This window comes from Bacillus sp. FJAT-45350 (assembly GCF_002335805.1).
GTDB lineage: Bacteria > Bacillota > Bacilli > Bacillales > NISU01 > FJAT-45350.
The window spans coordinates 187,852-245,522 of the sequence record NZ_NISU01000002.1 but is presented as its reverse complement, the minus strand read 5'-3'; the positions used below and the strand labels follow the sequence as shown (position 1 = coordinate 245,522).

The 57,671-nt window shown below is 36.2% G+C and carries 67 protein-coding genes, 2 pseudogenes and 1 riboswitch (2 of these 70 only partly in view); of the genes and pseudogenes, 20 read left to right on the top strand and 49 right to left on the bottom strand.

What is annotated here, in order from left to right:
* The 3 genes in view from CD003_RS17795 to phaQ are tightly spaced (at most 56 nt apart) and all read right to left on the bottom strand, a layout consistent with a single transcriptional unit that may run on beyond the window.
* Nucleotides 1-420, bottom strand: partial view of a MaoC family dehydratase gene (locus CD003_RS17795; protein WP_096202591.1) — the 5' portion only. The gene continues 39 nt to the left of window position 1, outside the view; the window shows 420 of its 459 coding nt (coding positions 1-420); the start codon lies at nt 418-420; its stop codon lies off the left edge, out of view.
* A 42-nt stretch (nt 421-462) separates the two neighbouring features.
* A complete protein-coding gene (locus tag CD003_RS17790; RefSeq protein ID WP_179295612.1) occupies nt 463-957 on the bottom strand; it encodes a hypothetical protein in 495 nt (164 codons plus the stop codon).
* Between the two features lie 56 nt (nt 958-1,013).
* The gene (gene phaQ, locus CD003_RS17785) at nt 1,014-1,439 is read right to left on the bottom strand and encodes a poly-beta-hydroxybutyrate-responsive repressor (RefSeq protein WP_096202589.1); all 426 of its coding nucleotides are present in this window, start codon (nt 1,437-1,439) and stop codon (nt 1,014-1,016) included.
* A gap of 259 nt (nt 1,440-1,698) precedes the next feature.
* Between phaQ and CD003_RS17780 the strand changes: the two genes are divergently transcribed.
* From CD003_RS17780 to phaC, 3 genes are read left to right on the top strand one after another with little or no spacing between them, the layout of a single operon-like run.
* Complete coding sequence (locus CD003_RS17780; protein ID WP_096202588.1) at nt 1,699-2,121, top strand: poly(R)-hydroxyalkanoic acid synthase subunit PhaE; 423 nt, start codon at nt 1,699-1,701, stop codon at nt 2,119-2,121.
* Between the two features lie 24 nt (nt 2,122-2,145).
* Complete coding sequence (locus CD003_RS17775) at nt 2,146-2,889, top strand: 3-oxoacyl-ACP reductase (RefSeq protein WP_096202587.1); 744 nt, start codon at nt 2,146-2,148, stop codon at nt 2,887-2,889.
* Between the two features lie 23 nt (nt 2,890-2,912).
* Entirely contained in the window at nt 2,913-3,992 is a 1,080-nt protein-coding gene (phaC, locus tag CD003_RS17770; RefSeq protein ID WP_096202586.1) for a class III poly(R)-hydroxyalkanoic acid synthase subunit PhaC, read from the top strand.
* A gap of 45 nt (nt 3,993-4,037) precedes the next feature.
* On the opposite strand, the gene CD003_RS17765 is transcribed toward phaC, so the two are convergent.
* On the bottom strand, nt 4,038-4,970 hold the full coding sequence (locus CD003_RS17765; RefSeq protein WP_096202585.1) for an ATP-grasp domain-containing protein: 933 nt from the start codon (nt 4,968-4,970) through the stop codon (nt 4,038-4,040).
* Nucleotides 4,971-5,543: 573 nt separating this feature from the next.
* Between CD003_RS17765 and CD003_RS22395 the strand changes: the two genes are divergently transcribed.
* Entirely contained in the window at nt 5,544-5,666 is a 123-nt protein-coding gene (locus tag CD003_RS22395; RefSeq protein ID WP_257008380.1) for a hypothetical protein, read from the top strand.
* 396 nt (nt 5,667-6,062) lie between these two features.
* Complete coding sequence (locus CD003_RS17760) at nt 6,063-6,713, top strand: transcriptional regulator (protein ID WP_096202584.1); 651 nt, start codon at nt 6,063-6,065, stop codon at nt 6,711-6,713.
* A gap of 242 nt (nt 6,714-6,955) precedes the next feature.
* Here the strand turns inward: CD003_RS17760 and CD003_RS17755 are convergent, their stop codons facing one another.
* From CD003_RS17755 to CD003_RS17740, 5 genes are all read right to left on the bottom strand, one after another.
* Nucleotides 6,956-7,351 (bottom strand): (2Fe-2S) ferredoxin domain-containing protein, encoded by a 396-nt coding sequence (locus CD003_RS17755; RefSeq protein WP_096202583.1) that lies wholly within the window; start codon nt 7,349-7,351, stop codon nt 6,956-6,958.
* A 135-nt stretch (nt 7,352-7,486) separates the two neighbouring features.
* A riboswitch (cobalamin riboswitch) is annotated at nt 7,487-7,679 on the bottom strand.
* A gap of 148 nt (nt 7,680-7,827) precedes the next feature.
* Complete coding sequence (locus CD003_RS17750) at nt 7,828-8,586, bottom strand: carbon-nitrogen hydrolase family protein (protein WP_096202582.1); 759 nt, start codon at nt 8,584-8,586, stop codon at nt 7,828-7,830.
* Nucleotides 8,587-8,613: 27 nt separating this feature from the next.
* On the bottom strand, nt 8,614-8,772 hold the full coding sequence (locus CD003_RS22005) for a hypothetical protein (protein ID WP_179295611.1): 159 nt from the start codon (nt 8,770-8,772) through the stop codon (nt 8,614-8,616).
* 142 nt (nt 8,773-8,914) lie between these two features.
* Nucleotides 8,915-9,313, bottom strand: coding sequence for a YugN-like family protein (locus CD003_RS17745; RefSeq protein ID WP_096202581.1), 399 nt, complete (start codon nt 9,311-9,313; stop codon nt 8,915-8,917).
* A gap of 74 nt (nt 9,314-9,387) precedes the next feature.
* Nucleotides 9,388-10,731, bottom strand: coding sequence for a glucose-6-phosphate isomerase (locus CD003_RS17740; protein ID WP_096202580.1), 1,344 nt, complete (start codon nt 10,729-10,731; stop codon nt 9,388-9,390).
* Between the two features lie 255 nt (nt 10,732-10,986).
* Between CD003_RS17740 and CD003_RS17735 the strand changes: the two genes are divergently transcribed.
* On the top strand, nt 10,987-11,214 hold the full coding sequence (locus CD003_RS17735) for a DUF378 domain-containing protein (RefSeq protein ID WP_096202579.1): 228 nt from the start codon (nt 10,987-10,989) through the stop codon (nt 11,212-11,214).
* 61 nt (nt 11,215-11,275) lie between these two features.
* Here the strand turns inward: CD003_RS17735 and yugI are convergent, their stop codons facing one another.
* The 7 genes from yugI to CD003_RS17700 all read right to left on the bottom strand — a co-directional run bounded on the left by yugI (nt 11,276) and on the right by CD003_RS17700 (nt 16,851).
* Nucleotides 11,276-11,689, bottom strand: a complete 414-nt coding sequence (yugI, locus tag CD003_RS17730; protein ID WP_096202578.1) for a S1 domain-containing post-transcriptional regulator GSP13 — start codon at nt 11,687-11,689, stop codon at nt 11,276-11,278.
* Between the two features lie 130 nt (nt 11,690-11,819).
* Nucleotides 11,820-12,998, bottom strand: coding sequence for a DEAD/DEAH box helicase (locus CD003_RS17725; protein ID WP_096202577.1), 1,179 nt, complete (start codon nt 12,996-12,998; stop codon nt 11,820-11,822).
* A gap of 359 nt (nt 12,999-13,357) precedes the next feature.
* On the bottom strand, nt 13,358-14,542 hold the full coding sequence (locus tag CD003_RS17720; protein WP_096202576.1) for an aminotransferase: 1,185 nt from the start codon (nt 14,540-14,542) through the stop codon (nt 13,358-13,360).
* Nucleotides 14,539-15,033: an Lrp/AsnC family transcriptional regulator gene (locus tag CD003_RS17715; protein ID WP_096202575.1), complete on the bottom strand. Its 495-nt coding sequence runs from the start codon at nt 15,031-15,033 to the stop codon at nt 14,539-14,541. Before CD003_RS17715 ends, CD003_RS17720 begins: the two co-directional genes overlap by 4 nt.
* A 222-nt stretch (nt 15,034-15,255) precedes the next feature.
* A complete protein-coding gene (locus CD003_RS17710; RefSeq protein ID WP_096202574.1) occupies nt 15,256-15,729 on the bottom strand; it encodes an S-ribosylhomocysteine lyase in 474 nt (157 codons plus the stop codon).
* 136 nt (nt 15,730-15,865) lie between these two features.
* Nucleotides 15,866-16,285 carry a hypothetical protein gene (locus CD003_RS17705; RefSeq protein WP_096202573.1) on the bottom strand — a complete coding sequence of 140 codons (420 nt, stop codon included), beginning with the start codon at nt 16,283-16,285 and terminating at the stop codon, nt 15,866-15,868.
* A 158-nt stretch (nt 16,286-16,443) separates the two neighbouring features.
* Nucleotides 16,444-16,851, bottom strand: coding sequence for a hypothetical protein (locus tag CD003_RS17700; protein WP_096202572.1), 408 nt, complete (start codon nt 16,849-16,851; stop codon nt 16,444-16,446).
* A 156-nt stretch (nt 16,852-17,007) separates the two neighbouring features.
* On the opposite strand from CD003_RS17700, the gene CD003_RS17695 reads away from it, so the two are divergent.
* Nucleotides 17,008-17,844, top strand: coding sequence for a YihY/virulence factor BrkB family protein (locus tag CD003_RS17695; protein WP_096202571.1), 837 nt, complete (start codon nt 17,008-17,010; stop codon nt 17,842-17,844).
* Nucleotides 17,845-18,059: 215 nt separating this feature from the next.
* Nucleotides 18,060-18,332, top strand: a complete 273-nt coding sequence (locus CD003_RS17690; RefSeq protein ID WP_096202570.1) for an HU family DNA-binding protein — start codon at nt 18,060-18,062, stop codon at nt 18,330-18,332.
* Nucleotides 18,333-18,436: 104 nt separating this feature from the next.
* Here the strand turns inward: CD003_RS17690 and CD003_RS17685 are convergent, their stop codons facing one another.
* From CD003_RS17685 to CD003_RS17675, 3 genes are all read right to left on the bottom strand, one after another.
* Entirely contained in the window at nt 18,437-19,177 is a 741-nt protein-coding gene (locus tag CD003_RS17685) for a DNA polymerase beta superfamily protein (protein ID WP_096202569.1), read from the bottom strand.
* Nucleotides 19,178-19,193: 16 nt separating this feature from the next.
* Nucleotides 19,194-20,039 (bottom strand): DegV family protein, encoded by an 846-nt coding sequence (locus CD003_RS17680; protein WP_096202568.1) that lies wholly within the window; start codon nt 20,037-20,039, stop codon nt 19,194-19,196.
* A 259-nt stretch (nt 20,040-20,298) separates the two neighbouring features.
* Entirely contained in the window at nt 20,299-20,724 is a 426-nt protein-coding gene (locus tag CD003_RS17675) for an RDD family protein (protein ID WP_373558578.1), read from the bottom strand.
* Between the two features lie 212 nt (nt 20,725-20,936).
* On the opposite strand from CD003_RS17675, the gene CD003_RS17670 reads away from it, so the two are divergent.
* The gene (locus CD003_RS17670; protein ID WP_096202567.1) at nt 20,937-21,542 is read left to right on the top strand and encodes a biotin transporter BioY; all 606 of its coding nucleotides are present in this window, start codon (nt 20,937-20,939) and stop codon (nt 21,540-21,542) included.
* 46 nt (nt 21,543-21,588) lie between these two features.
* On the opposite strand, the gene CD003_RS17665 is transcribed toward CD003_RS17670, so the two are convergent.
* Nucleotides 21,589-22,209, bottom strand: a complete 621-nt coding sequence (locus tag CD003_RS17665; RefSeq protein ID WP_096202566.1) for a hypothetical protein — start codon at nt 22,207-22,209, stop codon at nt 21,589-21,591.
* A 179-nt stretch (nt 22,210-22,388) separates the two neighbouring features.
* Between CD003_RS17665 and CD003_RS17660 the strand changes: the two genes are divergently transcribed.
* Together CD003_RS17660 and CD003_RS17655 are read left to right on the top strand one after the other, a co-directional pair.
* Nucleotides 22,389-22,793, top strand: coding sequence for a hypothetical protein (locus CD003_RS17660; protein WP_096202565.1), 405 nt, complete (start codon nt 22,389-22,391; stop codon nt 22,791-22,793).
* 335 nt (nt 22,794-23,128) lie between these two features.
* Complete coding sequence (locus CD003_RS17655; RefSeq protein ID WP_096202564.1) at nt 23,129-23,398, top strand: hypothetical protein; 270 nt, start codon at nt 23,129-23,131, stop codon at nt 23,396-23,398.
* Between the two features lie 81 nt (nt 23,399-23,479).
* Here the strand turns inward: CD003_RS17655 and CD003_RS17650 are convergent, their stop codons facing one another.
* The 6 genes from CD003_RS17650 to CD003_RS17625 form a co-directional block, all read right to left on the bottom strand.
* Nucleotides 23,480-24,805: a Na+/H+ antiporter family protein gene (locus CD003_RS17650; RefSeq protein WP_096202563.1), complete on the bottom strand. Its 1,326-nt coding sequence runs from the start codon at nt 24,803-24,805 to the stop codon at nt 23,480-23,482.
* Nucleotides 24,806-24,989: 184 nt separating this feature from the next.
* Entirely contained in the window at nt 24,990-26,078 is a 1,089-nt protein-coding gene (locus CD003_RS17645; RefSeq protein ID WP_096202562.1) for a TRAP transporter substrate-binding protein, read from the bottom strand.
* Between the two features lie 117 nt (nt 26,079-26,195).
* Nucleotides 26,196-27,470 carry a TRAP transporter large permease gene (locus CD003_RS17640; RefSeq protein ID WP_096202561.1) on the bottom strand — a complete coding sequence of 425 codons (1,275 nt, stop codon included), beginning with the start codon at nt 27,468-27,470 and terminating at the stop codon, nt 26,196-26,198.
* 33 nt (nt 27,471-27,503) lie between these two features.
* Nucleotides 27,504-28,031: a TRAP transporter small permease gene (locus CD003_RS17635; protein ID WP_257008378.1), complete on the bottom strand. Its 528-nt coding sequence runs from the start codon at nt 28,029-28,031 to the stop codon at nt 27,504-27,506.
* 462 nt (nt 28,032-28,493) lie between these two features.
* Entirely contained in the window at nt 28,494-29,993 is a 1,500-nt protein-coding gene (locus CD003_RS17630; RefSeq protein WP_096202560.1) for a leucyl aminopeptidase, read from the bottom strand.
* Between the two features lie 78 nt (nt 29,994-30,071).
* A complete protein-coding gene (locus tag CD003_RS17625) occupies nt 30,072-30,455 on the bottom strand; it encodes a DUF309 domain-containing protein (RefSeq protein WP_096202559.1) in 384 nt (127 codons plus the stop codon).
* Nucleotides 30,456-30,678: 223 nt separating this feature from the next.
* Here CD003_RS17625 and CD003_RS17620 point away from each other — a divergent pair, with 223 nt between their 5' ends.
* Both CD003_RS17620 and CD003_RS17615 read left to right on the top strand, forming a co-directional pair.
* A complete protein-coding gene (locus CD003_RS17620) occupies nt 30,679-31,155 on the top strand; it encodes a divergent PAP2 family protein (protein ID WP_096202558.1) in 477 nt (158 codons plus the stop codon).
* 234 nt (nt 31,156-31,389) lie between these two features.
* Nucleotides 31,390-32,193 carry a cobalamin-binding protein gene (locus tag CD003_RS17615; protein WP_096202557.1) on the top strand — a complete coding sequence of 268 codons (804 nt, stop codon included), beginning with the start codon at nt 31,390-31,392 and terminating at the stop codon, nt 32,191-32,193.
* 241 nt (nt 32,194-32,434) lie between these two features.
* On the opposite strand, the gene CD003_RS17610 is transcribed toward CD003_RS17615, so the two are convergent.
* The 11 genes from CD003_RS17610 to CD003_RS17565 form a co-directional block, all read right to left on the bottom strand.
* Nucleotides 32,435-33,139, bottom strand: coding sequence for a 3D domain-containing protein (locus CD003_RS17610; protein ID WP_096202556.1), 705 nt, complete (start codon nt 33,137-33,139; stop codon nt 32,435-32,437).
* Nucleotides 33,140-33,367: 228 nt separating this feature from the next.
* Complete coding sequence (locus CD003_RS17605) at nt 33,368-35,047, bottom strand: acyl-CoA dehydrogenase family protein (protein WP_179295625.1); 1,680 nt, start codon at nt 35,045-35,047, stop codon at nt 33,368-33,370.
* Nucleotides 35,041-36,558: a class I adenylate-forming enzyme family protein gene (locus CD003_RS17600; protein ID WP_096202554.1), complete on the bottom strand. Its 1,518-nt coding sequence runs from the start codon at nt 36,556-36,558 to the stop codon at nt 35,041-35,043. The genes CD003_RS17605 and CD003_RS17600 overlap by 7 nt, the downstream gene beginning before the upstream one ends.
* A gap of 2 nt (nt 36,559-36,560) precedes the next feature.
* On the bottom strand, nt 36,561-36,950 hold the full coding sequence (locus CD003_RS17595; protein ID WP_096202553.1) for a MerR family transcriptional regulator: 390 nt from the start codon (nt 36,948-36,950) through the stop codon (nt 36,561-36,563).
* A 146-nt stretch (nt 36,951-37,096) separates the two neighbouring features.
* Nucleotides 37,097-37,417: a YuiB family protein gene (locus CD003_RS17590; protein ID WP_096202552.1), complete on the bottom strand. Its 321-nt coding sequence runs from the start codon at nt 37,415-37,417 to the stop codon at nt 37,097-37,099.
* A gap of 161 nt (nt 37,418-37,578) precedes the next feature.
* Nucleotides 37,579-37,833 (bottom strand): hypothetical protein, encoded by a 255-nt coding sequence (locus CD003_RS17585; protein WP_096202551.1) that lies wholly within the window; start codon nt 37,831-37,833, stop codon nt 37,579-37,581.
* A gap of 167 nt (nt 37,834-38,000) precedes the next feature.
* Complete coding sequence (locus CD003_RS17580) at nt 38,001-38,456, bottom strand: hypothetical protein (RefSeq protein ID WP_096202550.1); 456 nt, start codon at nt 38,454-38,456, stop codon at nt 38,001-38,003.
* Nucleotides 38,457-38,637: 181 nt separating this feature from the next.
* Nucleotides 38,638-38,793 (bottom strand): YuiA family protein, encoded by a 156-nt coding sequence (locus CD003_RS22000; protein ID WP_179295610.1) that lies wholly within the window; start codon nt 38,791-38,793, stop codon nt 38,638-38,640.
* A gap of 241 nt (nt 38,794-39,034) precedes the next feature.
* Entirely contained in the window at nt 39,035-40,234 is a 1,200-nt protein-coding gene (locus CD003_RS17575) for an NAD(P)/FAD-dependent oxidoreductase (protein ID WP_096202549.1), read from the bottom strand.
* Between the two features lie 530 nt (nt 40,235-40,764).
* Nucleotides 40,765-41,118 carry an iron-sulfur cluster insertion protein ErpA gene (gene erpA, locus CD003_RS17570; protein ID WP_096202548.1) on the bottom strand — a complete coding sequence of 118 codons (354 nt, stop codon included), beginning with the start codon at nt 41,116-41,118 and terminating at the stop codon, nt 40,765-40,767.
* Between the two features lie 99 nt (nt 41,119-41,217).
* Complete coding sequence (locus tag CD003_RS17565; RefSeq protein ID WP_257008376.1) at nt 41,218-41,415, bottom strand: aspartyl-phosphate phosphatase Spo0E family protein; 198 nt, start codon at nt 41,413-41,415, stop codon at nt 41,218-41,220.
* A 448-nt stretch (nt 41,416-41,863) separates the two neighbouring features.
* On the opposite strand from CD003_RS17565, the gene mqnE reads away from it, so the two are divergent.
* Nucleotides 41,864-42,958 (top strand): aminofutalosine synthase MqnE, encoded by a 1,095-nt coding sequence (mqnE, locus tag CD003_RS17560; RefSeq protein ID WP_096202547.1) that lies wholly within the window; start codon nt 41,864-41,866, stop codon nt 42,956-42,958.
* Nucleotides 42,959-43,060: 102 nt separating this feature from the next.
* On the opposite strand, the gene dapF is transcribed toward mqnE, so the two are convergent.
* The 3 genes from dapF to CD003_RS17545 are packed head-to-tail and all read right to left on the bottom strand — an operon-like array spanning nt 43,061 to nt 44,438.
* Entirely contained in the window at nt 43,061-43,921 is an 861-nt protein-coding gene (gene dapF / locus CD003_RS17555) for a diaminopimelate epimerase (RefSeq protein ID WP_096202546.1), read from the bottom strand.
* A 1-nt stretch (nt 43,922) separates the two neighbouring features.
* Nucleotides 43,923-44,171: a hypothetical protein gene (locus CD003_RS17550; protein ID WP_179295609.1), complete on the bottom strand. Its 249-nt coding sequence runs from the start codon at nt 44,169-44,171 to the stop codon at nt 43,923-43,925.
* 30 nt (nt 44,172-44,201) lie between these two features.
* Nucleotides 44,202-44,438, bottom strand: a complete 237-nt coding sequence (locus tag CD003_RS17545; protein ID WP_096202545.1) for a YuzB family protein — start codon at nt 44,436-44,438, stop codon at nt 44,202-44,204.
* Nucleotides 44,439-44,642: 204 nt separating this feature from the next.
* Between CD003_RS17545 and CD003_RS22475 the strand changes: the two are divergent.
* Both CD003_RS22475 and CD003_RS22470 read left to right on the top strand, forming a co-directional pair.
* Nucleotides 44,643-44,807 (top strand): annotated as a pseudogene (locus tag CD003_RS22475) (TetR/AcrR family transcriptional regulator); the annotation flags it as partial.
* 411 nt (nt 44,808-45,218) lie between these two features.
* Nucleotides 45,219-46,286, top strand: a complete 1,068-nt coding sequence (locus tag CD003_RS22470; RefSeq protein ID WP_306453968.1) for an NAD(P)/FAD-dependent oxidoreductase — start codon at nt 45,219-45,221, stop codon at nt 46,284-46,286.
* Between the two features lie 55 nt (nt 46,287-46,341).
* On the opposite strand, the gene CD003_RS17535 is transcribed toward CD003_RS22470, so the two are convergent.
* On the bottom strand, nt 46,342-46,656 hold the full coding sequence (locus CD003_RS17535; protein WP_096202543.1) for a YuzD family protein: 315 nt from the start codon (nt 46,654-46,656) through the stop codon (nt 46,342-46,344).
* 298 nt (nt 46,657-46,954) lie between these two features.
* Between CD003_RS17535 and CD003_RS17530 the strand changes: the two are divergent.
* Nucleotides 46,955-47,191: pseudogene (locus CD003_RS17530) on the top strand (NifU family protein); the annotation flags it as partial.
* 414 nt (nt 47,192-47,605) lie between these two features.
* Here CD003_RS17530 and thrB read toward each other — a convergent pair.
* From thrB to yutH, 5 genes are all read right to left on the bottom strand, one after another.
* Complete coding sequence (thrB, locus tag CD003_RS17525) at nt 47,606-48,523, bottom strand: homoserine kinase (RefSeq protein WP_306453966.1); 918 nt, start codon at nt 48,521-48,523, stop codon at nt 47,606-47,608.
* Nucleotides 48,520-49,584 (bottom strand): threonine synthase, encoded by a 1,065-nt coding sequence (gene thrC, locus CD003_RS17520; RefSeq protein WP_096202541.1) that lies wholly within the window; start codon nt 49,582-49,584, stop codon nt 48,520-48,522. The genes thrB and thrC overlap by 4 nt, the downstream gene beginning before the upstream one ends.
* A complete protein-coding gene (locus tag CD003_RS17515; RefSeq protein WP_096202540.1) occupies nt 49,584-50,879 on the bottom strand; it encodes a homoserine dehydrogenase in 1,296 nt (431 codons plus the stop codon). The genes thrC and CD003_RS17515 overlap by 1 nt, the downstream gene beginning before the upstream one ends.
* Nucleotides 50,880-51,187: 308 nt before the next feature.
* Nucleotides 51,188-52,183 (bottom strand): 2-hydroxyacid dehydrogenase, encoded by a 996-nt coding sequence (locus tag CD003_RS17510; protein ID WP_096202838.1) that lies wholly within the window; start codon nt 52,181-52,183, stop codon nt 51,188-51,190.
* A 40-nt stretch (nt 52,184-52,223) separates the two neighbouring features.
* Nucleotides 52,224-53,234 (bottom strand): spore coat putative kinase YutH, encoded by a 1,011-nt coding sequence (yutH, locus tag CD003_RS17505; RefSeq protein ID WP_179295608.1) that lies wholly within the window; start codon nt 53,232-53,234, stop codon nt 52,224-52,226.
* Nucleotides 53,235-53,496: 262 nt separating this feature from the next.
* Here yutH and CD003_RS17500 point away from each other — a divergent pair, with 262 nt between their 5' ends.
* Entirely contained in the window at nt 53,497-53,997 is a 501-nt protein-coding gene (locus CD003_RS17500; protein ID WP_096202538.1) for a phosphatidylglycerophosphatase A family protein, read from the top strand.
* A 98-nt stretch (nt 53,998-54,095) separates the two neighbouring features.
* Here the strand turns inward: CD003_RS17500 and CD003_RS17495 are convergent, their stop codons facing one another.
* The 3 genes from CD003_RS17495 to CD003_RS17485 all read right to left on the bottom strand — a co-directional run bounded on the left by CD003_RS17495 (nt 54,096) and on the right by CD003_RS17485 (nt 56,352).
* A complete protein-coding gene (locus CD003_RS17495) occupies nt 54,096-54,869 on the bottom strand; it encodes a TIGR01457 family HAD-type hydrolase (RefSeq protein ID WP_096202537.1) in 774 nt (257 codons plus the stop codon).
* A gap of 253 nt (nt 54,870-55,122) precedes the next feature.
* Nucleotides 55,123-55,764 (bottom strand): helix-turn-helix transcriptional regulator, encoded by a 642-nt coding sequence (locus CD003_RS17490; protein ID WP_096202536.1) that lies wholly within the window; start codon nt 55,762-55,764, stop codon nt 55,123-55,125.
* 138 nt (nt 55,765-55,902) lie between these two features.
* On the bottom strand, nt 55,903-56,352 hold the full coding sequence (locus CD003_RS17485) for a DUF86 domain-containing protein (protein ID WP_096202535.1): 450 nt from the start codon (nt 56,350-56,352) through the stop codon (nt 55,903-55,905).
* Nucleotides 56,353-56,595: 243 nt separating this feature from the next.
* Between CD003_RS17485 and glpX the strand changes: the two genes are divergently transcribed.
* Entirely contained in the window at nt 56,596-57,567 is a 972-nt protein-coding gene (glpX, locus tag CD003_RS17480; RefSeq protein WP_096202534.1) for a class II fructose-bisphosphatase, read from the top strand.
* 23 nt (nt 57,568-57,590) lie between these two features.
* A protein-coding gene (locus CD003_RS17475) for a DUF3055 domain-containing protein (protein WP_096202533.1) crosses the window boundary here: on the top strand, nt 57,591-57,671 show its beginning. Its footprint extends 186 nt past the window's final position; only the first 81 of its 267 coding nucleotides appear in the window; it begins with the start codon at nt 57,591-57,593; its stop codon lies beyond the right edge, outside the window.

The window sequence follows — 57,671 nt, the reverse complement described above, 5'->3', positions numbered from 1 at the left end:
TTCAATGACCTTTTCATTATTTTGGTTATAAACATCTGTTTGGATAGAAAGTATTTTTTTCTCAGGGCGCTTCTCAACTATTTCACCAGATATCTTCAACGTATCTCCAATTCTAACAGGTGCTGTAAATTTACAGTTCTGCGTTAAATAGACAACGTTTTTTCCAGGTAGCAATGTTCCAATAAGGGTCGAAATAAATCCGGCTGTTAACATACCATGAGCAATTCTTCCTTTAAACATCGTTTCCTTAGCAAATTTCTCGTCAATATGGATTGGATTAACATCCTCTGTTAACGTAGCAAAATCATGAATATCCTGTTCTGTAATCACTCTTGTAAAAGAAGCGGTATCACCTACATGAATTTCACTATATGGTCGATCAATTACTTGATTAGCTTTTCGAAGCAGTTCTGAATGCATGTAAACAACTCCCTACTTATAATTTCAGGTTGTTCATTCCTTTTAAAGAGCTAGTTTATCAATCATTTGCTTTTGAGATTCTTTCACTTGTACTAGTAAGTTTTCTAACCGTTCCTTCGTATCTTTTTGTATCTTCCCTTGTTCTTCGATTAGTTTTTTTTCTGCCTCATATAGTCTTTGATGTGAATCCTCGAGTACCTTTGACATAGCTTTACTAGGAGTCTCACGAATATCCTTCATACGTCCTATAATTTCATTTACTTTTTCAAACCAAGTACCAAATGCCTCAGTTGATGATTCATCAGCATTTTCCTTCAGAGAAAACATCATTTCCTTTGTTACCTTTTCGACTTCTTGTTCAAAATTAGAAAGTTTCACAAACGAAGAATCCCACATCTCCCTTTGTTTTTCTACCGTTTCCAAAGACAACCTTCCTAACTCTTTATGAAAGCTAAAGAAGCTTTCCATTCCATTCTCAGTATTCTCCCAAACCATATTAAAGACTTTAGCTCCACTTTCTTTAGACGGCATTAGCATAATTACATCCTCCTCAATAGTCGTTTCTTTATATGATTGCAAGCTAACCTGCAGGATCATCTAGCGTCTTCATCATCTTCTTTACTACCTGTCGGCATGAAAAAGTTCGTGTACATCGAAAAGAAGCTATTTAACATCGATTGATATTGCTCTAGAGAATTTGCCCATAGGTCTAGGTATTCTTCTCCGGCTTTCGTAATTGAATATAGTCTCTTTGCTGGTCCACCACTGGACGTATCCCATTGCGAACTAACCAAGTCGTCCTTTTCTAATTGTCTTAGCAAACGATAGACGTTTCCTTGGTCAACCGATGGAAATCCAAAATTGGTTAGTTGCTGAATTAGTTTGTACCCATGAAGGGTTAAGCCTCCACGTAAACTCAATAGCAAAAATGGAATCAACATATTCTTCGGTGCCCCACTGATGTTCTTTTCAAGCTTACTTCGCTTATTCTCCGTATTGTTGTTATTAGTCTCTGTCATTTTCCTCACCTATGTCTTTTTTTCTTATAAGTGTAATTTACACCTATATAACCATATCGTCAACTCTTTATTTTGGAAGTAATTGTCGTTTTTTTACGAAATACTCCAGGACTATTTTGGGTTCTATTTTTATAAACATATATAAGGTTAATTGATTACTTACCTAATTCAATGAACAAAAGCCATTAACCCTACCTAATGAAAGTAACTTTATATCAAATAGTTACTAAATTTATAACAGACAGGAGGAGTACGAATATTGACGACTGAAAAAACAACATTTGATCCTTATTCCCTTTGGAAGGATTACTATCAAAACACTGAGTCCTACATGGAAAAGAGCTTGGAAGAAATGATGAATAAAGAAGAGTTTTCTGAATGGGTAGGTAGGGTTCTAGATACTAATTTATTTTACAAAAAGCTCATTGACCAAACGACAAAACAATATTTTGAACAATTGAACCTTCCCACACGAGAAGATATTTCAAATTTGTCATCTATGGTAGTAAATCTAGATTCAAAAGTAGATAACATAGAGGACCAATTAGAAGAAAGTAAAGATAATGAACCTTCACCTGCTGTCGTTAAGCGAGAAATGACATTGTTGAAAACCGAAGTGAAAAATCTAAGCTCAAAATTAGATGAAGTTACACAGTTACTAAAAAACAATAAAAGTAAATAAACAAAGAAAAGGAACGTGAGATACATGATTAATTTACAAGACAAAGTAGCTATTATTACAGGTGGAGCAGTAGGTATCGGAGCAGCAATTTCTAAAGAGCTTGCAGCAAATGGTGTAAAAATTGTCTTAAACTATAACAGCAGTAATGATGCAGCTGAAAAATTAGTGAAAGAAATACAGGAAAATGGTGGCCATGCGATTGCCGTTCAAGCAAATGTTTCAAAGTCAGAGGAAGCATCTACACTTGTTGAGGCAGCAATTGATACATATGGACAATTGGATTTCTTAATCAACAATGCTGGGATTACAAGAGATAGCTCCTTCAAGAAGCTATCTGAAGAAAGTTGGAGAAGTGTTATCGATGTGAATTTAAATAGCGTCTACAATACAGTCGCTCCAGCCCTCAAACATATAACAGCATCAGAAGCAGGAAGAATCATTAACATCTCTTCAATTATTGGTCAATCAGGTGGCTTTGGTCAAACCAATTATTCAGCAGCAAAAGCCGGAATGATTGGCTTCACTAAATCGCTTGCTCTTGAGCTTGCTAAAACAAATGTAACTGTTAATGCCGTTTGCCCTGGATTTATTGAAACAAGTATGATTTCAGAAATTCCCGAAAACATACGTGAGCAAATTAAAGCAAAAATTCCACAAAAACGTTTTGGTCAAGGCGAAGAAATTGCTAAAGGAGTACTTTTCCTATGTAAAGACGGCACATATATTACTGGTCAGCAATTAAATATCAATGGTGGTTTATACATGTAAGCGATAAGCTAGGAGGAAAGTTTATGATTATAGAAAAAGAAATAAATAAAATCGTTGAATTACTGCCTGAAGATGCGCAAAAGTCTTATCAACGGTACAAACGAACGATGGAAGTATTAACAACCGATGCCGAACCTGAAGTAGGTATTACACCAAAAGAAGTTATTTGGACGAAAAACAAAACTAAGCTATATCGCTATGTGTCTGACCAACCTAAAAAGCACACTACACCACTGCTTATGATTTACGCTCTTATCAACAAGCCTTACATTCTGGACCTTGCTAAAGGCAATAGTATGGTTGAATACCTTGTCAATCAGGGGTTTGATGTATACCTGTTGGATTGGGGTACACCGTGTTACGAGGACCGTCGGATGAAGCTCGATGATTTTATACTAGATTACATCCCACGTGCTGTAAAAAAGGTACTACGTACATCAAAATCTGAGGATGTTTCAATACTTGGCTATTGTATGGGTGGGACAATGACATCTATCTTTGCTTCCCTTCACCCAGAGTTACCAATAAAGAATTTAATCTTTATGACAAGTCCATTTGATTTTGCAGATACTGGTTTGTATGGTTGCATCTTAAACGACCGTTACTTTGATGTTGATAAGGTCGTTGAAACATTAGGAAATGTACCCCCTGAAATGATTGATTATGGTAATAAAATTTTGAAGCCACTAACCAATTTTAACGGTCCATTCATTAGCCTATATGATAGAGCTGATAATCCCAAATTTGTTGAAAGCTGGAAACTTATGCAAAAGTGGTTACAAGACGGCATACCTTTTCCAGGAGAAGCTTATCGCCAATGGATCAGGGACTTTTATCAACAAAACAAATTAATAAATGGTGAACTAGTTATCCGTGGCCGTAAGGTAGATTTAAGTACAATTAAAGCAAATGTACTTAACCTTTCCGCTGAGCGTGATCATGTTGCGATGCCACATCAAGTTGAAGCACTTATGGATAAGATTTCAAGTGAAGATAAAGAGTATGTTTCTATGCCTACTGGTCATGTTTCAATAACCTTTGGACCTAAAGCTGTTAATATGACTTACCCCAAAATCGGGGAATGGTTAGCTGTACGTTCATAAAATAACAAAGGAGCTCCCGATGGGAAGCTCCTTTGTTTTATCTGTTTATTTGTCTAGCTCTTCCCCTAAAAACTTGGATAATTCTAGCATTCCATATACTCCTGCTACTTGTTCAGCTTCTGGATTATAATTTGTATTCGTATTTACATCATACGTGTAGATAACCCCTTCTTGATTACGAATAAATTCTATCCCAGCAACATGAATCTCATTTTTCTCTAAAAAACGCTCTAGTTTCTCTATTAGAGGGTCTTCAAAATTAGGAATAACTTCAAACATCGGCTTTTCCTCTTTCTCTTCACCTACCGGGCAATATAAGTCGCCAATTTGGCATGCCTCAGCTGGACATAACTCAAATCCATTCGACGTATCCACTTTGACAGCATAGATAAACTTCCCACCAACAAACTCACAACGTGTGATATATGGCTCTGGAGCTGAAATATATTCCTGTATTAGAGTAATCCCGTCAACTGGCTCATCGAACTCCTCACCATTCACGTATTTCTCAAGGTCTTTAGTACTTTGAAACAATTGCACTCCTAAACCCTTACCAGCCCGATTATGCTTCGTAATAAAAGGTTGTCCTTCAAACTGCTTTGCAGCCTCAATAAGCTGCTCTCTTCCTACAGCAGCAATCGTTTTCGGAGTTGTAATTCCTTCTATGCTTAACGCAAGATATTGAGCTACTTTACTTACTTCTAATTCAAGAGCTCGACTCCCGTTAAATACCTTTCTACTATGACGCTCTAACCACGCAATTACAGCATTAGCTAATTCTGGAGCGTATCGGTGTCCTCTTGTATGTGATGACGCACTCATTCGGCTATAAAATACACCTTCAGGAGGAACCGACTGTAAATCAACAACTCCATTTTTCAAATGCCATTCCTCATAAGGTAGGTGTAATTCCTTTAGTCGCTTCGTTAAATGTACTGTCCATTCATCATTTTCATGAATTATATAAATTTTTGACATACTATCGCCTACTCTCTTTACTCTCTCAATACAAAGTAACCTTATTACAACACTTGTCTTTCAGTCAATAATTTAGATTAATTAAAAAGAAGCCCCATTCGCATATTTTGCGAATGGGGCGTTATAATTATGATGAATACCAGTAATGTACTCCATTTTTATTAAGGTCTTCTACGATTAGCTTTGCTTTTTGCTCTTGGCATTCACATAAATAGTCTAAGACTTTCGCTAATACGATTTTCATTTGCATTGCCTTCTTTCATTTATAAGTTACCTTTATTATGCAACTTTTAGTATTATATAGCAAAAGCGTTTCCAGTCAATGAAAACGCAAACAATGAACATGAAAGCGCAAATCATTCAAGGTTTCCTTTCAATTTCTCCTTATTTCATTTAATATCATGTACATCCACCACTAAAACAAATTATTTTAACATACAGAATATTCATTTACTACATGTTTATTTAAAATTCGACGAAGTTAGCACTGCTTATGCAATTTTTAACAGAGATAAAACTATTCAAATCGGAAACTCTATGGGTAATGTCAAAATTCAAAGGGAGGAATTACAGATGAGAAAAGAACTTGAACAAGCCGTCGAACATGCTAATGAAACGAACCCAAGGTCACGTGCCGGAGGGAAACCAAGTACATCTAAGAAAACAAAAGGAAGAAAATCAAATAGACATAATTAATTTTGAATACTTTTCTTCATTCTGGACATCATAATTATTGAGGAGCAGTAATGCACCTCACAAACCCTCTCCCATCATTAACTTGATGTTAATTATACAATGAGGAAAATTATCGATTTACCTTTTAAATGAGGTGATTGTGTTGGACAAAGAACCGAAATTTCAAGATTGTTTCTAACATGAAGAGATGAGGTGTTTGTTAAATACAACAATCGTTACGACCCCAGATTTGTATAATGAGTGGGAAAGGTTTAGAAGGTAGCCACATATCGTTGGCTACCTTCTTTTTATTTTGAATTAAATGGTTGTCGAATGTAGAATAGCAACTTATACTAATTATTAACAATATTACTTAGTTTTGAGGTGTTATTAAAAAACCAGGAAGGAAAGTGATATATGGTTAGTAAATTTGAAATAAAGTACGAAGAATGGCTCCAAACAAATCTTACCGAAGAGAGAAACCCAAGAAGGCGCGAGCTCCTTGAAAATGGACTTGGCCACGGAACTGTTGAGTTTCTAAGATCAATTTGGTTCCCTACTATAGGGAACTTAGACCACTTGTACCCTGAATGGGAAGTGCGAGATTTCAACAATGGTTATCGTTACCTTGATCTTACGTACATGCCTATGCACTCTAAAGGTTGTATTGAAATCCAAGGTTATGGACCACATGCTAGAGATTTAGATGTTAGGCGATTTAAAGATTTATGCTGGAGACACTCTTTATTGACTCTTGACGGGTGGACATTGTTACCAATTGCGTACTTATCAATTAAAGATGAGCCACAAAAATGCCAACAACTCATACTAGCATTTATAGGAAAATTCCTCTCTACTGATTCCCCTGCACAGTTATCATGGCTTGAAGCAGAAATTGTGCGATTTGCACGACGCTTATTACGCCCCTTTACCCCACTCGAAATTGCTAATCACCTACGAATAAGTGACCGCCATGCTAGACGTACTTTGCATAAGCTTGTTGATTTACAAATTCTAAGTGTAGCAAGTGGAGAAAAACGAGCGCGTACTTATAAACTAAGACTATGAATTGATTGTTACCTCGAATAGGGACACAGGTTCCGTTATTATCATAAAACCCTCTAATATTACATTCTTTATGGACATTGTATCCGTTATCCCCTCTTAAAACTTATGATTTGGACGTCATATATACAAATAGCGGAATTAGGATCCAATTATTCTCTAAATCAACTAGTAATATCAAATTAACGGAACTAGTGTCCGAACCACTTCGTTTAAACAATTTATCCATTATCCTCACAATATCTTTACTCGTACACTTTTGAAACCTTACTCACAACTTCAACATTTTTTAGATCACCCGTTACTGTACCATCTCCACTTTCAAACCCTGCTCCATTATAAGAAAGTGCTAATTTCTTAGAAAATGTTTGGTTTGCACATAGTGAATCAATAAAATCTGAAACATCTTCAGGCTCCATATTTTGATACCAGTCCCCTTTTGGATAATCAACTACAACACATTTATCCTTGCAACGACCATTGCATCGTGTTCTTGTTGTATGTATCATGTTATCTAATCCACGATTACTAATTTCATTTCTTACTGTTAGTGTTAATTCCTCTGCTCCAGACTTATTGCAACTTCCTCCATTACAAATCAATAAATGATGGTTTGTATTAGATAAATCCCAAGTAGCCATTACGTTATCCCCTCTCAGTTTCTTAATATAAAAAGCCCTTCCTCACCAACGGAGAAAGAGCATAAAACGGCAATATTATTATCATGAAAGAACATGATATCCCTGCCGTTTCAACTTCTCTCACCCCGAAGAAATGAAACTTATGGAAGTTAGGCAGGTCTCCTGACTCGTGCTTCTTCTTACTCTGAGCCTTCCCGTATAAGCACCGGTAAAGTTACTTATACAGTGGTTTCTCATTTCATCCACACTTACAGTTGCGGGGACAGCTCTGGATTTCCACCAGATTCCCTATTAAGTCTATTAGACACCTAGAATTCCAAAAATTATTTATAGTTAATTCATAGAAACTTTTTACTAGTTTCTACCTTTATGATAATGGAAATATTTAAAAATATCAATTTATATTTAGTATCGTACCAACTGCGAGAGGAATCCCAATAAATGTTTTGCTTTAAACTCCCATTCGTTTGTTCGTTTCACCATATATACTCCACATCAAAAGACGTAGACACTAAATTCATAGCTTCCAAATCCCAATCAAACAGTAGAATGGCAGATTGTTTCGATTTGTAAGTAAGAAGGCGTTTGCCGTCTTTTATTACAGAACTCTCCGCTTCCCAAAAGGACACAGTTTCATCCTCTCCGGTACGATTACAAACAAAGATAGGTAACCCGGTATCAATAGAGCGCTGTTCCCACTCTCCATTTGGTCCATGTAAGCCTGGTCCCCAAGAGGAAGGTGCAATTAGAATTTCTGCACCCTTCGTTAGTAATTTGTCTGCATAATTCCCTGTATAGGAATCTGCACAAATTAATACACCAACTTTTATATTCTCTAAAGATATCGGTTCAACTACTTCACCTGATGTCGACCAATTATCTACTCTTGCTAACTTCTTTTGATTACCTATTATTTCACCCTTCTCACTTATAACAAAAACAGAATTATGTAGTGCTCCTTCCTTCGAACGTTCTGCACATCCAAGGAAGACAGTAGCATTAATACTCTTCACAATAGTACAAAAATGATTCATCCAAGTATCTGGCTGTTGGGTTATCCAGTCCGTACCTATGCTAGAAAACTGCAAACCACTAGTCGCTAGTTCAGGTGTGATAATCCAATCTACATTTTTTTCTCCAGCTATCATAACTGCTTTTTCAATTAAATTTTGATTGAATTGTAAATCTCCAGCTTTAGGTAACAAGTGTAGTAAAGCAACTCGTAATCTCTTCATCTAGCTCCCCCTCCACTTACCCATTTATTAAAATAATAAATCTAAAACAAACCACCCAAGCCCAGCAATGATCGCAACAATTAATGCTCCTATTACTAATTCCTTCGTTAGCTTTTTATGTTTCACAAAATCAAAGATTAGCCAACCAATAAAAATCGTAATGGCAAAAATAATCGGTTCTGACATTCGTATCTCCCCTTATTATATACTTTTCCTATCTTACCAAAATCGGTTTTCCATCCACAACCATTACTTTTATACTTACCCAAAAAAACAGACGAAAAGGCTGGCTTATCAGGGACAAATACACCCTTAAAGCCAACCTTTATTAATAAAGTAATGTTGCTTCTAATTCTTGAATTAAGCTTTTTCCTGTATTCACATATTGAGGTGGAATATACGCATCTTTGTCTTGTGGTTCTGAAAATTGATTCATAAATGAATTATAATCCATAACCTGGTCATCTAAGCCACGTTGATATTTATGTGCAAGTAGAAAAGGCTTTCCGAGTTTAACAATTACACCCTTTTGGTCTATTTCACCTTCTACAGCTGTGAATGGAATTCGTAAATATTGATAACTTCCATTGTCATCAAGCTTATAGTCAAAATAACCATGTTCATAATCCCAGTTACCAGAAATTACATACCCAAGTGGCTTTAACTTATCCTCTAAGTCTTTAAGCATAAATTGTTTATTTTCAACTTGTGAATTCATTAAAATCATAGAACTCATCCTTTCACAGTGCATTCATATTTATAGAATGTCCTATGTTTGATTGTTCTATGCTTTACACTATTCTATAAACGCTTTTCTAACTCTGCTTTTTCTTTTTCAAATCCTGGTTTTCCAAGTAAGGCAAACATGTTCTTCTTGTAAGCTTCTACACCTGGTTGGTCAAATGGATTGACCCCTAATAAGTATCCACTGATTGCACATGCCTTTTCAAAAAAGTAAATCATGTATCCAAAGTGATATTCATTTAATTCTGGTATTGAAACAATTAGATTCGGAACTCCTCCGTCAGTATGTGCAAGCAGTGTTCCTTGAAATGCTTTTTTGTTTACAAAATCCATCGTTTGTCCTGCTAAGTAGTTTAAATCATCAAGGTCTGAGGAGTGCTCTTCAATCGTTATTTCTTCACGTACCTTTTCCACATTTAAAATTGTTTCAAAAAGATCACGACGACCATCTTGAACATATTGGCCCATCGAATGAAGGTCAGTTGAGAAATTAACTGAGCCTGGGAATATCCCCTTCTTATCTTTTCCTTCACTCTCTCCAAATAATTGCTTCCACCATTCAGATACATATTGCAGGGCCGGTTCATAATTAACCATCAATTCAATCGTTTTCCCTTTATTATAAAAAGCATTTCGTACAGCTGCATATTGATAGGCTTCATTTTCAGCAAGATTATCATTATTGTATTTATCCATTGCATCTGCTGCCCCTTGCATCATCTGTTCAATATTAAGTCCAGCTACTGCGATAGGTAACAGTCCTACTGCTGTCAGTACTGAGAAACGCCCACCTACATCATCTGGTATTACAAACGTCTCATATCCCTCATCAGTCGCAACTGTTTTCAATGCTCCTTTTTCTTTATCTGTTGTAGCATAAATTCGTTTTCTTGCTTCCTCTTTACCGTATTTCTTTTCTAGATGCTCACGAAAAATACGAAAGGCAATCGCTGGTTCTGTTGTTGTTCCTGATTTAGAGATAACATTAATTGAAACATCCTTTTCTTCAATTAACGATAATAAGTCTTTCACGTATGTAGAGCTTATATTATTACCAACAAAGAAAACCTGTGGTGTGTTACGTTTTTCTAATACATTATAAAACGAATGATTTAAGGCTTCTATTGCGGCACGTGCACCAAGATATGACCCGCCTATGCCAATGACAAGAAGAACATCAGAGTCTGATTTTATTTTCTCAGCTGCTTTCTGCACTCGAGCAAATTCTTCCTTATTATAAACTTTCGGTAAATTTACCCAACCAATATATTCATTACCTGCTCCTGTTCCATTATGTAATGCATCATGTGCAGTTTTAACTGCTCCTGCTAAATAATCAATTTCATGCTGTTGTATAAAAGGCAATGCTTTACTATAATCAAACGTTAATGTATTGTTCATACTTTCCTCCTAGGATATTTACATGGTTTCACTCTGTTTTATTATGATCCAACTGTTTATTCATATGCTAACTGTATAAAAAACTTCAATAATAAATTTATTTCTCCTTCTTTTTTTATGGAATAAAAGAAGGCACTTTTTGCTACATGCATAATTTAACCGCGATATTCTCATGATATAGAGAGAAGCACCAAAGTTCTCATCTTATATAGTTGGGAAGGGGTTTCTATAGTTCTCTTTTGGAGGTGAATTGTTGTGAGTGGTATTCAACGTACAGCGTTAGTTCTAGCAATTATCGGTGCGATCAACTGGGGACTTATCGGTTTCTTCCGTTTTGACCTTGTAGCAGCCATCTTTGGTGGGCAAGCCGCTGCAATCTCAAGATTTATCTATGCCTTAGTTGGTTTAGCTGGTCTATATTGTATTTCAATCTTATTTAAACCAAGTGAAGAGCTTGAAAGAAGTCCTGAACCTCAACGTTAAAACTAAACACAGGAAAAGAGGCGTCCTCTATTTATTAGAAGGACGCCTCTTTTTAGTTGTATTATTTTCTTGCTCTTTTGTTTAAGTCTGCTTGGATTTCGTTTGATTGCTTAACCCATTGCTTTAACTTATCTTCAAGCGTGTTAAAACCTTTTGTTTCTACAGGTTTTTTAGCAGCTTGTGGACGAGCTTGTTGTTTCGGGCGTTCTGGACGCTCTTTTTTCTCTGGTGCTGGTTGTGTTGCACGAATAGATAGAGAGATTTTTCCTGTATTTTCCTCTACAGAAATAATTTTAACCTTAACTTCATCTCCTACAGTTAAGACATCATTGATGTCCTTAACAAAACCGTGAGCCACCTCCGAAATATGAACTAAACCTTGTTTTTTCTCATCTAATGCAACGAATGCACCAAATGGTTTGATTCCTGTTACTTTACCTTCAACAATACTTCCTACTTCATAATTCGCTACCATAAAAACATCTCCTAACAATTTTTTAACCTTTTAAGTTTACCATACCTTCATTTATAAAGTAAAACCTTTTAGTTGACGCTTTTGCAACAAATTTCCTCAAATAGAGGAATCTATACTTGTGACAACATAATTAGCTTTTCTTTTTTCTAGTTTGAATATTCTTAGGTGAATTTTCAGAAATAAGATTTCCGTATTCTAATCGACGTTCTTCAATCTTAATATTGAGTGCCTTTTCAAACTTTTTAATAATAAAAAGCTCTTTCGGCTCCATAATTGAAATCACAACACCGCTTTTACCCATTCTTCCCGTTCTTCCTGCTCTGTGTAAATAAGCATCAGCATCAACAGGGGGATGAATGTTAATGACATGTGTAATATCATTAATATCCAATCCTCTAGCAGCTAGGTCTGATGCGACTAGAATTTCAATCTTACCTTCTTGAAATTCTTTCATAACGTTTGCTCGTTCAACCTTTGTACTATCGGCTGATAAAGATTTTGCATTGATCTCTCTGTATTTAAGCTTATCTGTTGTTTCAGTTACTTTATCTAAATGATTAACAAACAGAAGCCCTTTTTTAATCTCTAAATTTCGGATTAACTTCCTAGCAATTTCAATTTTTTCCCTAGCTTCACAAACGATAAATAAATGCTCCACTCTTTCCGAATCAATAAGAGAGCCTTCGCTTGTCACCATGACGGGTAGTTGTACGTTTTGTCCAACTAAGTCTTGAAAATTCTCCGGGATAGTCGCAGAAACAAAAATATATTGCCCTTCACGACCTACACGAGAAGCAATTGCTTGAAACGCCTGCCATGTTGGCTTTTCAGCGAGCATACGGTCTGCTTCATCGACAACTACACATTTCACTAGATGTAGCTTTAACTTTTTACTTTCAGCAAGCTCAAGTACTCTTGTAGGTGTACCTACAGCAACTTGCGGTTTAGATTTTTTCAATTTTTCAATTTGTCTCTTAACATTTGCACTTCCTAAAAATGAATCAGCTATAATCGAAGAGTCTTTCGTTAAATCCTTTAATACATCAAATATTTGCATGGCTAATTCATTTGTGGGAGCCAAAATGACTGCTTGTAGGTCTTTCTTTTCACTATCTATTTGATTAAGGATTGGCAATAAAAACGCTAACGTCTTCCCAGACCCTGTTTGAGAACGAGCTATCACATCTTGTCCATCTAAAATTTCAGGAATTGCCTTTATTTGAATATCTGTTGGTTCCTTTATATCTTTTTCCTCTAATGCTTTCGTTAAATATGGTGCCAAATTAAAATCAGAAAAGCTATGAACCATGTCTATCTCCTCTTTCTACTAATATCCGTTAATTCCATACTTACCCACTGTATCACAATTGATACTACCGGAATAGAGTTTGGTCAAAAAGGTATGATTATACCCCCATAGGGAACTTCTTTTTACTTTTTCTGAAAATTAGGTTTAAAATTCTATAAAAAGGACATAAATGAAATTACCGTATAGTATTCCCCCTTTTTGAGACAAAGCCAGTAAAGCTTTGTCTTTTTTTTTCGTAGAAACAAACATCTTTATTTAATTTAATTGCTACTAATTAATTGTCAATTTTAAGCCTCCCATTCATAATTCATAATTTCCCTTCTATTTAGCCATTAACCATAAAAAAAAGCTAAGCAAGATTATACTTGCTTAGCCTTTTTAAGAAAGCGTTGAATTCTTTTGACCGCTTCTTCTAAGTTATCCATTGAAGTTGCATACGAACAGCGAATATGACCTTCTCCACCTGCCCCAAACACATTTCCTGGTACAACTGCCACTCGTTCTTCCATTAAAAGTTTCTCAGCAAATTGTTCAGATGTAAATCCTGTTTCAGAAATAGATGGGAACGCATAGAATGCTCCGCCAGGTGTATGACAAGGCATACCGATTTCAGCAAATGATTTTACAATAAAATTACGACGCTGGCGGTAGGACTGTACCATTTTATTAACATCATCTAACCCTGAACGTAATGCTTCCAATGCTCCGAATTGAGCTTGTGTTGAAGCACACATCATTGTGTATTGATGGATTTTTAACATTGCTGAAATGATATCCTCCGGACCAGTTGCATATCCAAGTCTCCAGCCAGTCATCGCAAAAGCTTTTGAAAAACCGGAAATAATGACCGTACGCTCTCTCATACCTTCAATTCTTGAAAAACAGTGATGCTCATGGTCATAAGAAAGCTCTGCGTAGATTTCATCAGAAAGGACAAGTAAGTCATATTTCTCTACTACCTTCGCAATTGTTTCAAGCTCTTCTTTCGTCATAACAGACCCTGTTGGATTATTCGGAAAACAAAGCATAATTGCTTTTGTCTTATCAGTAATTACTTTTTCTATTTGAGCAGGAGTTAATTTGAAATCATTTTCCTTACTTGTTCCAATAGGTACAGGAACGCCACCCGCTAATGAAACGACCGGTGCGTAAGAAACGAAGCTAGGTTCTACAACAATTACTTCATCTCCAGGATTAATAATCGCACGTATTGCAAGGTCAATTGCTTCGCTTGCGCCAACTGTAACCAACACTTCGTCGTGCGGATTATAGTTCACGTGAAAACGTTCATACATGTATCTTGAAATTTCTTCACGTAGTTCAATAATACCTGCGTTCGCCGTATATGCAGTATATCCTTGTTCCATAGATGCAATACTTGCCTCTCGAACATTCCAAGGAGTAACAAAGTCTGGTTCCCCAACACCTAGGGATATGATGTTATCCATCGTAGAGGCTAAATCAAAAAAACGACGAATACCCGATGGTTTAATTGATTGAACACGATTTGATAGACGTTGATTCATTTTTAAAGAGTTTGTCATGGTGACACCACAATCCTTTTATCCTCTTCTCCGTCTTCAAACACAACACCATCATGCTTATATTTTTTCAATTGGAAATGTGTAGTTGTCGATAGAACAGAATCAAGAGTTGATAATTTATCTGAAACAAATCTTGCTATTTCAGACATTGATTTCCCTTCAATTACTACCGATAAGTCATATGCTCCTGACATTAAATACAATGCCTTCACTTCAGGGAATCGGTAAATTCTCTCAGCAATATCATCAAAACCAACGCCACGTTGTGGGGTTACTTTGACATCAATCATCGCTGTCACACCTTCGTTTTCATTTACCTTACTCCAATCAATTACTGCAGAGTAACTTAGGATGACTTTATTATCTTCAAGCTCTTTTAAGATTAGTTTTGTTTCCTCTACTGAAAGGTCAACCATCTTGGCTAGCGACTCTATAGCAATTCTTCCATTTTCCTCTATTATATGTAAGACTTCTACATCTTTATTATCCATTGTAAATGACCCCTTTCATTATGTTCATTCAATTATGTAATGAGTGTACAGTTATTTACTAAACACTTGTAGTATATAATATCATATTCCATTCTGAACATGTCGTTAATTTTTAAAAATTCAGAAGTATCCACTAAGAAATTCTCTAACTCAATTACAATAAAAAGTTATAACTTAAAACATAAAAAACCGAGCCTACTATCCATAAGCTCGGTTCATCTTTTATTCAAATACTTTACTTAATGAGGCTTTTTCTTGCGATAACCAGAAATTCATTAAACGTTTTGCACCTTCTAAATCATGTAGCTTAGCTTGACCACATTGCTTTTCTGTAGCTGCCGGAACTTCCTCTAATTCAATCGAATAATTCATTGTTTTTTCAAGAAGGTCAATGATATTTTCTACAGTAGGATTACCACTAACAATTAAATAAAATCCTGTTTGACACCCCATTGGTGAAAGGTCAATGATATCGAAATGGTCATAGTCTTCTACGTAACGACGCAAATTTAAAGCTAATAAATGTTCAAGTGTATGAATAACATCAGGCTTCATCGCTTGCTTATTCGGCTGACAAAATCTAACATCAAACTTATTTACCTGTCCATCTTTTCCAACTAAATGTGTACCACAATGACGTACAAAGGGTGCTTTTACTATTGTATGGTCAAGTTCAAAACTTTCAACTGTCGGCATCTTAAGACCACTCCTTCTTATCTGTTTATCCCAGTACTATAGTAAAGAGTATACGTGATAATGTTAGGATATGTCTATTAAAATGACTGAAAAATTAGAATACATAAAATTTCACTTATTTCGTTATTCATATATCCTATTGGTCCTTTGAATAACCATTTACCGTTTGGATGTCTACATTATTTTCTCTCATAAATTCATACAAATCAGCGTGATAACTCTCTGGTGTAAATCCAGTTAACCTCCAACGAAAACCTTCTTTGACTTTGATTAACACATTTATCTTTTCTCCAACTTTAATGAAGTAACATTCCTTAATCTTGTCTGGTGTTATTGTTTTGTTTTGAAGAGTAATATTGAAAATTTTAATTTTGTATGTTAATTTTCCTTTATCAATAATTAGCTCATAATTTAAGAATATCGCTAAAAGTATCAAAATGATAAATAAATAAGGAAAGTACGAAAAATGTTGGTCTAAGAAGAGAAGGTTTAACGTCGCGACAACTAGTAAAATAACCCACAACGTTTTCGATTCTTTGGCGCGATATGTATTCAAATGCTATCTCCTCCATTTTTTTTAATATGATAATAGGATTTTCTCAAGACAAAAAAGAAACGTAGATTTACTAAGGCTGCTGAAAAAGTGTGTCTTTCCACTTTTCCAGCAGCCTTTTCCTGAATCCACTATATTGAACCTTATCAGCAGTCTCAGATTTACGCTTCTTCTTTGTCTGTAATTGCTCGCCCATGTACAAATACTAATATCGCAAATGCAAAGAAACCTATCATTAGTATTGTTCCTCCAGCAATAAAAAACACTAGCTGAGCAACCTCAGATAAAAATTCAGGCTTAAAATAATAAGCCCACATTCCGGCAATAAACCCTAGTGTCCCTATAAATGAAGTCCATACATGAACTTTTGCTAGAATTGAACTTTTCGGGATGTAATAAAGACTATAGAAAATAGCAAAAGCAAACAAGGAAAGCCACCCTACTACTAGAATATGAGCATGGATTGCTCGGAATAAATAGGAGCCAGCACCTGCCATATGCCCCCCTAGAAATACACCAATTACTGCATAAATTGCAGAAGTCTGTAATAAAATTTTTGACCTATTCATTGATTTCACCTCTCATACTAATAATACCACTATGCATAGAATAATTTCGATAAATATCTCCTACCAAATTATTGTTTATCCCTCTACCTTGTTGGGAATATATAGTAAGATGAAAACAAGAATGACATATTAAAATATTTCAGAAGGATGAAACCTATGGTAAAAAGTAAAACAAGCTCCCTCTTCACAAAGGAATTTATTGAGCAACTCAAAAAAGACCCAGTCCAAGATTGGGCAGCAACTCTCGCGTTTTATTTCATGTTGTCTATCTTTCCGTTACTTATTTTTTTACTAGCACTTATGCCATATTTACCCATTGACACAGAACAAATCTATCATTTTATCGAGGATTATATCCCTGGTGAATTAGGTGACTTGTTCACTGTTACTATCTTGGAAGTTGTCAGTGAACCTCAAGGTGGATTACTCTCTTTTGGTATACTTGCTACGATATGGTCCGCTTCGAACGGAATGAATGCATTAATACGAGCTCTTAACAAAGCTCATAACGTTGATGAAACCCGTTCATTTGTTAAAGTAAGAGTTATGTCTATTATTATGACATTAGGAATGCTTATAGTATTTATCGTCACGCTACTTTTACCTGTGTTCGGCCGATTAATATTAGAGGGTATTGACCAGTTGTTACAAATACCTGATGGTACTTTCACAGCATTAAACCGACTTCGTTGGATCATTGGAATCGGGATTATGTCAGCGGTCTTAATGGTGATTTATTACATCGCACCAGCCAAAAAGCTACCATTTCGTTATGTTATATTCGGTGCAGTTTTCGCTACGATTAGCTGGCAATTAATTTCTCTAGCATTTTCTACGTTCGTAACAAACTTCGGCAACTTTTCTGCTACATACGGAAGTCTTGGTGGGGTAATCATCTTAATGCTTTGGTTCTTCTTAAGTGGACTTATTCTTGTCATCGGTGGAGAAATAAATGCTACAATACACAATATAAAGCATAAGGTAGCAAAATAAGAAATCATGATTTACTTTTTCATTTCATTGACCTTAGTTTATCTACTTTAGACTTTTTCAAAACCATCGCTAAATAACATCATTTTTCATACATTAGTAACAAATATTTGATTTTGAATAGAAAAAAGTTGATTTTTCATGTATAAAAAGAGAGAATTAGGAAAACATGTTAGCAGCAATAATAAAATAGTAGATTTTAACGGGAGGGTTTATTTATGAATAAAACGGAACTAGTAAACGAGGTTGCAGAACGTTCAGAGCTTTCAAAGAAGGATGCTACAAGTGCAGTAAACGCCATTTTTGAAACGATTTCAGATACTCTAGCAAAAGGTGAAACAATACAATTAATCGGATTCGGAAACTTTGAAGTACGTGAGAGAGCTGCTAGAAAAGGAAGAAATCCACAAACTGGTGAAGAAATCGATATCGCAGCAAGTAAAACGCCTGCATTCAAACCAGGAAAACAACTAAAAGAAGCTGTAAAATAGAAACTGAAGAGTTTAGTTTCTTGAAGATTGCGTGAAGGATTGTCCTTCTAATCAAGTTTCAAATCTAACCTAAAAACAGGCGTTAACCATATGTCATCATATGGTTAACGCCTGTTTAATTGATACCTTGTATAATTGTAAACAATACTATAAAGCAAGCACTTCACTTTTTTTCTTGTTTGTTCGTTTGGAGAATGGGATAAGTAAGTAGCTCTTAATTGGGCTGTCTCTTTGTATTTCAGCTTAATTCTATTCTCCCACTGTTCCATCACAAACGGTTCATTCTTAAACTGTAATAGCTCTTTCCGCTCATTATCATGGTAATAAATCGCTTGTTTGAAGTTACTAAAGTCATTATCTGCAAACCGAGTGAGAAAGTCCAATATCCGATAACTTGTCAACATGTGCTTACTTGCAGATGATTTTAGCCCTTGTTCCACATCACGTTGTAGCTGCTTTTTCTTTGTTTCATACATCCCAAAGCAAGCATGGTATAAATAAGGCAAGTTCATAATCGAAATTTCATTTTTAAGAGAAAATAATTCACTGATATTTTTAGAAATAGCAAGGTAGTATTCTTTGTCATTAGGAAATACAATCTCCTCCGAGAAGAGCACCTCTAAAAAATTAACATTCGCTTTCCAAAATAAGAGGTCTAGCTTTCGTATATCATGTATTTCAATATCCATTTCACTACTCGTCATAGAACTCTTATAGTATTTTTGATCATATAAGTCTTGAAAGGTCGGTAAAAGAAACCGCTTATAATCTTTATCTGAGTGTTCATCTTGGAGATTATAGTTTTGACTTCCTACTACTACTTCGAATGCTACGTCTCTGTCCAATTAGAACGTCTCCTTATTATTCTGCATAATACATTAATGCAACCGCACCAGGTCCTGCATGGGCACTGATGACCGGTGTTGTATCTACAATCATCGTTTCAGTAAATCCAGTTTGCTCTTCTATTTCAGCTTTAATTTTTTCAGATAACTCTTTGGAATCTGCATGTGCAATACCAATCCCTTTTATCGTTTTGCCTTTTGCATCTTCCAGTAATTGATTTAAATAGAATTTAACAAGCTGTGAATGTGTACGTACTTTTGTTGCAGATACTAACGCTCCATCAGGCATAGCTGCAACCGGCTTAATCTTTAATAATGAGCCTAGTAACGCCTGCATTTTTCCAATTCGTCCACCTTTAATTAAATACTCAAGTGTATCTACCATAATATATAAGGTAGTGTTGGAACGAATTTCGTCAAGTCGAGCTACTATCTCTTCCATTGTACTACCGTTCTCTGCCATTTTTGCTGCCTCTAATACTTGAAATGCACAGGCGAAAGAAATAAAACGTGAATTAACAACTGTCACATCAGCTTCAACCATCTCAGCTGCCGCTCTTGCTGACGATGCTGTTCCACTCATTCCTTCAGTTATATGAATAGAAAGGATTTCACTTCCATCCTCACCTAATTTCTCATATACTTCCGCAAAAGAACCCGCAGATGGTTGAGACGTTTTCGGTAACTCTTTACTCGCCTTTAATTTAGCGATAAATTCATGAGAGCCTAACTCAACTTGATCTAAATAAGATGTTCCATCAATCGTTATCGTTAAAGGAACAACTGTTATCCCAAATTGGTTTATAATTTCTTGCGGAAGGTCAACTGTAGAATCTGTAACAATCTTAATTTTTTTCGTCATCTAATCTTCTCCTTGCTTTAATAGCTAAAAAAACACTTTATTAACTAGCGTAGTCCTTATTAACTTGTATGTAAAGAGTTCTTTAAGGGAATGTTGAAAAAGTCGATTACTCATTTTTCTAGTCGAAATCTTACTATTACTATTCCTAATTTCAGTTTAATTAAACGTTTGATTAATGGTGCAACTAAAATAAAAAAAGACGCATCAAATGTTTAACCATTGATGCACCTTCTCTTCTTATTTGTTATCATTGTGACGATTAATAAGGGTTCGTCTCTTCCGGCGCTTCATACGTAACATAAGTTCCCGCAATTAGATCATGAATTGCTCGTTTGTCTTGCCTTAGACCAACCATAAAGGCACTAACGATAATTCCAATACCTAACGTTAAAATATAAACTAAGCGCCCTACTACCTCACGTAATAGCATCGTACCAATACCAACATTTTCTCCGTTTACTTTCACAATCCGCACTCCGCATATCCGTTTACCAATCGTATACCCTACCCACGTTACTGGTAAAAGAATACTATAGACTAGCTCAACTAGTGATTGAAACACTTCAGATTGGTCCGAATTAAAACCTAGTACGATTGCAAGAGGAATAAAAACAATCGCTAAGATAAGTCCATCTAGGATAATTGCACCTAGGCGAATCCAGAATCCAGCTGGTCGATTCATCATAAACTCCCCCCTTCTCTCAGTAAATACCCATATAAATTAAAAACAATATTAGAATCCTATCATTACCTTATGCAAATTATGTGCCTAATACAATTAAAAACTATTTAATTTTATAGATGTTAGTAAACTTTTATCCATAACAGGTTGACATTCTAGTTTTAGTTCCATTATTATATTGTTAACCAAATAATAATAAGAGGTGAACATTCAATATGTCGACAAAGAAACGATACGAAACAATCGATTTAGTTATGATCCCATTATTTGTTGCATTAATGGCTATCGGAGCAAACATTGCTACATATTTAGTTATTGGCGGTGTACCAATAACCTTACAAGCCCTTTTCGCTATTTTAGCCGGTGCATTACTAGGTAGTCGTCTAGGAGCAACTGCCATGATTGTATACTTAATGGTCGGTCTAGTAGGGGCTCCAATTTTCGCTAGATTTAGCGGTGGATTTTCTACCTTCGTCAGCCCTACATTTGGATTCCTTCTATCATTTATACTTGTAGCCTATGTGACTGGTAAAATCATCGAAAACAGTAATAAGCCAACACTTTCAACATTCTTTATTGCCTCATTCGCAGGTTTATTTGTTACATATGCACTTGGTACAAACTACATGTACTTTGCATACAAGACAATCGCAGCAGCACCAGAAGGTTTCACATATGGGATGGCATGGACTTGGATGATTGCCCCTGGGATTAAGGATCTTATTCTAACTATTTTTGCAGCAATTATATCTGAACGTGTGTATAAGGTTGTTAAGAAATCAAGAGGAGCTATTACAACAAATAGCCAAGTAGCTTCTTAATATTATAAAGATAGACAAAAAATCCGGGTTTCCCGGATTTTTTCATCTATCCTTTACTTACTTCATAATTATCCATTTTAAAAATTCCATCCTCTTCCTTAAAGGAAAATGTAACTGATAGTACATCATTAGGAGGATACCCATAGCGTAAATACTGTTCCTGACGTTGATAAATTTCTTCTTCATAAAAAACAACCGGCAATTGACTTCCAGCTAATATAACCTCATCGTTATCTTCAACAATCAGTAGTTGAGAAAATGGCACGAGCTGAAGACCCGGGTTTAGGATTGTCTCTCTAACGACTTCATAATAATTTCTCGTATTGTTCGGAGACATTGTCAATATATTCGATTCCTCGATGTATTCTCGATACCTTTCCTTATAGATAAGTTTACCCTCATCCTCTTCAAAAATTTGAGAAATTATTGTTTCCAAACCATCATCAGTTACCCATTCCCCTAATAACTCAGCTACATCTTCAATAGTTTGATACTGGCCATTCACGTAGTGCTCATCAGATATTGAAAAGTGACCAAACAACTCATTAACTGAACTAACTAAACGATAAAAGTCATTCAATACCTGCTGCTCGTTCACTTGTTCTTTTGATTGACACCCCGTCATCACTAATGCACACACTAGAAAAATTAATCCTCCTTTATACATGACACCGCCCTCTCACAAATTTGACTCTTAATATAATAGACGTTTTATATAAGAAAAAGTTTCAAAGTTATTGTTTATTTTTGTCAAGAAAGTTCTTAACTCGTGCACTTTTATTATAACTTCAATTAATTTTCCCTAAATGTGGGTAAACTTTAAATGGAGAAGTAAAGGAGGCAACTATGTATAACTTTATCGACCAAATACAATCAATTTCTAAAAAAATTACACACAACATATCAGACCTATTTCATCATTCAGAAGAACATCAAGAAAAAAGAGAAATATCATTCAATGAACTAAGTCACCTCATTATTGCAAATAAAAACACAAGGCATACAAAACAAATACTATTAGGTCTACAATTTAACACATATCAACTTTCGTTTGGACCAGTTATGTTCATGCTTGAAACAAAGGGTGCAAACGACGAACAACTTTTAAAAGTAGATATATTTCTGAACGGTCAGTCTGCTTTATCTTATAAGGGATACGAACATGAAAATATACAAACAGACACAACCTTAATACCAGAAGTGCTCTATAATCAATTAAAACCTACTGTAAGTAATAATACCGTTCACTAAAAAAGTCTCTTTACTAGCTATAACCTTTTGAAGAGAAGGAAAGAAGGTATTCCAAGAGAGCACTGAAAAAGTCCAAGATAGAGTATTTAAGAAGAAGTAATGGCTCCACACGTTGCAAATCCTGCTATGGATAAGCCCACTAACCGTAGGACGAGTATCGTACGGAGCCATTGCCCATGAATTCACTACACTTGAGACAGTTCCCTCATTAAGCCACCTCCACCTCCACATTCGCCTTTGCCCAAACATGTACGACTATGTCACGGCATTCACAACGCTTGAGTACAATAATAGTGGACTACGATAAGGCTCAACTTCAAAAGGAGGTGGAGAGTATGGCTAGATATCGAAGAAAACCAATTGTCGTCGAAGCAGTGAAAATCACCCGAACGATTACACTTGAAACAATAGAAGGGGAAGTTAAGGGGAACCCTGGCGATTATCTAATCACTGACAATAATAGGGAGCAATATATCTGTACTGCATATGATTTTGAAATGAACTATGAACGTGTAAAGGATGGCACGGATTTAAAAAAACTCATTATAAACTCACTTAAACGACTTAAACGAAAATCAAGAGAGATTATAAAAGAAGGTAAATAAATAATAGTAACTATGAGGGGACTCCCTTAAAAAAGAAAGCAGACCAATCTGGATAATTAGTCTGCATCATTTCTTATCCTATTATAGAATCATCGCCGCTACCCAACCAAATACAAGTAACGGAATGTTAAAGTGAATAAATGTCGGTACACACGTATCCCAAATATGATCATGCTGTCCGTCAGCATTTAAACCTGCTGTAGGTCCTAGTGTACTATCAGAAGCTGGCGCACCTGCATCTCCTAATGCTCCAGCAGTTCCAATTAGAGCAATAATCGATAATGGCCCAAACCCAACCGCTAGACCTAACGGAACAAAGAGCGTCGCTATAATCGGGATTGTTGAAAACGAAGAACCAATTCCCATCGTTATAAATAAACCTACGAGCAACATTAGAAATGCAGCTAAGCCTCTATTGTCTCCAATAACTGCAACCGATTGCTCTACTAACAAATCAACATGCCCAGTTTCTCTTATAACAGCTGCAAATCCAGAGGCAGCAATCATAACAAAACCGATGAAGGCCATCATTTTCATCCCATCTGTTAAGACTACATCCGATTCTCTCCACTGCTTCGTAATAATCAAGTATACAAAGAGAATAACAATACCAGATAAAGCCGAGATAATCATCGAATTCGTTTGAAATTGAACAACTAATGACATAAGTATCGCAACTAGAGAAAACGTAATTGACATCTTGCTATATGACTGAGATTTTTCACCCTCTGTAGAAATATCAATCTGATTATAACTTCTCGGTTTTCGGTACGTGATGAATACTGCAACTAATAGTCCAAACACCAAACCTGCCGTTGGAAGCAATAACGCAGTAAAAATATCTCCCCTTTCAATAACAAGACCACTTTCAGCAATATTGCTCTCCACAATATCATGAAAAATTGCCCCAAAACCAAAAGGTAATAAAATATAAGGTGCTGTTAAACCAAACGTAATAATTGTCGCCATTGCACGACGGTCTATTCCTAATTCATTCAACACCTTTAGAATTGGTGGAATTAAAATCGGAATAAAGGCGATGTGTATTGGAATAATATTTTGAGAGAAACAAGAGATTAATAGAATAACAAAAAATATAAGAACCTTTGATAATGCTTTTTTCTTTGAATCACCTTCTCTTCCAACTAGACGAAGAGCAAGTTGTACCATTAAATCTGGTAATCCAGTCTTAGCAATCGCAACTGCGAAACCACCTAGCATTGCATAACTTAGTGCAACAGAAGCACTTCCTCCAAGACCATTGGTAAAGACGTCAATAGTCGTTTCAATTCCTAGTCCGCCTAATAATCCACCTACAAGCGCTCCAATCACTAACGCAAGCACAACGTGGACACGAACTAGACTTAAGACAAGCATAACCGTTACTGCAATAAGTACCGCATTCATGTAAAATCCCCCTAAAATCCTTTATCTTATTAAATTGCTAATACACTAAAACATTAATAAACTATCATGAAAAAGTTTTCTTGTCAATTAATCATTTTTTTAATATAGGAAACTTTCTGATTAAATAAAACCAAAAAAACACCTTACATTCATTTAGAATACAAGGTGTTTTTTTGGTAATTGTTTAGTTTTGTGCTTCTTCAATTTCTGCTTGTAGCATTTCAAGTATCATTTGACCATCTGCTCCAACTTCATCCACAAAGAAATCACGTACTGGCATTGCTCTTTCTCTAAATGCATTTCTTTCATCTTCTGTTAACTCAATGATAGTTGTTGGATTATCTGTATCATTTTCAATTGAAGCAAGTAAAGCCTCATTTTGTTCTTCTTGAATCTCGTAAGCTACGTCTCTCATTTCTTCAACAGTTTCTAAAATCATATCCTGAATATCTCCTGGTAAACCGTTAAAGAAGTCAGGGTTAACTGTTGTCATTGTTACATAAATATTGTGATTCGATAACGTCATATGATCTTGTACTTCATGAAAGTTAGCATCTTCAATAAAGAAGATTGGGTTTTCCTGTCCGTCAACAAGTCCGGTGTCTAAGCCAGTGTATAGTTCTCCCCAAGATAATGGTGTTGGGTCAGCTCCATACGCCTCATATGAACGTAAAATAAATGGAGACTCTTGTGTTCTCATTTTGAAGCCATTGAAATCTTCAGGTGAACGTAATTCATTACTTCCCGTCCATTGCATAGCACCTTCATGCCAGAATGATAATGGTAAAATGTTTTGTTCTTCATACTTCGCAGCTAAATGTGTATTAATCGCTTCACTACTGTTAAGTATGTCTTGATTTAAGCGTAAGTCGTCAGTAAATAAGAATTGAAGAGCGAAGACATTAGCTTCAGGAACTAAAGTTCCCGTAAACCCAGGAGAAATGATTGCAAGCTCTACTCCTCCAGTTTGTAGCATCTCAACTTGGTCAACTTCACTACCTAAACCACCAAACTCAAATACGTCGATATTAATACGACCATCAGATTTTTCATGCAACTTCTCTGCAAATCTTTCAGCATAGACGTACTGAACTTGACCAGGCCACTCTTCAGTTACAAATCTCCAATCGTAAGTTTCTCCACCTGCGTCTGCTCCAGGATCACTATCTACACCATCTGATCCACCGGCTGTTTCATCACTACCACAAGCGCTTAATGCTAGCATTGAACCTAATGCTACACTAAGTAATGCTGATTTCTTTTTAAAAAACATCAAATTCCCCCTACAATTTTTTTATGTGGTTAAGAGATTGTTCATTTGAATAACCTCGAAACTAACAAATCCATTTTAAGACTTATAGATGTTGGACAATCTGAAATTGAACAACGTTTATAAAAACCTAAGTAAAAATGTTGAAATATCTTCAAATAAGATAACAAGAATCGACACAATCAATAACATTACAATAAAAGGCGGTGTCCCTCTAATAACATCCAAATAGGATTTATTGAAGACCGCACTGGCGGTAAATATATCGACGCCAAATGGTGGTGTTGCTGAACCAAGCGCTGCTTGTAACACAATAACTACCCCTAGATGTACTGGGTCTACACCGGCTTGCATTGCAATAGGATAAAAAATCGGCGTTAAAATTAAAATAACAACGATTGGATCCACAAACATACAACCAATAAAGAAGAAAATAGCTACAATAATTAAAATTTGTAATGCCGTTGGATCACTGCCTAATACTGCTTCAGAAAGCATACGAGGAATTCTCGCATATTGAATAACATAAGCGAATGCTTGCCCTGCTGATACTAGAATAAATACAGCCGAAGTTACCAAACCAGTAGACAAAGCAACCTTTGGAATCCCAGTGATTTTTATTGAACGATATATAAAGACTTCTAAGATTAAGGCATATAATACCGATATACCTGCCGCTTCAGTCGGGCTAAATATACCAGTATAAATACCACCAATAATAATGACTGGAAACCCAAGCGGTAGAAGGGCTTTTTTTGTTAAATTAAGACGTGTACCCCATGTTATCTTTTCACCTAGCGGAATATTATGGATTTTCGCATAGATATAACTGTATATTGCAAAAAACAAGAAAATCAGTAGCCCAGGTCCTATTCCTGCAATAAATAAATCACCAACGGACGTACCTGTCGCTAAAGCATAGATAATCATACCTATACTCGGTGGAATCAATAGAGCAACATCACTAGCATTAATAATGAGCGCTATCGCGTGCGAATCTTTGTACCCTATCGAAAGCAAGCGCTGTCGCATCGGTTTCCCTATCGCAACAACTGTCGCTTGCGTTGACCCAGAAATCGACCCAAATAGCGTACAAGCTGCCGCTGTCGTTATCGCATATCCCCCACGAACATGACCAACAAACGCACCAACAAAATCTAATAGCCTCTTGGATGTTTTCCCTGTCGTCATAATATCCGCTGCAAAGATAAACAGAGGAACAGCTAGTAGAGAGTAAGATGAAATGCCCTCCATCATTTGTTGGACTAATAGCATTGGGTCTAAGTTTGGAAAAAAGAAGATAACTAAGACCAATGGTCCCACAATCATCGGGATCATCATTGGAAAACCTAATGCTAGTAAAACTACCATAATCGTTAATAAAGTAGCTACCATAGTTAGTTCCTCTCTATAAAATTTTAGTAGATGCTATGAATAATCTTTTTTCTCAGTAGCAAGATATACTTCTTTTTCTTTAATGTTAATCCACATATTTCTAACAAACTGTAAGCCACCCAAGAACAATCCAACTGGGACAAAGAGTGTCATAATGTACACAGGAACTTGTAAAGCCGGTGTAACTCTTCCCGTACTATAGACAGACATGAGATACTTGAACGCTAAGTAGGTTAGAAAGAATAATACAATTGAGGTAAAGGCTGGAATAACAATCGCGAGCACCTTACGAAATTTAAATGGAACAGTATCAAATAGTGCTGACATACTTATATGACGGCCTTTTCTAGCTGCATAACTAATCCCCATAAACGTTGCCAATATAACTGCAAATCGGCTTACTTCAGCGGAGAATGTCCAACTTGATCCTGTAATCGTTCGGCTAATCACGTTCCCAACCACCATAACAGCTATTAAAATAACAGCATAACTTAAGATGTATTCCTCCACTTTCATGATGAAATGATCAATCTTTTGAATGATCTTCCCTACAGTTTTCAAAGTTTAATAGCCTCCCTATCTTTCTTAACCGATAGCAACTTGTATGTAAGCATCACCTACTATAAATGTTACTGGAATCTTTTTACCAACTCAAACGTGGTATATAGGGAAAAATAGGTATATACCTGTATATACACGATTCACCCTACATAACATACCTTGTTTGTTCATATCCTCAATTCAACGCCTATATTATTACAAATCCTTCAACTATCCTTGTGTACATACTATGTAGTTAATTATGAATTATGAGTTATGAGTTATGAATTGAAGGGCGAATGGTTAATGGTTAATGGTTAATGGTTAGTGGTTAATGATTAATTGGTAGATAGTTGATCGAGAAAATTGATAATGACAGAGATAGCCTTTGAAAAAAACAAACGCTTAGAGGGTTTAGTCTCTAAGCGTTTGTTAAGGTTTTATAAGGTTTTCCATTCATACTTTATAACTCATAATTCATAATTATTTTTGCAAAGTAAATTCTTCTGCTAAGTTAGCTAGTGTTCTTACCATTGAGCCTGTTCCGCCTTTTGGTCCGAAGCTTGTTGCTTGTGATGCCCAGGCAGTTCCGGCGATGTCTAGATGTACCCAAGGTGTTTCCCCTGCAAATTCGCCTAGGAATAGACCTGCCGTAATTGTACCTGCCATTCTACCTGGAGAGTTATTTAAATCTGCAACATCACTTGTTTTTAACATTTCTTTGTAGACATCATCATTTGGTAAACGCCATACTCGTTCCCCTGCATCAGCTGAAGATAATAGCAATTCTTCAAACATTTCTTCATTATTTGTTACTGAACCTGTTGTATGTTCGCCAAATGCAACTAGACATGCTCCTGTTAATGTAGCAACATCAACTAAGTAATCTGCGCCTAATTGCTTTGCATACGTAATTCCGTCCGCAAGAATTAAACGACCTTCTGCATCTGTATTGCGTACCTCAATTGTTTTTCCACTTAATGAATGGATCACATCTCCAGGTTTTAGAGCTGAACCATTCAGTAGGTTTTCTGATGATGGAATTACTGCAAGAACATTTACCTCAGGCTTTTGCTCACCAATGACATCCATCGCACCGAGAACAGCTGCAGCTCCACCCATATCCATTTTCATTTGGTGCATGTCTGCGCTTGGTTTGATTGATATTCCACCAGCATCAAACGTTAATCCTTTACCTACATAAGCTAATACATTGTCCCAAGTTTCTCTTCCTTGATATTTAAGGACAATCATTTTTGGCGGTTGGTCACTACCCATTGCTACAGATAATAACGCACCCATTCCTAACTCTTCCATCTCTTTTTTCTCTAAAACTGAAATTTCCATACCATGACGCTCTGCAATAATTTTTGCTTCTTCAGCCAAATCTGTTGGTGTAAGCTTATTACCCGGTGTATTAACTAAATGTCTAGCATAATTCGTTCCGTTTGCATAAACTCTTCCTCTTTCAAGACTATCTCCAATCAATTCAACATCTAAGTCTGTTAGAACCTCAACTGCTTCTAGCTTACTTTCAGTATCCTTTTGCTCTTGTTTATAAGTTGCTACTTGATATGATGTCAAACCAATTACCTCAGAAAGAATATGAGCCACCTCTTCAGCCGCATCTTCCTCTTTTAAAAATGAATCAATATCGACTGCCACTGATGTCAGTTGTTCTTTATGTATTTGTTTGAATACTTTTGCAATAGCTTCACGAACTATTTCATTTGTAACTTTTTCTTTAGAGCCAAGACCAACGAAGTATAGCTTTTTTGCATTTATTTTTCCAAATGTAAAAAGACTTGCTACTTCTTTCGCTTTAGTCTTGATTGAACCGTCTTCAACTAAACTTTTTAAACCACCATCAAATTTTTCGTTCAATTCCTCAAATTGTTCATATTGTTCATTTTCAAATAAACCAATTACTAATGCGTCAGATTTATTTGACAATAATTCCGAACCTTGTTTTACACTATACATCTTCATTCTCCTATCTCTATAATTATTTTATTCTTTACTATTATACGTTTTTCACGACACTATTTCGAGTAGCGAAAATTATTCTACACAAATTAATACAATGGACGGTAATGGAGGAAGGGACGATACTTCTTCAAATGGAACTCGATCTACATCCTGTGGTATAATTGACTGGCATATTTCAATAAATTGATTTACTTCTTCTAAGTCAATTCCCCAATGAAATGGGCGGTAGGGTTGAAGGTATGTATGGGCAGCATTCATCATAATTCTTGCTCCTTTACTATTCCCATATTCATAATGGTATATAGCAACAGACATTTGTAATAACCCTTTCAAAAAAAGGTTATCTTTTTCTTCTAACCACATATGTTCAAGTAAATCATGACATGTATAGTAATCCCCTTCATTAAACTTAACGAAGAACTGATAATATTCCAGCGGATAAAGGTAATCGGTCATGGGCTCCCTCCTCAGTTCTCTTTCTGTTTGATAACTCATACTTAAAGGGAGTATAACAAAAGTTTCTAATGAAAGAAAACAGGGAAAAGAATCTATATATAGAATGTTAAAAGGGTATACTTCAATGGCTTCTAGCCACTCATTACTCTCATATATTTATATTTACTGAACAAAATAATGGATACATATTAAATCCGATTATAGAAAGGACGAAAAGTTTTATATGGATATTTTCACTAATTTCCCCTTGTGGGCAGCCCTATTCGGGATCGGATTTGCACAATTTATTAAAGTACCACTAGCTTTTATCGCCACAAGAAAATTAGAATGGTCATTGCTTACAAGTACCGGTGGAATGCCAAGCTCTCACTCAGCAGCAGTAACAGCGCTATCTACTGGCATAGCCCTTGAAGAAGGTCTTCACTCACCACTATTTGCGATTGCTGCTATTTTTGGAATTATTGTTATGTTCGATGCTACTGGTATACGTCGTCACGCTGGGTACCATGCCACTGTATTAAATCAGTTAGTTACTGACTTTAATAAATTAGTGGATGAAGTCAAATCTTGGCCTGAAAAAGAAGAAACAGAAAAGAGACAGGAATTAAAAGAGCTTCTTGGTCACCAACCGATTGAAGTTTTTTTTGGAGCTTTACTAGGAATTGTACTAGCCTTTGTTCTCCATGCCATTGTTTACTAATACATTCAGAAGAGGTTGGTACACAAGTCTTCAATAGAGAGGGCAATGGGATCCGTTCGCTACGCGCCTTGAAAGGAGAAACCCACCCCTTTCAAGCCTTTTAAAAGAGGTAGTGACTTCTCTCATTGCTTCAAGACTTGGACAAAAGGTCAAAAACGGGCCTTTTGTAAAAATCTCTTTATAGAGGAACTTCTAGTTAGCCACCATGCCATTTGAAAAGGGAGAGGAAATATAATGAGACTTATTTCAATATGTCCAAGTAATACAGAAATGCTAGAATACTTAGGGTTGATTGACCACGTAGTTGCAGTTGATGATTTTTCAGATTGGCCAAATGAAGTAAATAATTTACCTAGACTTGGACCAGATCTATCAATCGACATGGACAAGCTCGAGTCCTTCAATCCCGATCTTGTCGTGGCATCACTAAGTGTTCCTGGAATGGAACGAAACGTTGAAGCCCTTAAAGAGAGAAACATTCCACATATCGTGTTAAATCCAAATTCACTAGAGGATATCGCTAATGACTTGTTAGCCTTAGGTAAGGCAACAAACACTTTGGAACAGGCTACCATCGTTGTTGGTAAATTCAAGAATATTATAAACGAATATCAAAATCTTTCTAAATCCATTGAAAAGAAATCCTACTACTGGGAATGGTGGCCTAAACCTGTATTTACACCAGGCAAAAAAAATTGGTTAACCGAAATCAGTGCACTTGCTGGGGGATATAATTTATTTAGTGATAAAGCAGAAGCTAGTATTCAAACAACATGGGCAGACGTTCATTCTAGAAACCCTGACAGAATTTGTTTAGTCTGGGTTGGTGTTAAACAAGAAAAAATGAACCCAAAGCTCATACGCTCTCGTCCAGGCTGGAGTGACCTTCCAGCAGTGAAAGATGATAAGATTTACATTTTAGAAGAACAGCTTTTCTGTCGACCTTCACCAAGACTTCTATTAGGCTTAAAAAAGCTAGCTACGACCATGCACCCATCACATTTCCCTGTTGATGATGGTATCGATCCGCTAAAGTAATTTGTACATTCAACAAAGAAGCATGTAGTGAGTAACTGCATGCTTCTTTGTTAGTTAGAAAGAAAAAAGGTATAGTGCAACCTTTTTTGTATCCCTTTAGGTCTCTCAATGATGGCGATGGCTCCGTTCGTTGTGCGCCATTAGGAGAAAACCACTCCTAATGGCTTAAAACATTACAACGACTACGCTCACCGCTTAGTGAGAAAGAAAAAAGGTATAGTGCAACCTTTTTTCTTTCTAACTAATATTGTTTTCTAAATACTTGGACGGCTTCGTTTTCGTTGAGGGCTGTTAGGTCTTCTTCTGTTAGTTTCCCTTCACCCTTTTTTACTAAGTATACTTCTACTTCTTGCTTGCCCCAGTTTTCAAATACTTCTTCTACTGTATCATAATATAAATCGATAATATTTCCTTTAATTGCTGAGCCTGTGTCAGCCACTACTCCGTATCCATATCCCGGAATAAAAAGAATTGTCCCTATCGGATAAACACTAGGGTCTGCTGCAATTGTTGAGTACAAGTCTCGTTTTACTTGTACACCTGAAAAGGTAATTCCATACGCAGGATGATCTGAATTTTTTCCAGTGGACTCGTACCCCGCAGTATATCCTGTTGCTACAACTGTATTTGAAGGATATTGACTCCAATCAATTGCTTCTTCTAATGTTGGTGGAGCAGAGGCAACTACTTCGTGAGACATTGCCTTTTCTTGTCTACTTATAGTTGGTAGTGTTTTCATTGCTAAAACTGTATCAAATCTAGTCTGATGATTAGATGCTGTAGTTAAAGATTCCTCAAAAATACCGAATGCTGCAACACGCTTTGTCATCCATTTCGATAGCTCTTCTGCGCTTACACCTGAAATAGATTGAAATGTTGTTAATAAGGCAGCACTAAATAATAAAGTCATACATAATCTTCGTAAAAAGGTTTTACCAATTTCCAATTATTTTCACTCCTCTCAATGACTAAGCTTCTCCAAAAGAGAAGAGTATTATTCATTGATTCAAGAAAAATAATGGAAATATCTGAATTTTCAAGAGCTTATTTTTACCACTTATTCTAATACTTAGAACATATTCAAAAAGAGTAGGCAATCTATAAGAGGGAACTAAAAAGAGTGGTCTCCACTTTTTCAGTCCCCTCTCTATATTACCACCTTATCTCCCTTTGGTTAGATTGAAACCGTTTTACTTTTCTTTAACTGAATTCCAGTAATTTCTTCAAAATGTTTAAGAGCAATCATTTCTTTATCGATTTTACTTTTCCCCCAAATATGATCTAGAAATAATTTTGCTATTATCGTTTTTCGACTATTATCCGAACTATCTTTAAGGGAAATTAGGCTTATATATAAGTCTGCCATTAAATTAGCCACTTTCTTGGAATGATACGTCTGCACATCGACATCCTTATCATTTAAGTAATGTAACAACTCCACTAACTCTTTTATCCCAGAAGCAATTGGTTGAGCAACCTCCTCTAATTCGCTCGGTAAGTTTCCAATTTCTTCACGAAGGAATTCAATAAACAATTCATGAACTTTATATTTCTTAATAAGGCGAAGAATTTCAAGTCCTAATATGTTGGCCGTCCCTTCCCAAACCGTTAATACTTGAGCATCACGTAATAATCTAGGAGTAACAAAATCCTCCATATACCCATTTCCTCCATGTAATTCAATCGCCTCATGCGCAAAATCAATTGCCTCTTCTGCCGTTCTCATTTTAATAAGCGCAATAAATAAACGGAGTAAAGCACGCTCATTTTCAGTTGCTAGCGCCAAATTTGGCATTACTTTATCAAATAAAGATATAGTATGGAAGGTTGCTCTCGTTTGGACTTCTTGCCTAGCCACTAAATTTGCTAGCGTTTCCTTCACCATTGGAAATTCAATAATTTCCTTTCCGAAAGATCCTCTTTCCTTGGCATAATTTAAGCCTTCCTGATATGCACGACGCATAATTCCAATTGATGCAACTGCATTACAGACTCGAGATAAATTTAATGCCTCCATCATATAATAAAATCCTTTAGTTGGGTCCCCAATTAAATAAGCTTTCGAGCCTTCAAGAAGAACTTCTGCCGATGGAACCGCACGCACTCCCAGTTTATCTTTCAAGCGACGAATTTGAATATTATTTAAGCTGCCATCGTCATTTCTCCAAGGTACTAAGAATAAGCTTAAGCCCTTCGTTCCTTCTGGTGCACCTTCTATTCGTGCTAATACTGTTGCTACACCACATGCCCCGGAATTACTCGCAAAATACTTTTCCCCATATAATCGATACCCATCTTCTTCATTTATCGCTTTCGTTTCATTTGCCCCTACATCTGAGCCACCTTGCCGTTCCGAGAGAAATGTTGCCCCTTCATACAGCTCTACTTCTCCTGTAGACAATACATGAGGTAAGTACTTTCTCTTCAATTCCTCATCGGCAAAATGGTCCAATAAATACGCTGTCGCCATCGTTAATGTTACAGGACAATAAAACCCTGGCTCAACTTGAGATAATAAATACCCTTGTGCGTACGAATAAATATAATTACCCTTTTTCTTTATTGCAGGAATTTCTTTATGAACATAACCAACAATTCCTGAATCGTATGTTTCTTGAATTGTTTTTTTGTAACCTTCATTTAACCATATATGTGAAATGTCATCGCCAAGACGATCGTATTTAATCAGCTTTGGCTGTCCTTCTCTGTCAGTATGAACTGCACGTTCATCTATACCTTTACACATCTCAGAAAATTCATTAAGCTCGCCCTCTGCCCAGTCACGCATCTCATCGTCCATTAGCCCCTTCACACTCTCCCAAAAGTTTGGGTCCTGTTGGAATAAATTCATGATAACGCCTCCTTTTTCCTAAGCTCTTGCTTTAAAATTTTCCCTGTAGGATTTCTCGGAAGCTCTTTCACAACCTCATAAAGATGAGGGATTTTATACTTTGCTAATTCATTACTAAGGAAGCGCTTACATTCCTCTTCGACATTAGGAACCTCTTCTTTTAAAACAATTACTGCTTTGATACTTTCTCCCCATTCATTATGTGGTACACCAATAACTGCAACATCAGCATTACTTGGGTGTACTTTTAACCTGTCTTCTATTTCTTTTGGAAAGACATTCACCCCTCCAGAGATAATCATGTCCTTTTTCCGATCCACTACCCAAATGAAGCCATCTTCATCCTTTTTCGCCATATCTCCTGTTAATAACCAACCGTTTCGATACGTTTCACTCGTCCTTTCCTTATCTTTGTAATAACCTTTCATATTTCCTTCTCCGTACAATGCTATCTCCCCAACATGGCCTTCTTTTACTTCTTCACCATGTGCATCGACAATCTTAATTTCGCAATTAAGTGCAGCTCTCTTACCAATACTTCCAGCCTTTTCTTCATGTTCAGCAGGAGAAAGAAATGTCCCGTTAGGTCCTGCTTCCGTCAATCCGTACACACACATAAATCGGTTAGACGAAAAAGCGTTCTGGAGGAAGGTAATTTCTTGAGAAGATAATGGTGCCCCACCATAAACCCAATACTTTACAGATGAAAGATCAGCTTCTTTCATCTTAGGATGATTCGCTGTTAACAAATAGGCAACAGGAGCTCCAAAGAAATGAGTAATTCTTTCTCTCTTAGTTAAAGAAAGTAATAAATCTGGTGTAAAAGTTGGTGCGAGTACATGTGTCGCCCCTACATATAATCCTGATATAAAGAACAAATGTAGTGGAGCAGAGTGACTTAGTGGCATCATATGCATTATCCGACTTTCAGATTTCATCTCCGTTTCTACACACATCATAGTTGATACGGAGAGTATGTTTCGATACGTAAAAACAACTCCCTTTGGATTTCCTGTAGTTCCTGACGTGTAAAGAATAGTTGCTTCATCGTCCTCTTTCATAGAACAAACAATTTCTGCAGACGCTCCTACCTCAAGAAGCTCCATGAAGGATTCCCACGCCCCAATTTTTTCTCCTGTTTTTATCCAAATTAAATCGATACTCTTAGGTAGATCTTTTACTCCTTCAAATAATGCTTGATGACAAATTACAGCTGTTGCATCACTATGTTCAATAATGTATGTTAACTCTTTAGCCGTTAGCCTTGCATTCACCGGAACTGCAATTGCCCCTAATCGAAGAGTTGCTAAATAACTAATAATAAATTCACTTGTATTAGGTAAGAAAAGCATCACCTTGTTTCCTCGTACAACCCCTAAGTTTCTTAAACTAGATGCAAATCGATTCACTTCATCATCAAGCTGTCTATATGTTTTGCTTGTCTCACCTTCAACAATCGCGATACTATCTGAAAATTTCCGGCCATTACGAGATAATAAATTAGAAATATTCAATACTATTCCTCCTCTTTTTTCGCTAATTCTAACCTTCGTTTGAAATCATCCTGTAACGAAAGCATTTCTGTACGTAATTGCTCCATATCTTCTAGTCTTGTAGTAATCTCGGCTATCTTCTCAGACCCATACTCAATTGTCTTTTCTAATTGTTTAACCCCAGTACGGTCCTCATCAAATAATTCAATCATTTCTTCTATTTCAGCTAAAGAAAAACCAAAACGTTTTCCTCTTAAAATCAAGCGAAGTCTCGCTCGATCTTTTCGCGAATAAAGCCTTTGTCCTGAATCTTTTCTGTCAGGAAAAATTAACCCCCTTTCTTCGTAGTAACGAATAGTTCTTGTACTCACATCAAATTCACTAGCTAAATCAGAAATTGTATAGTGCTCCACTTTGTTCTACCTACTTTGTAAGAATTTTCTTAATCTTAGTTTACGTTAACGTAAATGTCAACCGAGTTTTCTAATTATGTTTTTATACGACAAAAAAACTCAAATTTTTCTTTATCAAGAAGAAAAATTTGAGCTTTATCTTTTTTCTAAAACATTTGATACCCTCTAGCCCGCAACATTCGAATGACGACCCCAGCTAATATCGCACCAACTAACCCACTTGTTAACACAATAATATCTACAAGCTTCAAAGCAATTAGGTCTTGTCCTAACGCAGAGAATGAAACGATTGGAGAAATTATGTATTCATAGAATTTTACATCATCTACAATAAAAATAACAATTAGCGGATAAATAACAGCCATTACCCATGTTGAACGTAATATCATATTTAATAAAAAGCCAATCCCAAAAAATAATATTAGGAACAGAAAAACAGAAATTATTAATTGCGGTAAACTTAACAACGCTCATGCACCTCCGTATCAATGATAGTTTACTGAAACAGTGGAAGAGCGTCAATAAGGAAAGCTTACCATTATGAATATAGTTATAAATAAAGCCATCAAAGTTTCTAGAAAGTTCACTTCTTCTTCAGTTCCACATAACAAACAAGGACACAACCATGTTACGGCTGCGTCATCTTTTCATCCGGTTCTGTAATTGAAAGAAGATATTTAATTAACGCCTCTTGTTCTTCTGCTGTAAATCCAGTCGTCTCATCGACCCAAAATTCATGGCCACTTCCATCAATATGAACATCTTCTAAATCCGACTCAGCACGATTGGCTTCTATTACTTTCTTTCGTAGCTTTCTATCGAATAATGCCTTTAAACTATTATATGGGTCAGGCTTCACACCAGCATTAAGTGTACCAGGCATTCTCTAAATCTTTACCTACAGCAACAAGCAGGAGTAATGCAAAGCTTGAAATGACCCAATAGAATGCCTTAAGTTTCTTCACTTTTTGAACTCCTTTAATATCCTTCTTGGTAATTTCGGTGTTATATTCCAGTACTCTATTTAATCAAACGTTTAATTAATACAGTTCAACGTAAGATTTTTTCATATATACCTTGAAAACCATACATTAGAATCGACTTTACAAAAAACAGAAGTGAGAGCTGATACTTCTCTAATTTAATTAATGTACCGTAGCCCCTATTCTTAAACCAATCTAAAATTGCATAAACAAAAGTCGTATCAATTAGTAAATTAGTGAATATAAAACTGATAAATCTACCATACGTAAGCTTCATTATCCATAGTGAACCAATAAAAAAAGGTCCAAATATAAACGGCTCAAGTCCATATAGCTTAAAATAAAGTTTTTTAAAAACTGCCCACCAACCGCGTTTTATAGCAGAAACACTTTCAAAAAAAACAAGTAATCCCATGAAGACTCCACTAGGGAGAAACCTTTTCATTGTTTTCTTACCTAGAAACGGCAACGTTAGCCAAGGAAGGAACATGATTAATATTAAGAAAATTTTATGTTGTCTCAACTTATATACATCCTTTACAAAAAGTTTAAAAGTAATTTCTCTCTTGATACCTCCTCTCTCACTTCTTCCTATTAATATGAACTTAGTTAACGAATCACATTCTCACAGACAACAAATAAAAAAGAAGTACTAGCAAAAGGTGGTTTACCTTTTGCTAGTACTTCTTTTTCTTTAAATATACCTATAATGAATTCGTTAATTCTTTTGAAAGAGTGAGTTCACCTTTACCTTCACAATAGATACATGTCTCGCTACCGCCTAGCATCAACTGAAAGTATCCTCTTCCCTCACAATAAGGGCAATGTCCCTTTTTCAAAGTTGCACGTTTAAATACCATGATTAATGCCCCCTTAATTAATAATCTGAACTTTCAGATAACTATACCAGATGACTTCAGAATTGAAAAGCCTATTATACCTTTAAATAAAACGAAGAAAGCGGATTCATAATTGTTTTTCTTCAATATTCTAGCTAATACTAACTTTCTTGTGTTAGTTTTTAGCGGTGAAGTGTTAAAGTACTTACTGAAATAAAAATAGCAAGGACCACAAAGGTCTTTGCTATTTTTGTTCGTTTATTTAAAAAGGGCTTTTTCCTTTTTTCATGACTAACGATGCTCCACCTAATAAGTATAGGTAACGGTTGTCAATCATCTTCTTCATAAAGTTAGCAGAAGAACCAAATAGTTTTCTATCGCCTACAACACCAATTGCCTCTTTACCACCTAATGATGCTACTGTTCCTTTAATATCTGGAGTAAATGATTTTAATTCTCCACCATTTATAAGTGCTTTAAGGTTATGTGCACATACCGCTGCTTGTTGCATTGCAATTTGAGCAGTTGGAGGATAAGGACGATTGATTTCTTCGTTAATGATTAACGCACAATCACCAATAATAAATACATCTTCATGTCCTGGTGCACGTAAATCAGGCTCTACTTTTACGCGGCCACGCATTGCTTCGAAACCAGACTTTTCAATGATCGGGTTACCACGTACACCTGTAGCCCAAACAATCGTTTCTGATTTAATTTCATCGCCACTCGCTAAAATAACACCGTTCTTTGTTACTTCTTTAATTGGGCAGTTAATTTTGAATTCTACTCCACGACTTTCTAATAAATCCATCGCATATTCTACAAGCTCAGGGTCGAAGCCTGGTAAAGCAGATGGAGCAGCTTCTATCACGTACATTTTTACTTTTTCACGAGGAACATCATAATGAGCACATAGCTCAGGTACACGCTCTGTTAACTCACCAATAAACTCAATCCCTGTAAATCCAGCACCCGCAACGATAAATGTTAATAACTCATCGCGCTTTTCTTCTTCATTGTTATAGTTAGCAAACATATATTCAATATGTTCTTTCACTTGACGAGCACCATTAACAGTCCATTTACTGAATGCATGCTCAAATACACCAGGTACACCAAATGTTTCTGCTTCAGAACCTAATGCTACAACAAGATAATCGTACTCAAGTTCACCGTTTTCAAGCACAACCTTCTTTTCTTCTCGCTGAACTTCAACCACACTATCTTTCACAAAGTTAATTTTGTTCATATCAAGAACGCTTTCAATTTGCATTCTTGTACGCTCAGGATGTAATGTTCCTGCTGCAGGCTCATGTAACCAAGTAGTTTGATAATGATAATTATGCTTGTTAACTAATGTGATATTAGCTTCGTTATGTCCTAACTCTTTTGTTAGACGAGATGCTGTAATCATTCCACCATATCCAGCACCTAAAATGACGATATTCGGTTTCTTCAACTAGATCACTTCCATTTTCTAATATTTTTCTTCTTAGGTTATTCCTATCCACAATTAACAAAATTGTGATTTATTTCACGTACATAATTACAAGTCTACAAGTAGCGGAATTAAAAATAGAATGTCGTATATTAGTCACAAATCACATATATTATGATATTTGTTTTAGCGACATATTTCAACCATGTTTTTAATAATTTCTAACATAATACGTATGATTATTATTAATTCACCCTACAATATTAAGATTAAGATATAAATATGCTTTTTTATGACTAATATGAGCGTATTCTACCTACCCATCGCATTCCCAAAGTTCCCTCTTTACTTTTCACATAAATAATTTTCCAATCTATGTTTAAACCCATCAAAAAGTGGAAAAGATATTATTGTAGGTTGGTAACAACGATTTACAATTTCCCCTTTTAAAAGTTACAGCTCGTGCTGTAACTTTTTTTGTGCCTTCATATTTAACTTTACTCCTACAAAAAAAGCCTACTAAACGTAAATACGTTTGTAGGCTTTGATTTTTAGCATTCTTCAGGCGTACCTTCATTAGAAGCAGTTTTGAAAGATGATCCACAACCACAAGTAGCAATCGCATTAGGATTTTCAATGGTAAATCCTCCGCCCATCATGTTCTCTTTATAATCGATCACTACTCCGTCTAACATAGGAGCGCTTTCTTTATCTACTATAACGTCTAGGCCATTAATTTCTAGAGTAGTATCTTCGGACTGTTTTTCACTATCAAATCCCATCCCGTAAGATAGTCCACTACAGCCACCACCTTTGACTCCAACACGAAGTAACAAATCCTCATTTTCCTGTTCTTCCATCATTACCTTTATACGATCTACAGCAGAATCTGTAATAGTAATCAATTTATATTCCTCCTCAAGATGTTTATTCAAGAATAGGCATCTCTAATTTCTACAAGTATACATCTTATTTCAATAATCATTCAAGTTACTTGCTTATAATTATGAGCCTTTCTGTAGATGACTTATTGAGGAATATTCTCCTCCTAATATAGAATTATGCTTCTGGTCTATTTCTTGACTGTATTTTAAGACAAGCGGGTGATTCATTCCGTATAACATAGCAGTTGAGATCATTTTTTCTCTAAGCAACTCAATCTGTTCCATACATTCCTTCTTACGATATGAACGGTTTAACAATGAAGTTCACCCCTTTCCATTTTTCAGAGGTCGTTCGAAAAATCTAATTATTATCCTATATTTTACACTAAACTACTAATTTTTACAAATAATTAGTGCTAAACTAGACTAGACTTTATAAATTTCCTCTCATACATATATCTTTCCCATTAATTCCAATAACTAAACTATTCAACTCACTTTTGAAAATTCCTTCATGAAATTTGAGGTAATATTTTGAAGTTATAATTCCTATTCCTTTTCCTTATTTTAATCTGATAGTATAATAGTACAAGTTAAACATTTCTCTTAGTAGATGATAATATATCATCTGTTTTATAGTGTTCAATACGGACTAGTGTAATAGTTTTTCTATAGAGCATTGAATTATCCATGAACGAAGAACTCCTGTTGAACAACGTCTATAATATTAAAAAAAGTTTTTTCACTAAATGATTGGGGGATTTTGATGTCTACTCTGCTTACTAATAAAAGAATGCAAGAGATTAGCGAAAAAGTAATGGCTGGTCAACGATTAACAATTGAAGATGGTCTATACCTATATGATACACCTGATTTATTAAGCATTGCTCAGCTTGCAAACCATGTTAATCTACAAAAAAATGGTGATAACGTATATTTCATTCAAAATATGTATATTAATCCTACTAATGTTTGTGAAGCAGACTGTAGTTTCTGTGGATTCAAACGTAAGCCTGGAGAAGACGGAGCATATACAATGAACGAAGAGCAATTATTATCGTATGTAAAAGAACGTTGGAGCGATAATATTCGTGAATTTCATATTGTAGGTGGCCATAATCATGAAGTTCCATTTGATTACTATTTAGATACAATACGTACATTAAAGAAGCATTATCCTAACTGTACTGTAAAAGCATACACGGGTGCTGAAATTGAATTTTTCTCTCGTATCTCTGGGTTATCAATGAAAGAAGTATTAGAAGAGCTTATTAAAGCAGGATTAGATACGTTACCAGGTGGAGGAGCAGAAATTCTAACTGAAAATTATCGTATGAAAATGAGTCCAGATAAAGCTTCAACCGACCAATGGTTAGAGGCACATGAAATTGCTCATGGTTTAGGCCTAAAAACTCACGCTACAATGCTTTATGGATCAATTGAAAGCTATGAAGAGCGGTTAATTCATATGGACAGGCTTCGTCAATTACAGGATAGAACGAACGGTTATATGGTATTTATCCCACTTGCGATGCAACCACGTAGCATCAATGCAGGACTTAAACGTAGAACATCAGCGTATGACGACATGCGTACAGTAGCAATTAGTCGCTTAATGCTCGATAACTTTGACCATATTAAAGCTTATTGGATTAATATTGGCGTTCAATTAACACAAATGGCACTTAGCTTCGGGTCAAGTGATATCCATGGTACGTTAATTGAGGAACGTATTTCTCACGCTGTTGGCGCCCTAACATCACAAGGGTTAACACGAGATGAATTAATCCATTTAATTAAAACAGCAAATAAAGTTCCTGTAGAAAGAGACACTTTCTACAACGTAATTAAAAAGTACTAATTAATTAGACCACTTAGTGATCTTCTGGTATCAAGTAATAAACAAAGGCACTACAGAAAAAAGTCAGCTTCATTTTATTTATGAGGCTGACTTTTTCTTTTTCTATTTATTTTTATTTTTACGAAAGTATGTACCAGTTACAACAGTTTCAGCTGCACCTGTCATTAGTACCTTATCCTCAGATGTCCAAGTAATATGCAAATCTCCACCTAGTAAATGAACGGTAATTTCTTCATCTCTATTTGCTTTCCCGTTAAGAATAGCAGCAACTGCGGCGGCACAAGCTCCTGTTCCACAAGCTTGTGTAATACCAGAACCTCGCTCCCACACGCGGAAATGCATTTCATTCGAACTTACCATTTCTACAAATTCCACATTCACCCATTCTGGAAATAGCTCGTCCTTTTCAAGCTTTGGACCAACTGTTGTCACAGGAGCTTCTTCGATATTATCTACGAAGAACACTGCATGTGGATTCCCCATCGAAACACCTGTAAGTGAAAGCGTTTCATTATCAACCGTTATTTTTTCATTTATTACCTGTTCCTCTTGATTCCCTAGCATAGGTAAATCTTTTCTTAAAAATCGAGGGTGTCCCATATCAACAGTTACCGTCTCAACTGTATCTCCAGTAAGATGAACTGTCGCTTCAACTAACCCTGCTAGAGTTTCAATTTTAAAAGTCGTTTCTTTTACATGTCCCTTTTCAAAAGCAAATTTAGCAACACATCGAAGACCGTTTCCGCAGTTCTTCGCTTCAGAACCATCATTATTAAAAATTCTCATCTTAACTGGTGCAACATCAGAAGGACATACTAAGATTAATCCATCAGAACCAATGCCTTTATTCTTATCTGCTACTTCTATTGCTAAATGTGCCAATTCTTCTTCCCTAAGTGTTTCTTCAAACATATCTATATAGATATAGCTATTTCCTAGCCCGTGCATTTTCGTAAACTTCATCCTAGCTTCCTCTCTTTCGTAACTCCTCTTGCGTCCAAAAGTAATCCTCATCAGCTTCTATAATAGTTAACCGCCCATGACAGCACGGCATAATTAATAAAGTTTTTACACCATCTTTGGCGTTTTCAAAATCTCGTTTCTTCATTCCTGTTAACACATTCTCTTCTTCACAATATGGACAATGGCGAAAGTAGATATCCCCCATCATTTTTTCATAAGGCCATGAATGGTTGAATGGTAATATAGCCACTCCCTCACATCCTATCTTTATTATATGTTATTAAAACATTGGATTATCATCGAGATATTGATATATATTCTTTACTAAATCTCCATTCGTTTCACCAGACACAAATTCCCCATTTACTAAAGCAAAAGGATTAGCAGCACATTGTCCACAGCTACCTAAACAACCATACTCAATTACATCAAAATTTGGATCTTTCTCTAACTCTTCCTTCGCTCTTTGTGTACCGCTCGCTAAATTGCTTAAACAGAACTCTATAATCGGTTTCATTCGATTCACCTCAATTCAATTCCTATTAGATCCTACCTTTATAGATCAGCATCGTCAATTATCTACACTTTTTAATAGTACATCATTTCAATTATTTCTACCTCATAAAAATCAGACAATTTCTTTTCACAAAATTGTTGTTTTTTTACCATTCACTCAGTATAATCAAAACTGACCAGGGTCAATTGTTAAGGGAGCGAGTAGATGAGTAATCCAAAAAGTAAAAAAGAACAAACAAAAGAACGGATAGTCAAAGCAGCTTTAGAATTATTTCGTGAAAAAGGTTATGATTCCACTACAGTAAAAGAAATTACTGAGCAAGCTAATGTAGCCAAGGGAACTTTTTTTCATTACTTCCCAACGAAAGAAACGATCATGCTTTCATTAGCAAATGAGCGACTAGAACAAGTCAGTCATCTACTTAATGAAAAAAGATTTCAGCAGCTTACACTGATCCAACAAATTAAATCTTACTTACTCTATTTAGTTAACGATTATGAACTTAATCCTGAGTTGACATCAAAGATATGGATACATGTTATCCAGACAGATGATTCCCTATTAACACATTGGAAACTCCTCTTAGCACATGCGATTGAACGAAAAGAAATTGAGAAACCAGTCAACATAGAACATTGGAGTCACATAATTAATAGTCAGTTCTATTATGGACTAATTATGTTTTCTAATGAAACTAAAAAAGCATTATTTATTAGTAAAGTGACAAACTTATTAAATACAAGCTTAAAAGGTATTACAGAAAAAAGGAGCAATCAACGTATGCAAAAACTTGTTATACTAGGTGGCGGGTATGGTGGAATGAGAGCTTTACAAAGGTTACTAACAAATGACCTACCAAGCGATGTTCACATTACCTTAATCGATAAATTACCATACCATTGTCTTAAAACGGAATATTACGCATTAGCGGCAGGAACAGAATCAGACCACCATTTACGTGTGTCTTTTCCAAGTGATCCACGCTTAACTGTTACTTATGGAACGATAGAATCTATTGACTTAGATACTAAAACTGTACAGATTCAAGACCACGAGCCTGTCCCTTATGATAATCTGATTATCGGCTTAGGCTGTGGCGATAAATATCACAATGTACCTGGTGCAAAAGAAAATACGTTAAGTATTCAAAGTATGGAGGCTACAAGAAAAACGTTTGAAGTACTAAATAACGTACGTCCTGAAGGTGTAGTTTCTATCGTCGGTGCCGGACTAAGTGGTGTTGAGCTTGCAAGTGAACTTCATGAAAGTCGTCCTGATTTAACAATCAAGTTATTTGACCGTGGTGAAATTATTCTATCTATGTTCCCTAGAAGATTAAGTAATTACGTTCAAAGTTGGTTCGTTGACCACGGTATCCATGTGGTGAACAAATCAAATATCACAAAGGTAGAAGAAGGAGTACTATATAACCATGATGAACGTATTGAAAGTGATGCTATCATCTGGACAGCTGGAATTCAACCTGTAGAAGTGGTCCGTAATTTAGATGTTGAAAAAGATTCTCAAGGCCGTGTTATCCTAACAAACCACCATCACCTTCCAATAGATGAAAATGTTTTTGTCGTAGGAGATTGCGCAAGTCTTCCTCATGCACCTAGTGCCCAATTAGCAGAGGGACAAGCAGAACAAATCGTTACTATTCTTAAGAAGCGTTGGAACGGAGAACCACTTCCTGAAGAAATGCCAAAAATTAAGCTAAAAGGCGTTCTTGGTTCACTTGGTAAGAAACATGGTTTTGGAATGATGGGCGAACGTACATTACTTGGACGTATGCCACGCTTTCTTAAGAGTGGAGTTTTATGGATGTATAAACACCATACTGGGTAATGAAGAAAAAGCGATTTTTTTTAGTGTGAAACACCAAAAAGGAAAGGAACTTGGTTTAATCAAGTCCCTTTCCTTTTTCTTCTATTACTGCAAAAATATCTTTTAGCTTTGGATTTCCTTCAGCAACAACCTCATCGTCAATTACTATAAGCGGATAAAAATACACGTCATCTAAAATTTCCTCGGAATATTTTTTATCTTCCTCTGTTTCAGGCTTATATATATCTACATATCGAATCGTAACAGGTATACTCGTATATTTTCGGTTAATTGCTGCCTCTAACCACTCTTTCGTGTCTAAAGCAGAAGGTAAATTTACACAACTAGCACATTTTTCCTCGGCACCATACACTGTTATTATAATATTCATAACGTCCTCCTTTACTCTCTACAACATCATACTAGCTGAAAATTTTTTAAGCAATCAATTCTAATACGAGCATTAAGAAAAAGGTAAAGTTCAACCTTTTTCCAGTTGCAATGGCTACGTGCTGTTCGTCTTACTAGGAGAAAACCACTCCTAGTTAGACTTTAAAAGATGACAGCACTTCACTCATTGCTTCGAGCATTAAGAAAAAGGTAAAGTTCAACCTTTTTCTTAATGCTCTTTAATAGATTTTTTTTATCTTGGATATTATAATGTAAGTAAGATGAAAGGAGTGTTTTAAATGGCTACAGAAGAAATGCACGAACAGGTATCAGAAGTATTAGATAAGTTACGTCCGTTCTTAAACCGTGATGGTGGAGACGTTGAGCTTGTAGATATTGAAGACGGTATTGTAAAGGTACGTTTATTAGGAGCATGTGGTTCATGCCCAAGTTCAACAATCACGCTTAAAGCTGGTATCGAACGCGCCCTACTTGAAGAAGTACCAGGCGTAAAAGAAATCGAACAAGTATTTTAATTAAAAAGGGCTATGCCCTTTTTAATTAAGCAATGAGCGGAGCCGCTACTTTGTTTTTAGTCACATGACAAACGGTTTTCTTGTCATGTGACGTGTAGCGCGCGAAGCCATTGCCCTTCTTCGAATAACCTAAACGCCTACCACCTCTCAATTGGTGATAGGCGTTTTATTTTTCACATAATAATTTGAGACTGCCATGTTTTAAGTCTAACGACAAGCGCTTTTCTTGGCGTTAGACGCGCAGTGTGCGACGCCATTGCCCTTCTTCGAATAACCTAAAAGCCTATCACCGCTCAATTGGTGATAGGCTTTTCTACATTTGTTTTTTTAGCTAGATACATTTCCAACTAACCACTAACCGACTGCTCCCTACAGAAAAAGATGCCCCAATTCCTTGAGACACCTTTCTAAATGTTACTTCAGCTCCGTTACAACCGAACGCTCCACCATTACCCCATTTGGATCTGGTTGAACAAGCTCTGCTGAAAATTGTGGATAGCGTTGTTGGAGTTCTTCCTTCAACTGCTCACCCTTATTTAACGCTGTAAAGCAGATAATTGTAGGACCTGCTCCACTTAATGCTGCGCCATATGCACCCGTATCAAAAATTGTATTCATAACGTCTTCAAGACCTGGAACAAGCTCTTTTCTATATGGATGGTGGAATAAATCTCGTACCATCATCTTCCCAGCAAGCTCCCAGTTTCCTTGCAAAATCGCAGCGACTAAAACATTAGCTACACTACTACCTTGCACAGCAGACTTAAAAGGTATTGATTCAGGAAGAACACCTCTAGCCTTCTTTGTCATTAGCTCCTCAGCTGGAATCAGCATTACAATATCGATTTCAGGTACACCACAATAAACAAAATCCGTACTCTCTTCGGTGTGTGTTCCAACAATTAAACCACCATATACTGAAGGAGCTACATTATCAGGATGACCTTCCCATAGGCTAGCAAACCTTACCTTTTCTTCAGGTGAAAGGTTTGCATCAAGCAATTGATTCGCAAGCTCAATTCCTGCAACAATTGCAGAAGCACTACTTCCAAGCCCACGAGCCAGTGGAATATTACTTATCATTTCTACGTAACAAGGCGTCATGTCTCTTCCTAGCTCATTTGCAACATGTTCAGCTACTTGATAAATAAGGTTTTCTTTTCCCTCTGGAACTCCTTCTAGCTCTTCTGATTTGCCTTTGAAACACCAATCGCTACTATTAGTTACCGTTAATGTTAAATAACGATTAAGAGCAAGACCGATTGAGTCAAAACCAGGTCCTAGGTTCGCAGAGCTCGCCGGGACTGTAATGACCATCTTTCCGTCTATCACTTGTGTACACCACCTTTAATATGAGCCAGGAATGCTTCCTCATTATTTGGTAACACCTTTGGTTTTACTGTAATTGTATCCATTGCAGTACTTGGGTCCTTTAAGCCGTTTCCAGTCAGTACACATACAATTTTTGAACCTTTTTTAATTTCTCCAGAAGCAAGTTGCTTGCGTAGTCCAGCAATAGAAGCACATGATGCTGGTTCAGCAAATACACCTTCCGTTTTAGCGAGTAATTGATATGCATCTAGAATTTCTTCATCTGTTACATAATCGACCTTACCCTTTGACTCTTCAGCTGCATTGACTGCTTGATTCCAGCTCGCAGGGTTTCCAATACGAATCGCTGTCGCAATTGTTTCTGGCTCTTCAATCACTTTACCTTGAACGATAGCTGCCGCGCCCTCAGCTTCAAATCCTCTCATTTCAGGTAATCCTGTATTTTTCTTCTCGTTGTATTCTTTAAACCCTTTCCAGTAGGCTGTAATATTCCCAGCATTTCCAACAGGAATACATAATACATCTGGTGCACTTCCTAATGCATCACATACTTCAAACGCTGCTGTTTTCTGTCCTTCAATACGATACGGATTTACTGAATTTACTAATGTAATTGGCTCAACTTCACTAATTTTACGAACGATATCTAGTGCGTTATCAAAATTTCCTTGAATTTCTAAAATTTCAGCTCCATACATTACTGCTTGAGCTAGCTTACCAAGGGCAATCTTCCCTTCTGGAATTACTACGATACAACGAAGCCCTGCACGTGCACCATATGCAGCAGCTGCTGCTGATGTATTCCCAGTTGACGCACAGATAATGGTTTTACTGCCTTCTTCTTTTGCTTTAGCAACAGCCATAACCATTCCACGGTCTTTAAATGATCCAGTTGGATTCGCTCCCTCAACCTTTACATAGACCTCAACACCCCACTCTTTTGATAGATTCTCAAGTGGAATTAATGGTGTATTCCCCTCTCTTAAAGAAAGCATTGGTGTATCCTCATTTACTGGTAAATACTCTTTATATTCAGATAATAAACCTTTCCAGCTACTCATTATTTGTTTCCTCCCTCAACTCGATAACTACTTTCAACTGATTGAACTACTTCTAAATTATTTAATCCATTATAAATGTCTTCATAAGTCTTCTTACTTGTTCTATGTGTAATAATAATTATTTCCGCTACCTCTTCGTTTATTGGTAACTGTAACAACTTTTCAAAGCTTACTTCATGTTCAGCAAAAATTGATGTAATAGCTGAGAATGTCCCTGCTTTGTCAGTTACATGTAAACGTAGGAAATACTTTGATTCAATTTCTTCATCTGTCTTTAACTGCTTTTCATAAAGAGGAGCAGTGACACTTCGACCATTTACACCAAGTCGTTTGTTCTTCATAACTGTCACTAAATCTGATACGATTGAAGTTGCTGTCGGTAAAGACCCTGCACCAGGGCCGTAGAACATCGTTTCCCCAACCGCTTCACCATAAACGTAAACTGCATTAAATTCGTCGTTCACTGAAGCTAATGGATGTTCGTTTGGTAATAATGTAGGTTGAACACTTACCTCTACGCGACCATCAGTACGCTCAGCGAGACCAATTAATTTCATTGTATAACCAAGCTGTTCACAATAGTGTAGATCTTCTTCTGTGACTGTTGTAATTCCTCGAACAACAACATCCTCAAGTCCTATGTTCATTGAAAATCCTAAAGTTGATAAAATGGCCATTTTCCTAGCTGCATCTAACCCCTCAACATCTGAAGTAGGATCTGCTTCAGCATAACCAAGCTCTTGTGCTTCTTTTAACACGTCATCGTAAGAGCTACCAATTTTGCTCATTTTCGTTAAAATGAAATTTGTAGTCCCGTTCACAATCCCCATCATTTTAGTAATTCTATCAGCAGAGAGCCCTTCTACTAAGCTCCTAATAATCGGAATTCCACCTGCTACACTCGCTTCATAAAATAAATCACATTGATTATCACTAGCTACTTGTAATAGTTCTGCACCATATAAAGCCATTAAATCCTTATTAGCTGTAACTACATGCTTTTTATTCTCAAGGGCAGATATAATATATTCTTTCGCTTCAGTTACTCCACCCATTACCTCAATTACTACATCAATCTCCGGGTTAGCGATAACTTCCTCTACATGCTCAGTTAGCTTCGATTCATCAATATCTACATTTCTCTTTTTCTCTAAGTTTCTTACTAATACTTTTTCTACAGAAACAGGGCAACCAACTTGATGCTTTAGTTCTTCTTGATGTCTTTGGATAATTTGAATAACCCCACTACCTACTGTTCCAAGCCCTAATAGTCCAACTGATATTCCTTTTTCCATAGTTAACACTCCCTTTTAGCATCTTGCTTTTCTATTTATCTGCTATCGTATGTTTGACACTAATAATTGTTCACTACATATGAACAAATGTGTTCCTATAAAGGACATTATAGAGCGTATTTCATTATATTACAAGAGAATTTAGAAAATTTCTATATTGACCTCATTATTTTAGCACAAAAAAAACTTCTTGCTATTTTTAATTGCAAGAAGTTTCTAACTTTTTGTTACAATAAAGGGAAAAATGACGATTGAAAAGTATAATATATACTTCAATTAGTCGAAACAAAAACAGAATTCAATTTGTTTCATTTTTCTCGAGCAGTAGATGAGAGCACTTCCTTATTTACAACAGCAAGAGGTTCAGTCCCTTGTAATACTCGAATAATGTTTTCAACCGTCATCTCTACCATTGCTCCTCTCGTCTCATAGCTAGCGCTGCCTATATGAGGTAATGCAACAACATTAGGTAGCGTAAGTAATGGGTGTTCAGCACCAATTGGCTCCTTAGAAAACACATCTAAACCCGCTGCTGCTATTTCCTTATATTGTAGCGCCTGGTATAAAGCTTCTTCATTAACTACTCCGCCACGAGAAGCATTTATAAAGATAGCTGTTTTCTTCATTGCCTTGAATACGCCTTCGTTAAAAATACCCTTAGTCTCATTTGTATAAGGAACCATTGATACAACGAAATCACAATCCTCAATAACTTCATCAAAAGAGACATATTTGGCATTCAATGCTTTTTCCGCTTCAGGCTTTCTTGTTCGATTATGATAAAGAATTTCCATATCAAACCCAGTTGCTCTTTTCGCAACCGCTTCTCCAATCCGTCCCATACCGATAATCCCAATCTTTTTATGATGAATATCATAGCCTGCTAATAATAACGGACTCCACTCCTTCCACTGACCCTCTTTAATATAATTCGAAGCCTCTACTAGCCTTCTAGCAGTTGCCATTAAAAGAGCAAATGTTAAATCTGCTGTCGTATCTGTTAAGACATCAGGAGTATGGCAGACGATAATACCTCTTTGCGTTGCCTCTTCTACATTAATATTATCAAAACCTACCGCCATATTAGCGACAACCTGTAAATTAGGAGCTAAATCAAAAAGCTCCTTATTAATCGGATCAGACACCATCGTAAATAAAGCAGATGCTCGAGACGCTTCATCTAAAAGTACTTCTCTAGAAACAGGTACTTCATCCTCTGGCCATACCTTTATATCTGCAATTTCTCGTAATGGTCGCAATGCTTCTTCACTTATCTTTCTAGTAACAAATACGTATGGCTTCATACTTCTCCTACCTTTACCTTTTTCCTCAATCATCTCATACTTACGATAACCAATCAACGACAGACAGACCTACTTCTCTATAAGGAATATGAAGCTTACTATAAAAATTACGTAACAATTTTTCGTTTTGTTCTTCTTTTGCAAGTACTTGTAAAAATTCTTCTTCATAAAGTGCTCTTGTAGTTACACATGCTGAATAGCAGTTTTCAATTGCCTCAAAATAATGAAGAGGAAAAAGAAGACGACCATAAATTAATCTCCAGCCATATGGGCTAATCACCCTTACATTTTCATATTCATTTAGGAATTTTTCTATACTTTGAAGTGGTTCGTCTTGATTTAACATTTGATAACGAATCCACTCTGCTATATCCCGACTTGGATGATCAATAATCCAATCTGTAGGTACTTTTACTTGCCCACTTCCCTCTTCTAACGTTAGCCAAGTTGAATCAGTGAAATGTCTATGGCAAACAGTCGAGAAACCTCTATCTCGAACCGTATCATCTAAATTTCCGTCGACTACATATTGAATAGCATTTTCCGTTAATCCCATATAATAAGGAAAAGTAAATAAAAACGCTTCATCTATTTCTGTCTTGTGAGGTTGCATAAGAATATGTTCATACCAACGTTCTAATTGCTGTAGTCTTTTCTCCCATAACTCTTTCCATTTTGTTGCTCCATCCCAGTTTTGTCTTGATTCCGCTACAAAAACGCCATTTTGGTGAAAAGAGGCTAATTCTTTGCCAAGACCTCCGTCATATTGCAAGCTTATTGGTGGTATTCGATACAGAAATATCGTTTCTCCATCTACTAACGCTGTCATTTGACCGTCTTTTGTTCGAATGTGTTGAGCAACCTTCGTATCTCCATACGCATTTACCTGTTCACTAATGGATAAAACCTGCTCAGGACTAACTTCGGTCCTATCATTAGCAGGTACTGCAATATAAAGCTCTCCATTTGCAACAAAACCTTCATATTTACCAATATTTATTAACTGTTCACAATAGAGGTTATAGTGGTCATAAATATTTCTTCCAAACAAAGTCCTCACTCCTCTTTTGCCTAAATCATAAGATAGTCTATGACCCAGTATCATAAAATGTGTAACAAGGCGTAAATATGATAGTACACCCCTTTTTTTAAAATGGACAATAGATTATAACGTCCTTTACTAAAAGAGTGTATTGGAACAGTTGTTATATTTTCTTTCGCAACAACAAACACTAAGAGATGAACTGCTTCCAAAGAAAAGACGCTCCAGTTCTAAAGTGTAATTCACTGGAATCTGAAATGAGGTGACTAGATTGGAAATTGAAAGAGCACAAAGTGAATTAGAAAAAGTAGCACGAACATGGTTAGGGGAAAGAGGGGTCACAATTGAGCAAATCGCCGACCTCGTTTACTTTTTACAAGTAAAATACTATCCAAATCTGACGATCGAAAAGTGCAGAGAAAATGTCAATCGAGTTCTAACGAAAAGAGAAGTACAAAATGCCATTTTGACTGGTATTCAATTAGATATCCTTGCTGAAAAAGGGCTTCTAGAAGAGCCACTTCAAGGAATTATTGAACGAGATGAAGGGTTATACGGAGTAGATGAGATAATCGCTCTATCGATTGTCAACGTGTATGGCTCGATAGGTTTCACGAATTATGGCTATATCGATAAACAAAAGCCAGGGATTTTGGAAAAGTTAAATGATAAAAACTCAAAAGATTGCCATACGTTTTTAGATGATATTGTCGGTGCGATTGCAGCTGCTGCTTCTAGTAGGTTAGCTCATAGTGCCGAACATACTGAATAAAAGGATATCTGAGTAGACAATAGGCAAAGCCGCTGCCTTGAAGTCAAATAGTTATAATTAACAATTGACGCGCAGCGTGCGGAGCCATTGTTCTACGATTACCTTTCCTCAAATACCCATTCACTTAAGCAATCTACAGAATAAGTCGGTTTACTCGTAACTTTTTCAATATGTTCTCTTGTTGTAACCCCTGTATGTACGATCAAGGTATCAATCCCTGCATTAATTCCAGCCAAAATATCTGTATCATAGTTATCCCCAATTAATAATGTATCCTCTTTAGAAATTCCAAGAACCTCTAATGCTTGGTCCACAATAATTGATTCTGGCTTCCCGATAAAGACAGGAGACACACCTGTTGAAACAGAGATTACCGATGTTAATGAACCATTCCCTGGCAACAAGCCACGCTCTGTTGGAATCGCTACATCACCATTAGTAGAAACAAAAGTTGCTCCGTTACGAACTTGTAAGCAGGCAACGGCAAGCTTTTCATATGTTATCGAACGGTCAATTCCGACTACGACAACATCCGCTTCATCTTCTACTAAAACATGTCCTTTCTCTTCTAGAGCATGACGAACTCCTTCTTCACCAATGACGTAAATTCGCGATTGACCTTCCTGATCCAAAATATATTTTGCTGTTGCTTGGCTTGTCGTAAAGACATGCTGTTCCGTCGTCTCTATTCCCATCTGAACAAGCTTTTCAGCGACATCTGCTGGAGCTTTTGAAGAATTATTCGTTACAAATAAATACGGTAATTGCATCTCATTTAATTTATTAACAAATCTAACTGCTTCATCAATCTTCTCAGTTCCTCGGTACACAGTCCCATCTAAATCAATTAAAAATCCTTTATACTTCGTCACCTAAACATCACCGCCCAATCTTCTTTAATATATCTATATTCTACCGGAAACGTTTGGAATTATGAACGAACTTTACTTTAACTGTTAATTATTAATTGTTAATTGTTAATTGTTAATTTCAATTGATAGACTCTTAATAAGCTATTATAAACAGTTAATCAGAAGCCCTTAATTCCATTAACCATTAATCATTAACCATTGAAAATTAACCATTACCCATTAAAAAAAGAAGCTTCCACAAATTGTGTAGCTTCTAATCTTCAGCTGGCTTTTTAATTTTATAGTAACAATGTGGGACTTCTTCTGTTGCCATACATGCCTCACATTCAATATCTTCTGTTTCTAATAGTTCTTTAAAGAGACCTTGTTCGCATTCACATGCAACAGGATATTCTTTCGCAATTTGTGAAATGGGACAATTGTATTCTTTAAAGATAAAAGTTTCATCATCACTTTTTTCCCATTCAACCATATACCCATTTTTATTTTGTATGTCAGCAAGTGCTTTAATTTTTTCTTCAAATGTTTTTTTATCAAGAACTTCCTGGTATGTTTCTCTCATTCGTTCTTTCCGACGCTCAAAAAGTTCTTTAATAACTTTTTTTCCACTAAGTTCCTCAATATCTTGAAGGAAATCTATTGTGAGCATCGCGTAATTTCGAGGAAAGTTCTCCTGTCCTGTTAAGGTTAAAGAGTACATATTTGTCGGTCTTCCCATCGCTTGGCGGACCAGGTTCGTCTGAATCAGATTATCACGTTCAAGAGTATTTAAATGACGTCGAACAGCCATTTCAGTAATTCCTAAATGAATCGCTAAATCAGCTACGGTTAATTGTTGATGCTTTTTTAATAAATCAAGTATTTGTTCCTTTGTCGAGGTGACTTGTTTACTCATTATCTCTCACCGCCTTACTACTATTGTAGACGATTTTGCGACATAAGTAAATTTTTAAACAAAAATGTATAGAAATGTTTGTACACCCTTTGTTAAAAGGAAAAAACCACACCTTTTGGTATGGATTTTTTCAAAGAGTTATTTATTTTCTTCTGGTAAAAAAGCTGATACAGGTCCTAATTCTACCTCTAAATACGTTCGGACTGAATGCGGAAATTTCTTTAATGCCTCTAAATTCTTTTGAATTACATCAAGTAGTTCCTCGTGATTTATCGCGATATATGACTGAACAAGTGGTTTACGGTAGCGCACTACATTTTTTATCGAGCCTGCTTGCCCCGATGATAATACCTTTTCATCCTCTAATATATCTACAATATCTTCATATCCGCCTGGATCTCTCATAATAAAGCCATCAATCATACTGTTCCCTACATCAATAACCGCCTCAATAAAAGAATGAGCAATCCGTTCCAACCCTAATTGTTCAATTGGAAGTTCCCATTTCTCTTGAGACTCAAATAGATCGATACACTGTTCCATATACGTTAATGTTTGCTGAATCTTCTCTCTATCGACAAAGTACATATTCAATCCCCCATCATACTTCATTAGTTATCTTCAATTAGTATAGCATAAACGCTATTTTGTTATAAAAATAGTGGCTCAATTATAATAAAATATTTTCTTCTTATTCTCTATTTTGATATGATTAGGTTGATTATACTAAGTGAATGGTTGGAAAACACCATTATTATAGCTCCTAATGTTCAGGGGTTATCTTTTCTACTTGAATAATTGTAAATGAAGATAGAACTGGAGGAGAAGGGTTTGGATCGTGAATTAGCACTAGAAATAGTCCGAGTTACTGAAGCTGCTGCACTGGCTTGCTCTCAATGGTTAGGACGTGGATTAAAGAACGAGGCAGATGATGCAGCAACTACTGCGATGAGAAAAATGTTTGACTCTGTAAACTGTAAAGGAACAGTTGTGATTGGTGAAGGGGAATTAGATGAGGCTCCAATGCTATATATAGGAGAAGAGGTTGGAAGTGGACTAGGTCCAGAGGTAGATATTGCAGTTGACCCTCTAGAAGGTACAAATATTGTAGCAAAGGGGCACCCTAATGCAATGGCTGTTATCGCTGTTGCTGATAAAGGCACATTGCTTCATGCACCTGATATGTATATGGAAAAAATCGCTGTAGGACCTAAAGCAGCTGGTCTAGTTCGAATTGATGATCCGATTGAAAAAACAATCGATATTGTAGCAAAAATGACGGACAAACGAGTACGTGATGTTACTGTTATTATTCAAGAAAGAGAACGCCATGCCGAACTGATTGAACGTGTTAGAAATAAAGGAGCACGTGTTAAGCTATTTGGTGATGGTGATGTAGGTGCTTCTATTGCAACAGCTTTACCTCATACGGGAATTGATTTATTTGTTGGAACTGGCGGAGCTCCTGAGGGCGTTATTTCAGCAGCGGCACTTAAAGCTCTAGGTGGAGACATGCAGGCACGACTTGTACCGATGAATGATGAGGAATATGCGCGTTGTCAAAAGATGGGGTTAGAAGACCCTCATCAAATCCTAACAATTGATGATTTAGTACGTGGCGATGATGCTATTTTTGCAGCTACAGGAGTTTCATCTGGTGAATTATTAGAGGGTGTACGCTTTTTAGGTGGTGACATCGCAGAAACTGATTCCATTGTCATGCGTGCAAAAACAGGGACAGTCCGTTTCATCAAAGCACACCATCGTCTTGATAACAAACCACATATAATGATGAATGAATAAACAATCGAAAGGGGTAACTTACAATGACTGAACGCTTTTACCTATATAACGAGCAGGAAGATACAAAAACTAGATTCGTCAGCTTCATGGGGGAAAATCAGCGC

Coding starts and splice junctions, on each gene's coding strand:
- CD003_RS17790 (WP_179295612.1), bottom strand. CDS start 957: ATGCTAATGCCGTCTAAAGAAAGTGGAGCTAAAGTCTTTAATATGGTT.
- phaQ (WP_096202589.1), bottom strand. CDS start 1,439: ATGACAGAGACTAATAACAACAATACGGAGAATAAGCGAAGTAAGCTT.
- CD003_RS17775 (WP_096202587.1), top strand. CDS start 2,146: ATGATTAATTTACAAGACAAAGTAGCTATTATTACAGGTGGAGCAGTA.
- phaC (WP_096202586.1), top strand. CDS start 2,913: ATGATTATAGAAAAAGAAATAAATAAAATCGTTGAATTACTGCCTGAA.
- CD003_RS17765 (WP_096202585.1), bottom strand. CDS start 4,970: ATGTCAAAAATTTATATAATTCATGAAAATGATGAATGGACAGTACAT.
- CD003_RS22395 (WP_257008380.1), top strand. CDS start 5,544: ATGAGAAAAGAACTTGAACAAGCCGTCGAACATGCTAATGAAACGAAC.
- CD003_RS17760 (WP_096202584.1), top strand. CDS start 6,063: ATGGTTAGTAAATTTGAAATAAAGTACGAAGAATGGCTCCAAACAAAT.
- CD003_RS17755 (WP_096202583.1), bottom strand. CDS start 7,351: ATGGCTACTTGGGATTTATCTAATACAAACCATCATTTATTGATTTGT.
- CD003_RS17750 (WP_096202582.1), bottom strand. CDS start 8,586: ATGAAGAGATTACGAGTTGCTTTACTACACTTGTTACCTAAAGCTGGA.
- CD003_RS22005 (WP_179295611.1), bottom strand. CDS start 8,772: ATGTCAGAACCGATTATTTTTGCCATTACGATTTTTATTGGTTGGCTA.
- CD003_RS17745 (WP_096202581.1), bottom strand. CDS start 9,313: ATGATTTTAATGAATTCACAAGTTGAAAATAAACAATTTATGCTTAAA.
- CD003_RS17740 (WP_096202580.1), bottom strand. CDS start 10,731: ATGAACAATACATTAACGTTTGATTATAGTAAAGCATTGCCTTTTATA.
- yugI (WP_096202578.1), bottom strand. CDS start 11,689: ATGGTAGCGAATTATGAAGTAGGAAGTATTGTTGAAGGTAAAGTAACA.
- CD003_RS17725 (WP_096202577.1), bottom strand. CDS start 12,998: ATGGTTCATAGCTTTTCTGATTTTAATTTGGCACCATATTTAACGAAA.
- CD003_RS17720 (WP_096202576.1), bottom strand. CDS start 14,542: ATGACAAACTCTTTAAAAATGAATCAACGTCTATCAAATCGTGTTCAA.
- CD003_RS17715 (WP_096202575.1), bottom strand. CDS start 15,033: ATGGATAATAAAGATGTAGAAGTCTTACATATAATAGAGGAAAATGGA.
- CD003_RS17710 (WP_096202574.1), bottom strand. CDS start 15,729: ATGCCGACAGTTGAAAGTTTTGAACTTGACCATACAATAGTAAAAGCA.
- CD003_RS17700 (WP_096202572.1), bottom strand. CDS start 16,851: ATGAATAGGTCAAAAATTTTATTACAGACTTCTGCAATTTATGCAGTA.
- CD003_RS17695 (WP_096202571.1), top strand. CDS start 17,008: ATGGTAAAAAGTAAAACAAGCTCCCTCTTCACAAAGGAATTTATTGAG.
- CD003_RS17690 (WP_096202570.1), top strand. CDS start 18,060: ATGAATAAAACGGAACTAGTAAACGAGGTTGCAGAACGTTCAGAGCTT.
- CD003_RS17680 (WP_096202568.1), bottom strand. CDS start 20,039: ATGACGAAAAAAATTAAGATTGTTACAGATTCTACAGTTGACCTTCCG.
- CD003_RS17675 (WP_373558578.1), bottom strand. CDS start 20,724: ATGATGAATCGACCAGCTGGATTCTGGATTCGCCTAGGTGCAATTATC.
- CD003_RS17670 (WP_096202567.1), top strand. CDS start 20,937: ATGTCGACAAAGAAACGATACGAAACAATCGATTTAGTTATGATCCCA.
- CD003_RS17665 (WP_096202566.1), bottom strand. CDS start 22,209: ATGTATAAAGGAGGATTAATTTTTCTAGTGTGTGCATTAGTGATGACG.
- CD003_RS17660 (WP_096202565.1), top strand. CDS start 22,389: ATGTATAACTTTATCGACCAAATACAATCAATTTCTAAAAAAATTACA.
- CD003_RS17655 (WP_096202564.1), top strand. CDS start 23,129: ATGGCTAGATATCGAAGAAAACCAATTGTCGTCGAAGCAGTGAAAATC.
- CD003_RS17650 (WP_096202563.1), bottom strand. CDS start 24,805: ATGAATGCGGTACTTATTGCAGTAACGGTTATGCTTGTCTTAAGTCTA.
- CD003_RS17645 (WP_096202562.1), bottom strand. CDS start 26,078: ATGTTTTTTAAAAAGAAATCAGCATTACTTAGTGTAGCATTAGGTTCA.
- CD003_RS17640 (WP_096202561.1), bottom strand. CDS start 27,470: ATGGTAGCTACTTTATTAACGATTATGGTAGTTTTACTAGCATTAGGT.
- CD003_RS17630 (WP_096202560.1), bottom strand. CDS start 29,993: ATGTATAGTGTAAAACAAGGTTCGGAATTATTGTCAAATAAATCTGAC.
- CD003_RS17625 (WP_096202559.1), bottom strand. CDS start 30,455: ATGACCGATTACCTTTATCCGCTGGAATATTATCAGTTCTTCGTTAAG.
- CD003_RS17620 (WP_096202558.1), top strand. CDS start 30,679: ATGGATATTTTCACTAATTTCCCCTTGTGGGCAGCCCTATTCGGGATC.
- CD003_RS17615 (WP_096202557.1), top strand. CDS start 31,390: ATGAGACTTATTTCAATATGTCCAAGTAATACAGAAATGCTAGAATAC.
- CD003_RS17585 (WP_096202551.1), bottom strand. CDS start 37,833: ATGCCTGGTACACTTAATGCTGGTGTGAAGCCTGACCCATATAATAGT.
- CD003_RS22000 (WP_179295610.1), bottom strand. CDS start 38,793: ATGGTATTTAAACGTGCAACTTTGAAAAAGGGACATTGCCCTTATTGT.
- mqnE (WP_096202547.1), top strand. CDS start 41,864: ATGTCTACTCTGCTTACTAATAAAAGAATGCAAGAGATTAGCGAAAAA.
- dapF (WP_096202546.1), bottom strand. CDS start 43,921: ATGAAGTTTACGAAAATGCACGGGCTAGGAAATAGCTATATCTATATA.
- CD003_RS17545 (WP_096202545.1), bottom strand. CDS start 44,438: ATGAAACCGATTATAGAGTTCTGTTTAAGCAATTTAGCGAGCGGTACA.
- CD003_RS22470 (WP_306453968.1), top strand. CDS start 45,219: ATGCAAAAACTTGTTATACTAGGTGGCGGGTATGGTGGAATGAGAGCT.
- CD003_RS17535 (WP_096202543.1), bottom strand. CDS start 46,656: ATGAATATTATAATAACAGTGTATGGTGCCGAGGAAAAATGTGCTAGT.
- thrC (WP_096202541.1), bottom strand. CDS start 49,584: ATGAGTAGCTGGAAAGGTTTATTATCTGAATATAAAGAGTATTTACCA.
- CD003_RS17515 (WP_096202540.1), bottom strand. CDS start 50,879: ATGGAAAAAGGAATATCAGTTGGACTATTAGGGCTTGGAACAGTAGGT.
- CD003_RS17510 (WP_096202838.1), bottom strand. CDS start 52,183: ATGAAGCCATACGTATTTGTTACTAGAAAGATAAGTGAAGAAGCATTG.
- CD003_RS17490 (WP_096202536.1), bottom strand. CDS start 55,764: ATGAGTAAACAAGTCACCTCGACAAAGGAACAAATACTTGATTTATTA.
- CD003_RS17485 (WP_096202535.1), bottom strand. CDS start 56,352: ATGTACTTTGTCGATAGAGAGAAGATTCAGCAAACATTAACGTATATG.